The following is a 52,931-nucleotide window of genomic DNA, read 5'->3' as shown; positions in this document are numbered from 1 at the left end:
GAAGCGCCGGTCGACCTTGCTGGGCGGCGTGCGGAAATAGATCCACGACACGGCCAGCATGAAGAACGAGCCGAGCACGAAGCCGAGCAGCGGCGAGACCAGAATAAACGTCACGGTCTTCATGAGCCCGTCGAAATTCAGCGAGCCCCAGCCGGACTTGGCGAGCGCCGAGCCCACGAGCCCGCCGATCAGCGCGTGCGACGAACTCGACGGAATGCCGTAGTGCCACGTGATGACGTTCCACCCGATCGCGCCGACGAGCGCGCCGAAAATCACGTAGTGATCGACGATGGCCGGGTCGATCGTGCCCTTGCCGACCGTCGCGGCGACTTTCAGATGGAACACGAAATACGCGATGACGTTGAACGCCGCGGCGAACGCGACCGCCTGCTGCGGCTTCAGCACGCCGGTCGACACGACGGTGGCGATCGAATTCGCCGCGTCGTGAAAGCCGTTCATGAAGTCGAAAATCAGCGCGACGGCGACCAGGGCGGCGACCACCCAGATAGCGAGTTGTATCGATTGCATTATGCGTTTTCCAGCACGATGCCTTCAATGATGTTCGCTACGTCTTCACACTTGTCGGTGATCGTTTCGAGCAATTCGTAAATCGCCTTCAGCTTGATAAGCGTCTTGACGTTGTCCTCTTCGCGAAAGAGTTTCGACATGGCCGCGCGCAGCACGCGGTCCGCTTCGGATTCGAGCCGGTCGATTTCCTCGCACGCCTTCAGAATCTGGCTTGCCTGCTTCATGTCCGACAACAGTCTCACCGCGAACTGCACGCGCTCGGACGTCGCCGTGCAGATGTGCGCGAGCTGGCTCGCCTCGGACGTGACCGACTGCACGTCGTAAAGGGAAATGGCGGTGGCGACGTCCTCCATCAGATCGAGGATGTCGTCCATCGTGGTGATGAGCTTGTGGATTTCGTCGCGGTCGAGCGGCGTGATGAACGTCTTGTGCAGCAGGTCGATGGTTTCGTGCGTGAGCTTGTCGGCAGCCTTTTCGGCCTTTTGCACGTTTTGCTTGTGGGTTTCCGCGTCCTGCAGATTGTCGATCAGCAGTTCGAGTTCGCGGCTCGCCGAGACGATGCACTCTGCATGCGCGTTGAAAATATCAAAAAACTTGCCCTCGGTGGGCATGAATCGACCGAACATTGGGATCCCGAAAATTGGTCACATAATGGCTGACATAAAACCGCCATATTGTACCGTTGCAGGATCGATGTCGCACTTTGCAAAGCGCGGTTACAACAGCGCCATTGCTTCGGCGCTGCTTTTGGTCGCGGTTTTCGTGCTACGTCATCGATTCGCGGCTGCTCGCCGCTTTATTTGCCGTGCTACTCACCACGCTACTCGCCGTAAAAATTCTGCGCGCCGGCAAAGTTGTCGAACTTCGTGAATTGGCCGTGGAACGTGAGCCGAACCGGCCCGATCGGACCATTCCGCTGCTTGCCGATAATGATTTCCGCCGTGCCTTTGTCCGGACTGTCCGGGTTATACACTTCGTCGCGGTAAATGAAGAGGATCACGTCGGCGTCCTGTTCGATAGCGCCCGATTCGCGCAAGTCGGACATGATCGGCCGCTTGTTCGGACGCTGTTCGAGGCCGCGATTGAGCTGGGACAAAGCAATCACCGGTACGTCGAGTTCCTTCGCGAGACTCTTGAGCGAGCGCGAAATCTCCGAGATTTCGGTCGCGCGGTTTTCGCCGGACGACGACCCGCTCATCAGCTGCAAATAGTCGATGATGATGAGCCCGAGCTTGCCGCACTGGCGCGAAAGCCGCCGCGCGCGCGAGCGCAGTTCCATCGGGTTCAGACCACCGGTTTCGTCGATGAAAATCTGCGCCTCGCTCATTTTCTGCACGGCGTGCGTGAGCTTCGGCCAGTCCTCGTCGGTCAGGCGGCCCGTTCGCATGCGGTGCTGGTCGAGCCGGCCGACCGAGCCGAGCATACGCATGGTGAGCTGGGAGCCTGGCATTTCCATCGAGAACACGGCGACCGGCAGGCCGTATTCGACCGCGACGTATTCGCCGATATTCATCGAAAACGCCGTCTTACCCATCGACGGACGCCCTGCGACGATGATCAGCTCGCCGCCGTGCATGCCCGACGTCATGCGGTCAAGGTCGACGAAGCCCGTCGGCGTGCCCGTCACATCGCTCGGATTGGCCGTGTGGTAAAGCGTATCGATGCGCTCCACCACTTCGGTGAGCAGCGGCCCGATTTCGAGAAAACCCTGGGTGCCGCGCGCGCCGTCTTCGGCGATCGAAAACACCTTCGACTCCGCTTCGTCCAGCAGTTGCCGGACTTCCTTGCCTTGCGGGTTGAAGGCGTCTGCCGAGATTTCATCGGCAACCGAAACGAGCCGACGCAGCACCGCGCGATCGCGCACGATCTCGGCGTAGCGCCGGATATTCGCCGCGCTCGGCGTGTTTTGCGCAAGCGCATTCAGATAGGCAAGCCCGCCGACCTCTTCCGCCTTGCCCGAGGTGCCGAGCGCTTCGTACACGGTAATGACGTCGGCCGGACGCGTGGCCGCGATCAGCTTGCCGATGTGCTCGAAGATGATGCGGTGGTCGTAGCGGTAGAAATCGCTTTGCGACAGAAAGTCGGCGATGCGGTCCCACGCGGCGTTATCCAGCAGCAAGCCGCCCAGCACCGATTGCTCGGCCTCGATCGAATGCGGCGGGACTTTCAGCGACTCGAGTTGGGGATCTTTGGACGGTGCGTTCATGGAGAGGGATTATCGTGGAAATGAGGCGACCGCGGCCAGCAGGAAATCAATTTGACGCGCACAAAAAAACAGGGGCCGGTTGCCCGGCCCCTGCCTTTAGCCAGCAACTTCCTGGCCGATACTATCGGATGCTCGACGCAGCCGGTTTAAACGTGCTCGCCCAGCACCGACACCGTCACGTCCACAACCACGTCGGTGTGCAGCGAAACCTGGATCGGGTGGTCGCCCACCAGCTTCAGCGGGCCTTCCGGCAGACGCACTTGCGCCTTTTCCACTGCGAAGCCTTGCTTGCCCAGCGCTTCAGCGATGTCAGCGTTCGTCACCGAGCCGAACAGACGGCCGTCGACGCCGGCCTTCTGGCCGATCTGAACCGTCGAGCCAGCCAGCTTTTCGCCTTGAGCTTGAGCAGCAGCCAGCTTTTCAGCGGCGATCTTTTCGAGTTCGGCGCGGCGGACTTCGAATTCAGCCAGCGCTTCTTTCGTTGCACGGCGAGCCTGCTTGTTCGGGATCAGGAAGTTACGTGCGTAACCGTCCTTGACCTTCACGATGTCGCCCAGGTTGCCCAGATTGACGACTTTTTCCAGAAGAATGATTTGCATTCGGATGCTCCTTATCGCGTCGTCGGGTTAGGCCTTGTGCTGGTCGGTGTACGGCACGAGCGCGAGGAAACGCGCGCGCTTGATTGCCGTATCCAGCTGGCGTTGATAGTGCGACTTCGTACCCGTGAGACGCGCCGGCGTGATCTTGCCGTTTTCGCCGATGAAGTCCTTCAGCGTTTCGATGTCCTTGTAGTCGATGTACTCGACGCCAGCGGCCGTGAAACGGCAGAACTTCTTGCGCTTGAAGAGCGGATTTTGTTGCTGACGACGCTTGTCGAATTTCTTACCAGTCGGGCGGGGCATGTTCAGTCCTTTCCAATGTCCTGCAATGCTGTGATGTGAAATACCAGAGTTCTCGCGTTGCGGTGCTTTTTAGCCAGGAAGCCTGTGAAGAGCGTTTCGACGCCCATCGGACAGCTTTCCAGCTTACCGCTCGCCTCGCCTGCGGCTACTGCCTGCATGGTCAGTTCGACTTGCCGGGCAATCCCGGCTTCGACGACTTCCGTGCGGTGCTGCAACGTGCAGCCTGCAATCGGAACGCCGGCGGGTGTGTACCGCACCGGTTCGCGTTCGACGACGCTGGCCGTAAGTTGCAGCCGGTTCATGTAGCCTTTGGCAAGAGCGGCGCGCTGTGCTCTGGTAGCTTAAATTGGGTGTCTTAAGCCTGCGCTTCGGACGGTTGCGTAGCAGCCGACTTCTTGGCTTCTTCGCGCTGCACTTCCTTCATCATCGGCGACGGGCCGGTTTCGGCCTTCTTCATCTTGACGATGAGGTGACGCAGAACTGCGTCGTTGAACTTGAACGCGTGTTCCAGCTCGTCGAGCGTGGTCTGGTCGCATTCGATGTTCATGCAGACGTAGTGAGCCTTCGCGAGTTTCTCGATCATGTAGGCCAGTTGGCGACGGCCCCAGTCTTCGATACGGTGGATCTGGCCACCGTGCGAGGTGATCGTGCTCTTGTAACGCTCGATCATGGCGGGCACCTGCTCGCTCTGATCGGGATGCACGATAAAGACGATTTCATAATGACGCATACACACTCCTTGTGCTGACTTATGGATAGAAGCCACCCGGGCGTCGAACCGGTGTGGCAAGTGAGAAGCCGAAGATTGTAGCCCGATTGGGGCCGGGTTGCAAGGCATCGAACCGCGCCAGCACGCGGTTCGGGCGTGTTTTCAGGCATTTAGCGAACGCGCCCCGGTGCGGGCGCCGGCTTGCCGCGCCGGCTCAACCGCTCTCGGTGCGCGCGCTGCCGGCCGCCAAGCGCGCCTTCAACGCCGTTTCGAGACCGCTCAGCGCGTCGGGCGCGGCGTCCGTGATCGCCCACCAGGTCATGCCCTCGGCGTCCCAATGAGCGAGCGAATAGCCTTCGCGGGCAAGCGTGGCCGGCGCGCCGCCGTCCGTGCCGCCCGTCTGCGGGAACACGTAGACGTCGATCACGTGCTTGCGGTAACGGTAGACCAGCACGGCGACCCGTCGATGCGCGAGGTAATCGAGCCGCCCGCCTTCCAGCGCGAACCCGCTCGCCGCGAGATCCTCGACCGGCGGCGAATAATCCAGCCGGCCGTTGAACCAGGGCTTGACGGTATGCCGGTCCGTCGAAATCACGTCGATGTCGCGACCCGACACCTGAGCGCGCACGTGGCTCGCCACGAGTTCGTCGGCGAATGGCGCGAAGTCCGCGGGACGGCGCAGGTTGAGCGTCACTGTGACGGCCAGCGCGCCGAAGGCGACGACGAGCGGCAGGAGCCAGCCGGACGCGAACGGCGCTGCCACGCCACGAGGCGTCGCCGGGCGGCTCGCCGCGCCCCATGCGCCATGTCCACCCTCGGCGGAACGCCCGCCGAACCATCTGTCGATCCGATCGCGCAAACCATCGCCTAGCCTGCGCGGCCGCTCGCCGCCCAACGGCTGCGGCGCCGGCGCGCGCCCCGCCTGCTCCGCCTCAGCGCCCACACCCCGCGCTCCAGCGTCTTCCGCGCCGCTTTGCGTCTCCGGCAAGCCCGCCAGAATGCGCGAGCGCAACGACTGCGGCGCGCGATGATAAGGCGCCGTGCGCAGCGCGTGGCTCATCGTCCGGAGGTTCTCGCTTTCGCGCCGGCAAGCCTCGCAGCTCTCGATATGCTGCTGGACGCGCCGTGCATCTGGCGCGGGCAATTCGCGATCGGCGTTCGCATCGAGGAGCGGCCGCGCTTCGTTACAGTCCATCTGGCGTCTCCTGAGCGTTGCCGGCGGACGCGCCGCCGCGTTTGTTGAGCGATCTGCCGTTGGCGACGGCCCGAAGCGGCGTCACCGACGCGCTCGGCGCGCCCGCCGCATCGCGCGGCTCGCCGAGGAGCGCCGCGAGCTTGCGCCGCCCGCGCGCGAGCCGCGACATCACCGTGCCGATCGGCACATCGGCGACCTGAGCGATCTCGCGATAACCCATCTCTTCCAGTTCACGCAGAATCAGCACCTCGCGATACTCGACCGGCAGCAGCGCGAGCGCCTCGTGCACGCGCCTCGCGTCCTCGTCGCGGATCAGGAGCGCCTGCGGATCGGCGCCGCCCGCGCTCCACCCCTCGAACGTGGCGTCGTCCATCGTGTCGTCGAACTCCACTGTTTCATGCGACGACGCGCGCCGCCGCCACTCGGTGTACCAGGTACGGCGCACGATCGCGAGCAGCCACGGCCGCGCCGAATCGCCGCGAAACGTGTCGAAAAAGCGGAACGCGCGCATGAAGGCTTCCTGCACGACGTCGTCGGCATCGTTCGGATTGCCGCACAGCCAGCGCGCGAGGTTGTACGCGGCGTCGAGATGCGGTAGCGCGAGCTGCTGGAAACGGCGGCTGCGCGCGGCATCGGTCTCGCCATTCGCGCGGGCAGCGTCTGAATCGGCGTCTGAATCGGCGTCTGAATCGATCTGGACCACCTCGGCCCTCCAGGGCATGTGCGGCTATGCGGTGCGGTTCGTCGTCAAGCTTCACATCGCATAACCGGCCATGCGCCGAGTTTATTCCCGCTGCGGCGCGCCGCTGACAAAAAACCGCGGCAGAACCTGAAACAGCGCTAATACGCGGGCCGGTTCCAGTAGTCGTCGCTCGCGTAAATCTCCTTCAGATAATCGATGAAATAGCGCACCTTGGCCGGCACGTAGCGCTGTTGCGGGTAGACCGCGAGGATGTCGTAGTCGGGCAGCGCGAATTCGTCGAGCACCGTTTCGAGTTCGCCGCGCGCGAGCTGCTGCTGGATTTCCCACGTGGAACGCCAGCCGAGGCCGAGCCCTTCGGACACCCAGCGGTGCAGCAGTTCGCCGTCGTTGCAGTCGAGCGTGCCTCCCACGCGCACCGTGACGAGCTTGCCGTTGCGGCGGAAATACCAGCCGCGGTTCTGCCCGCCTTGCAGATTGAACGCGAGGCAGTTGTGGCGCGGCAGATCTTCGAGCGTTTTCGGCTTGCCGTGCTGCCGGAAATACTCGGGCGTGCCGCAGACCACGCGCCGGTTCGACGCCAGTTTCACCGCGACGAAGTTCGGATCGACCGCGCCGCCGATGCGGATCGACAGGTCGTAACCCTCGCGCACCAGGTCCACCACACGGTCGGTCAGGTTGAACGACACCTGCAATTCGGGCTTGTCGGCGACAAACGCGGGCGCGAGCGGCGCGACATGCTTGCGGCCGAACGCGGCCGGCGCCGACACGATCAGGTGGCCGTTCACCGCCCGCCGCCCCGCGCTCAGTTCGTTTTCCGCCTGATCCCACTCGGTCAGAAGACCGCGGCAGCGCTCGAGAAACGCGGCGCCGTCTTCGCTGACGACGAGCCGCCGCGTCGAGCGGTACATCAGCTTCACGCCGAGGCGCTTTTCGAGCGCGTCGATGCGCCGCCCGAGAATCACCGGCGAGACGCCCTCTTCCAGCGCGGCGGCCGCGAGGCTGCCTGCGTCCGCGACACGCACAAACGTTTCGATCTGCTTGAAGCGGTCCATGTCTGTCTCCTCACGCCTTTTTTGCCCGCGTCGCCCCGCCCTCCGGCATTCCATACTTTTTGTTTCGAAATAAGCGACGCGGACTGATCTTATCAAACCTTTAGGTCGAGCCTAAAGTGCGTTCAACAGCCTTAATCGCCAATTCCCAGGACATTCAGGAGACATTCATGGCCAAGATGAGAGCCGTCGACGCCGCCGTGCTGGTGCTCGAAAAAGAAGGTATCGACACCGCGTTCGGCGTGCCGGGCGCCGCCATCAACCCGTTCTACTCGGCGATGCGCAAGGCCGGCAACATCAGCCACGTGCTCGCGCGTCACGTCGAGGGCGCGTCGCACATGGCCGAAGGCTATACGCGGGCGCAGCCCGGCAACATCGGCGTGTGTATCGGCACGTCCGGTCCCGCCGGCACCGACATGATCACCGGTCTCTACTCCGCCCAGGCCGACTCGATTCCTATTCTGGCCATCACGGGCCAGGCGCCGCGCGCGCGTCTCTACAAGGAAGACTTCCAGGCCGTCGACATCGAGTCGATCGCCAAGCCCGTCACCAAGTGGGCGGTGACGGTGCGCGAGCCGGCGCTCGTGCCGCGCGTGTTCCAGCAGGCATTCCATCTGATGCGCTCGGGCCGCCCCGGTCCGGTGCTGGTCGATCTGCCGATCGACGTGCAGCTCGCCGAAATCGAATTCGATATCGACACCTACGAACCGCTGCCGGTCTACAAGCCGAAGGCGACGCGCAAGCAGATCGAGGCCGCGCTCACGCTGCTCAACGATTCCGAGAAGCCGCTGATCGTCTCCGGCGGCGGCGTGCTGAACGCAGCCGCCGAGGACCTGCTCGTGAAGTTCGCGGAAACCGTCGGCGTGCCGGTGATCCCGACGCTGATGTCGTGGGGCGCGATTCCCGACGACCATCCGCTGATGGCCGGCATGGTCGGTCTGCAGACCTCGCACCGCTACGGCAACGCGACGATGCTCGCGTCCGACTTCGTGCTCGGCATCGGCAACCGCTGGGCGAACCGTCACACGGGCAGCATCGATGTCTACACGAAGGGCCGCAAGTTCGTGCACGTCGATATCGAGCCGACGCAAATCGGCCGCGTGTTCGGTCCGGACCTCGGCATCGTGTCGGATGCGAAGGCGGCGCTCGAACTGTTCGTCGAAGTGGCCAGCGAATGGAAGGCCGCGGGCAAGCTGAAGGACCGCAGCGCGTGGGTCGCCGATTGCCAGCAGCGCAAGCAGACCATGCATCGCAAGACGCACTTCGACAACGTGCCGATGAAGCCGCAGCGCGTCTACGAAGAGATGAACCAGGTGTTCGGCCGCGACACCTGCTACGTGAGCACGATCGGTCTCTCGCAGATCGCCGGCGCACAATTCCTGCACGTCTACAAGGCGCGCAACTGGATCAACTGCGGCCAGGCGGGCCCGCTCGGTTGGACGATTCCGGCCGCCCTCGGCGTGCGCGCAGCCGATCCGCAACGGCCGATCGTCGCGCTCTCCGGCGACTACGACTTCCAGTTCATGATCGAAGAACTCGCCGCCGGCGCGCAGTTCAAGCTGCCGTACGTGCATGTGGTCGTGAACAACTCGTACCTCGGCCTGATCCGCCAGGCGCAGCGCGCGTTCGACATGGACTTCTGCGTGCAGCTCGGCTTCGAGAACATCAACTCGCCGGAAATGAACGGCTACGGCGTGGATCACGTCGCGGTGGCCGAAGGTCTCGGCTGCAAGGCGATTCGCGTGTTCAAGCCGGAGGAGCTCAAGCCGGCGCTGCAAAAAGCGCAGTCGATGCTCTCCGAGTTCAACGTGCCGGTCATCGTCGAAGTGATTCTCGAGCGCGTGACCAATATTTCGATGGGCGCCGAGATCGACGCGATCAACGAGTTCGAGGAACTGGCCACGACGCGCGAGGACGCGCCCACCGCAATCAGCATCGCCGACTGACATCGCAAGACATCACCGGTTCGATCATGCAGGCGCGATGCGCGGCCGCGTTGCGCCTGCATGACGATCCACTCCACTGACCGACCAGCGAGACCTACGCACCATGCCGAAATTCGCAGCGAATCTCACGATGCTTTTCAACGAAGTCCCGTTCCTCGACCGCTTTGCGGCGGCGGCGGACGCGGGCTTTCACGCCGTCGAATTCCTGTTTCCGTATCCGTATGCGATCGCCGAGCTGAGCGAGCGTCTTCAGCAGAACCGGCTCAAGCTCGTGCTCCACAACCTGCCTGCGGGCAACTGGGAAGCCGGCGAGCGCGGCATTGCGTGCCTGCCCGATCGCGTGAGCGAATTCCAGGAAGGCGTGGGCCGCGCGATCGAATATGCGAGCGCGCTGAAGGTGCCGCAACTGAACTGCCTCGTCGGCATTCCCGGCGCGGGCATCGATGCCGACAAGGCGCGCTCGACCATCGTCGATAACCTGCGTTTCGCGGCCGGCGAACTGAAGAAAGCGGGCATCCGGCTGCTCGTCGAACCGTGCAACTCGTACGACATTCCGGGCTTCGCGCTGAACCGCTCGAGCGAAGGTCTTGACGTGATTCGCGCGGTCGGCTCGGACAACCTGTTCCTGCAATACGACATCTATCACATGCAACGGATGGAAGGCGAACTCGCGGCCACGATCAAAAAGAATCTGCCGCACATCGCGCACATCCAGCTCGCCGACAACCCGGGGCGCAACGAACCCGGCACCGGCGAAATCAACTACCCGTTCCTGTTCGATCTGCTCGACTCGATCGGCTACGACGGCTGGATCGGCTGCGAATACAAGCCGCGCACCACCACCACGGCCGGCCTCGTCTGGGTGCAGAGCGTGGCCGGGCAAACGCGCGGCGCCGCGCACGCGGCAGCGTGAGCCAGGCGCGATTCATCTTCACCGCATTGCTCGAACCGGGCGCAGCGCGCCTTTGAAGCACGTCCCCTCGCGGGCGCGCAAACAACACTGGAAACACTGGAGATTCAGACACATGGCAAAGATCGGTTTCATCGGGCTCGGCATCATGGGCGCGCATATGGCGCGCAACCTTCTCAAGGGCGGTCACACGCTGTTCGTGAACGGCGCGTATCCGGTGCCGGAAGACCTGGGCAAGAGCACGAACGTGGTGGCCGATTCCACCGCCGTCGCGCAAGCCGCCGACATCGTCATCATCATGGTGCCCGACACGCCTGACGTTGCTAACGTGCTGTTCGCCGACGACGGCGTCGCCGCCGGTCTGACAGCGGGCAAGCTCGTGATCGACATGAGCTCGATCTCGCCGCTCGACACGCAGGCGTTCGCGAAGAAGATCAATGCGCTCGGCGTCGACTATCTGGATGCGCCGGTGTCCGGCGGCGAGGTCGGCGCACGCGAGGCCACGCTCACGATCATGGTTGGCGGCCCTGAAAAAGCGTTCGCGCAGGCCAAGCCGCTCTTTGAACTGATGGGCAAGAACATCTCGCTGATCGGCGATAACGGCGCGGGTCAAACGTGCAAGGTCGCGAACCAGATCATCGTCGCGTTGAACATCGAGGCCGTGGCCGAAGCGCTGCTGTTCGCGTCGCGCTCGGGCGCCGACCCGGAACGTGTACGCAAGGCATTGATGGGCGGCTTCGCTTCGTCGCGCATTCTCGAAGTACATGGCGAGCGCATGACGAAGCGCACGTTCAATCCGGGCTTCAGGATTGAACTGCATCAAAAGGATCTGAACCTCGCACTCGACGGCGCACGCAAGCTAGGCATCGCGCTGCCGCATACCGCAAGCGCGCAGCAACTGTTCAGCGTGTGCGCAGCGAACGGCGGCAAGGCGTGGGATCACTCGGCGATGGTTCGCGCGCTCGAGATCATGGCCAACTATGAAGTCGCGCAGGCGCCGGATAGCGAGGCGAAAGCGGCCTGATGTCGCAAGGTTGCTTCGCGGCTTGCGGAGCGCAGTAACACGATTGCCGCCGACGCCGCTTCCTTCGGCACGTCACGGCAATCCAATGTGGGGCGCCTGTTCCGTCGCGCGGCATCGCGGCGGAGCGGGCAAATCGAGCCGCTCTGGGCTGAGAGCGGCAAAGTGGGGTCCGCAGCGGCACCCGGCGGCGCCGGGGAAGCCTTGGTCGGTCAGACGTCGTCGTCGGGTGTCCGGCTGTCGGATTCATCGTTATGCGCTTTCCGCCAATCTCTCGCAGCAGGTGCGCCATGCGCGCCGCCTGCCAGCGCCTGTCTTTGCAGATTCCCTCGCACGTTGGCTCGCAAGTCCGCTTGCATTTGCTTGCAACTCCGCGTCCGCGGCACGACCTTTTTTGACACTTCGGTCCGCGCTTTTCTCCTACACTCCCTGAGTCTGGTTGCGGCGTATCGGCGATCACGTACGGCTTGCCGATCATTGCGGCGCATGTGCCCTGCTTCGTTCGCCCGAGTCGAAACGACTTGCAACGACTCGCAACCAGTGTTCAACCCGTGAGCGGTATGTGCTTGCGCCGGTAACCCATCTGCAAAGGATTCAGAATGAGCATCTTTGGTGACATCGTGAACAAGCTCTTCGGCAAAGCGAAGCCCGACCAGCCCGCACCGGCAGTCGAGCCGACACCGGACCCGGCAGCGGCGCAAGCTGCCGCACCGCAGGCTGCACCGGCGCCCGCGCCGCTGGCCGATGTGGACGTCGCTGCCGTGATGGACCAGTTCGTCAGCGAGAGCGGTCAAACGTTGAACTGGCGCACGTCGATCGTCGACACGCTGAAGGCGCTCGGCGTGGACAGCAGCCTCGAGCATCGCAAGGAACTCGCACGCGAACTGAAGTACAGCGGCGACACGAACGATTCGGCGAGCATGAATGTCTGGCTGCACAAGCAGGTAATGCAAGCGCTGGCGGCGAACGGCGGCAAGTTGCCCGCGGATCTGGCGGACTGACGTCCATCGCGACAAACGTCAAGCTCAAACGATAACGCGGCGCCAGGTCGATGACCTGAGCGCCGCGTTGTCATTTGACGTTCATCTGCGGGACACGTTTCCGACTTTGAATCGGGCCGCTCGCGCGAGGTCGATCAGTACGTATCGAACGCCTTTTGCAGTGCAACCGGCCCCGCGCCGCCCGCGGCCAACGCGAGCATCAACAGCACGCGCGCCTTGTACGGATTGAGCGAGCCGGCGCTGACGAAACCGAGTGCATCGTCGGCGGCTGCGCCGTTGCGCATCACATGTCCCGAACCCACGCGCGACGAACGCACGACGGCGACGCCCTGCGACGCTGCATCGGCGAGTGCCTGCGCAAGCGACGCGTGAATCGAACCGTTGCCCGTGCCCGCCACCACGATGCCGCGCACGCCGGCTGTCACGAATGCATCGACGGCGATACGCGATACGCCCGCATAGCTCGCGACGATCTCCACATGCGGCCAGTTCGCGCCGATCACGAACTCGGTCGCGCGTGTATGCGGACGCACGACGCTGCGCTGAAACTCGACGCGCCCGTCCTGCACCCAGCCCAGCGCGCCAATTTCCGGCGACTGGAACGCATCGACGGCATAGGTGCTCGTCTTGACCACGTCGCGCGCGCTGTGAATCCTGTTGTTGAACGCGACGAGTACGCCCTGCCCGCGTGCGGCCGGATTCGCTGCAACGGTGACCGCATTCAGCAGATTGAGCGGACCGTCCGCCGACAACGCCGACGCCGGACGCATCGCGGCGGTCAGCACGACCGGCTTATCCGACTTGACGGTCAGATGCAGCAGATAGGCGGTTTCCTCGAGCGTGTCCGTGCCGTGCGTGATGACGACGCCGTCAATGTCGTCGGCGGCAAGCAGCGTGTTGATGCGTTGCGCGAGCGTGGTCCATAGCGGCATCGCCATGTCCTTGCTGTCGATGCTCGCAATCTGCTCTGGCGCGATGCGCGCCACCGTCGACAACGCCGGCACCACGGAGAGCAATTGTTCGACGCCGACCACGCCGGCCTGATAGCCGGAAGTGTTGGTGGCGTCCGCGGCGGCGCCGGCAATCGTGCCGCCGGTCGCCAGCACGGCGATGCGCGGCAGCGGCGCCGCAGCGCTTGATGAAGAGGAGGAAGTCAGTGTGTTCATGGCGGCGATTGTAAGCGATGATGCGCCGCCCTCTCGCGCCGTTGAAGTCCTCACAAACCCTTTGATCGCTTAAGCGGATCGTTTAAGCAGATCGCTTAAACAATCGCGCGCTCACACCGCCTCGCGCAATTGCACGGCGATTTCCGCCTCCGTCAATTGTGGCGCGAACATCTCGATCAGCCGGTACGCGTACGCGCGCAGGAACGCGCCCTTGCGCAAGCCAACGCGCGTCGTGCTTGCTTCGAACAGATGCTGCGTGTCGAGCGCGACCAGTTCCGTGTCCCGCTTCGGGTCATAGGCCATTGCGGCCACCACGCCGATGCCCATGCCGAGTTCGACGTAGGTCTTGATCACGTCGGCGTCGATCGCGGTCAGCACCACGTCGGGCAGCGCGCCCGCTTTCGCGAACGCCTGGTCGATATGCGAGCGGCCCGTGAAGTCCTGGTCATACGTGACGATCGGGAATTCGGCGATTTCGTCGAGCGTCAGATTCGGGCGGCCGACGAGCGGATGATCCTTCGGCACGACCACGACGTGATGCCACGAATAGCACGGGAACGTGACGATGTCCGGGAAACGGTCGAGCGCCTCGGTCGAGATGCCGATGTCCGCCTCGCCGTTGATGATCATCTGCGCGATCTGCTGCGGGCTGCCCTGACGCAGCGCGAGATGCACCTTCGGGAACACCTCGGTGAACTGGCGAATCACTTTCGGCAACGCGTAGCGCGCCTGCGTGTGGGTGGTCGCGACCACGAGGTGGCCGCTGTCCTGATCCGCGAACTGGCGCGCCACGCGGCGCAGATTCTCCGCGTCGAGCAGCATCCGCTCGATCAGTTGATGCACCGCCTTGCCAGGTTCCGTCAGGCCGGTGAGCCGCTTGCCGCGTCGAATGAAGATGTCGACGCCGAGTTCGTCTTCCAGATCCTTGATCTGTTTCGATACGCCCGACTGCGACGTGTACAGCACGTTCGCCACTTCGGTCAGGTTCATGTTCTGACGCACGGCCTCGCGCACGAAGCGCAGTTGCTGGAAGTTCATGTTGAAGTGTCCGGTTCAGCGAAAGTTGAATTATTGGAGTGGGTCGCGTTGGATCGAATCGGGTTGCGCGTGGGTGCTCGCGCGCTCATTGCGCCGGAAACACGCGCAGCGCGCGCGGCACGGCCGTCACGCCGTCGCCGACCGCGAGTTGCAGCTCGCGCCATGATTCGCGATCGAGTTCGGCTTCGAGCAGATTGCCTTCGCGGCCCGCGAGTTCCACTCGCACCGAGCCGCCCAGCGTCACGACACGCCGCACATCGACGACGATACCTTCGCGGTGCCCCGCCGACTGCGGATACAACTGCAGATCGTGCGGACGCACATAGGCGAAAGCCGGACCGCTGAAGTCGGTGCCGATCGCAACCGGCAACGCCGCGCCGTCCACCACGAAACCGCTTGCGTCGACCTTGCCGTGCAGCCGGTTGGCCGCGCCGAGAAACTCATAGACGAACGACGTTTGCGGATGGTCGTACACGTCTTGCGGACTGCCGACCTGCTCCACGTGTCCATGATTCAGCACGACTATGCGGTCCGCCACTTCGAGCGCCTCTTCCTGATCGTGCGTGACGAAGATCGTGGAGATATGCAGGTCGTCATGCAAACGCCGCAGCCAGCTACGCAGTTCCTTGCGCACCTTGGCGTCGAGCGCGCCGAACGGTTCGTCGAGCAGCAGCACTTTCGGTTCGACGGCAAGTGCGCGAGCAAGCGCGATGCGCTGCCGCTGCCCGCCCGACAGCTCCGACGGATAGCGTTGCGCGAGCCAGTCGAGTTGCACGAGCTTCAGCAGCTCATGCACCTTTTCGCGGATCACCGCTTCCGAAGGCCGCTCTTTCCTCGGCTTCACGCGCAGCCCGAACGCCACGTTCTCGAACACCGTCATGTGACGGAACAGCGCGTAATGCTGGAACACGAAGCCCACTTCGCGCTCGCGTGCGCCGACCGTGGCGACGTCCTGGCCTTGCAGTTCGACCTGGCCGCCATCCGCGTATTCGAGGCCGGCGATCACGCGCAGCAAGGTGGTCTTGCCACAACCCGAGGGCCCGAGCAGCGCAACCAGTTCGCCCGGCGGAAAATCGAGCGAGACGTTATCGAGCGCGACGAAATCGCCGAAGCGCTTTTGCAGGTTACGTACGGTGATACCCATTACAGCTCTCCTTGCTTGAGCGGGTGTTGCTGCGAGACTGATGTTTTGAGCGGCCTGGAGCCAGACGACGAGGCCGCCGACGCTGCGGACGACGACGCGGACAGCGCCGACGGCAGCGTGACAGGACCAGCATGTGCGGGCACGTCGCGCACGTCCGACAATTCCGCCGACATATGACGCTCGGCGAGCAGCTTGAGCGCGAGCGTCACGAGCGCGAGCAACGCCAGCACCGACGCCACGGCAAACGCCGCCGAGAAGTTGTATTCGTTGTAGAGAATTTCGACGTGCAGCGGCATCGTGTCGGTCTGCCCGCGAATGTGGCCCGACACCACCGACACCGCGCCGAATTCGCCCATCGCCCGCGCGTTGCACAGAATCACGCCGTACAGCAGGCCCCATTTCACATTGGGCAGCGTGACGCGGCGGAAAATCTGCCAGCCGGACGCGCCGAGCACATGCGCGGCTTCTTCCTCGTCGTTGCCTTGCGCCTGCATCAGCGGAATCAATTCGCGCGCGACGAACGGGAACGTGACGAAGATCGTCGCGAGCACGATGCCCGGCACCGCGAAAATGATCTGTATGTTGTGCGCCTGCAGCCACGGACCGAACCATCCCTGCGCGCCGAACATCAACACGTAGATGAGACCCGAGATCACCGGCGACACGGAAAACGGCAAATCGATCAGCGTGGTCAGCAGCGCCTTGCCGCGAAACTCGAACTTCGCGATGCACCACGAGGCCGCGAGGCCGAACACGAGATTGAGCGGCACCGCGATCGCCGCGGTAATCGCCGTGAGCTTGATGGCGGCGAGCGCATCCGGGTCCGCGAGCGACTCCAGATAGAAGCCGAGCCCCTTGCTCAACGCCTGATAAAACACCGCGACGAGCGGCACGACGAGAAAGAGCGCGAGAAACAGCAGCGCGATGCCAATGAGAATCCAGCGCACCACGGGCGGCTCGGTCACCGGATCGGGCCGGCGCGCTGCATTCAGCGGCGCGCGCGTAGGCGCGGCGTGCGCGTCAACACTGTTGGCGCCGTCGCCAGGCTTGAGGCTATCGACAGACTGGCGGCTCATTGCACACCTCCGCCGATCGCCGCGACGCTCGTCACGCTCGCTGCGGGCGCAGGACCGGAACCGCCGCGGCTCGTGCGCCGCTGCAAGTACCACTGCAACGTGTTGATGAAAAGCAGCATCAGGAACGAGACGACGAGCATCACCACGGCAAGCGCGGTCGCACCGGCGTAGTCGTATTGCTCGAGCTTCGTGATGATGAGAAGCGACGTGATCTCCGACTTCATCGGCACATTCCCGGCGATGAAGATGACCGAGCCGTATTCGCCGAGCGCACGCGCGAACGCGAGCGCGAAGCCCGTCAGCAACGCCGGGAAAACCGCCGGCAGCACGACGCGGCGAAACGTCAGCCAGCGCGACGCGCCGAGGCAGGCGGCGGCCTCTTCCTGTTCGCGCTCGAACTCCTCGAGCACCGGCTGCACCGTGCGCACGACGAACGGCAAGCCGATGAACGTCAGCGCAACCAGCACGCCCACCGGCGTAAAGGCCACCTTCAGGCCGAGCGGCTCGAGAAACTGTCCGATCCAGCCGTTGCCCGCATAAACGGCCGCGAGCGAAATGCCGGCCACCGACGTCGGCAGCGCGAACGGCAGATCGACCACCGCGTCGACGATGCGCTTGAACGGAAACGTGTAGCGCACCAGCACCCACGCGACCAGAAAGCCGAACACCGCGTTGATCAGCGCGCCGCCGAGCGCGGAAAAAAACGTCAGCCGGTATGAAGCGAGCACGCGCGGCGAGCTGACCGCGCGCACGAACTGGCTCCAGTCGAGGGTCGCCGTTTTCAGAAAAGTCGCCGCGAGCGGAATGAGCACCACGAGGCTCAGATAAGCCACCGTGATGCCGAGGGTCAGGCCAAAACCGGGCAACGCGCTCGGCTTTCGGAAGGTCAACGTCGTCATGCTCGTACTCTTTCAGTTGATGCTCGTGTTGCAGGCCTCGGCGTCCCGATCGGCCAAAAGCGCGCCCGCGGCGCGCTCCTTCACGACGCCTGACGGCGCGTCGCGTTTGCCCTGTCCGCGCCGGGTTGCGGCGCGGACCTGGACGATGCTACTTACTGCGGCTGATAGATCGAATCGAACACGCCGCCGTCGGCAAAGTGCGTCTTTTGCGCGTTGGTCCAGCCGCCGAACGAATCGTCGACCGTGTAGAGCTTCAGCTTCGGAAACTTCGCGGTCAACTCGGCCGGCACCTTGTTCGAACGCGGACGGTAGAAGTTCTTCGCGGCGATTTCCTGCCCTTCCTGGCTGTACAGGAAGTTTAGATACGCCTCGGCGAGCTTGCGCGTGCCGTGCTTGTCGACGACCTTGTCCACCACCGCGACCGGCGGCTCGGCCAGAATACTCACCGACGGCACGACGATTTCGAACTTGTCCGTGCCGAATTCCTTGATCGACAGGAACGCCTCGTTTTCCCACGCGATCAGCACGTCTCCGATCCCGCGTTGCACGAAGCTGGTGGTCGCGCCGCGCGCGCCCGAATCGAGCACGCCCGCATTCTTGTAGAGCTTGCCGACGAATTCCTTGGCCTTCTGGTCGTTGCCGCCCGGCTGATGCGCGGCGTACGCCCACGCGGCCAGGTAGTTCCAGCGCGCGCCGCCCGAGGTCTTCGGATTCGGCGTCACGATCGACACGCCCGGCTTCGTCAGATCGTCCCAATCCTTAATGTGCTTGGGGTTGCCCTTGCGCACCAGGAACACGATCGTCGACGTATAAGGCGACGCGTTGTCGGGCAGGCGCTTCTGCCAGTTCTTGTCGATCAAGCCCTTGTTGGCGAGCGCGTCGATGTCGTAGGCGAGCGCAAGCGTCACGACGTCGGCCTGCAGGCCGTCGAGCACCGAGCGAGCCTGCGCGCCCGAGCCGCCATGCGACTGCTTGAACGTGACGGTTTCGCCGGTCTTCGCCTTCCACTCCTTGCCGAACGCCTGGTTCACGTCCTGATAGAGCTCGCGGGTCGGGTCGTAGGAAACGTTCAGCAGCGTGTTGTCGGCGGCTTGCGCCTGGCCGATTGTGCCGATCACGCCGAGCGCGGCCGCCGCGCCGAATGCGAGCGCGGCGATGAGCGTGCGCGCCTTATGGGTTGTCCGTGCCCGCCCCGTGTTGCGATGATTCATGTCCTGTTCTCCGCGTGTTGGTCCGCTAAAGCTGCGAGTGGTGTTGTTTTGCGTCGGGTCACGTGCACATGAGCGCGACTGGAGGCCAGTCTATCGAAGGGCTTTCATCATTAAAAATAATGTTTCCTCATTTTTTAATACGCAAAAGTGGTAATGACAGCCAGCCAAGGCGTTGCGGCACTCAAACCGATGTTTTGACGTCGATTGACGACGTTGCAGCGCGGTGCTTGAGCGCGAACTTAAAGTAAAGCTTGAATTGCGCCGAATACTGTATAAAAATACAGTCACCTGTTCATACATACAGTGGCGCCATGACAAAACTCACCGCACGACAGCAGCAGGTTTTCGATCTGATCCGCCGGGCGATCGAACGCACCGGCTTTCCGCCCACCCGCGCGGAGATCGCCGCCGAGCTGGGCTTCAGCTCAGCCAATTCGGCCGAAGAGCATTTGCGGGCGCTTGCCCGCAAGGGCGTGATCGAACTCGCCGCCGGCGCGTCGCGCGGCATCCGTCTGCTGCCCAGCCAGGACTTCGGGCAGGACGGCACGCAGCATCAGTTCACGCTGCCGCATCCGAGCATCATGCAACTGTCGCTGCCGCTCATCGGGCGGGTCGCGGCCGGTAGCCCGATCCTCGCGCAGGAACATATCGCGCAGCACTATGCGTGCGACCCGGCGCTGTTCTCGAGCAAGCCCGACTACCTGCTGAAGGTGCGCGGCCTGTCCATGCGCGACGCGGGCATCTTCGACGGCGATCTGCTCGCCGTGCAGAAAAGAAGCGAGGCGAAAGACGGCCAGATCATCATTGCCCGCCTCGGCGACGACGTCACGGTCAAGCGCCTGAAGCGCCGGCCCAACGGTATCGAGCTGATCGCCGAGAACCCTGATTACGAGAACATCTTCGTTGAGACAGGCAGTGCGGACTTCGCGCTGGAAGGCATTGCTGTCGGCCTGATTCGCCCCGGCGAGTTCTGATCGCGCCTGCCGGGTTGGTCGCCTGTCAGTACACCGTACACAGGCGGATCAACCCTCGCCTGCCACTCCCTACCGCAGCACACACGTTGAATCGCCCGGAGAGCCTCATGGAACGCCTTGCCCGCCTGTTGCCGTTTCGCCAGTTCGGCCGTTTGCGCCATCTGCGCAAGCTGGTGCCCTGCTCACTGATTGAAGCATCCACGGCCGCCACTGCGTCGCTGTTCGACTCGCCGGTGAACGGCTCCGGTGCGCATGCCGCTTCGTCATCTTTACAGGCGTCTTTGTTGCCGTCGTCGTTGCCGGCGTTCGCGCGGGTGTCGCTGAATTCCGGGCTCAATACCGCGGAGCCGGCGCGCCGTGCGCCGGTACGGGTTTATCACGGGCCGTCGCGGCTCATCATGGTCGGCACCATGGACGCGGTGTGCAGAATGATCGACCGTTGCATCGCCGACGAAACCAACGTCCAGGGCGCGGTGTTCGAGTCCTGATGTGCGGTAAGGTGTGCGGGCGCGTTGCGGGAAACGTCGTTCGTCGCATCGAACGGGAATCATGAGTGGGGATCGTTTCGGCGCAACGCCGGTCCACGTTCGATCACACCTGATGGAGAATCCCGGCCCATGGCAGCAGTATCAATACGCAAGAAGCGCGGTGCTCGTCCGCTTGTCGTCGCGCTGATCGTCATCGCGATAATCGCCGGCTTGGGCTTTGGCTATGCATCGCCGTATATCGCGCTCAACAACCTCAAACGCGCCGCCGACGCGCGCGACGCGCAGACGGTGAATCAGTACGTCGATTTCCCGGCGTTGCGCGAAAGCCTCAAGCAGCAGGTGACGGGTTTGCTGACGCGGCGGCTCGACTCGCGCGGAAACGGCAACCCATTGGCCGCGATCGGCGCGATGATCGGCGTCGCATTGATCGGCCCGCTAGTCGATGCGTATGCGACGCCCGACGGCGTGGCCGCGTTGCTCAACGGCATGCCGCCGCGCGGCGTACCGGGCGAACGGCCGCCCGCGCCGCCGGCTGCGAGCAATCCGGCTGCGGGAAATGGACCTGCGCCGGGAGCGCCGGGCAGCGCTAATAATGCCGATCAAAGCGGCGCGGATCAAAGAGCCGGCAGTGGCGCTAACTCCGGTGGAGAAGGGAACGCGGCGCATGGCGTCACGCCGCCGCAGCCGCCAGAAACCACGGCCGGCTATCGCGGCATCAACGAATTCGTCGTCACGTATCAGCACGGCGCGGGCGACGCGCGTTACTCCGCGATCTTCCTGCGCGAAGGCCTGTTCACGTGGAAGCTGGCCGCGGTCAATCTGAACGAGTGAGAGGGAGCGCGGCGCTTGGGCGTTGGAGTTCGCGAATTCGACAGCCGCACTCGCACCGCGAAGCTCGCAAGCGCGAGCCGTGTGCTCAAGCCGCCTCTTGCTGCTGCTCCTGCGCCGATGAACACGCCACCAGGATACTGCACGACACGCGGTCGAGCAGCGGCGTGTTGCCCGCGCCCATCCACCATCGGGACAAGCCGGTGCGGCAGCGGTGGCCGACCACTACGAGGTCGACATGCAGTTCATTGGCCAGATTGGCGATCTCGTCGATCGGATGGCCGAACGCAAAGTGCCCTTGAGCCCGCACGCCGCGCTCCGTCAGCCAGTCCACGCCTTCTTGCAGGATGTCCCGCGCGGTCTTTTCGAAGCTGCCGCACGCGACGTCGGTCAGCAGGCCCGCGCTTTGCGCGATGCTCGAGCGCATGTCCACGACCGAGAGCAGATGCGTTTCCGCTTTGAGGTCAAGCGCAAGATCGGCGCCGCAGCGCAGCGCTTTGCGGCCTTCACGCGAGCCGTCGTAGCACAGCAGGATTTTCTGGTAGCTCGCCATGGTATTTCCCCTTTCCGCAAAAGCGCGGTCTGAGTTAATCATGGTGCGCCGCAATTCAGCTTGCAAGGGATGGAAAACGCTAAGTGCGACTCGTGCATGCCCCTGCCTTGTGCATGCGAGCTTCGCGCCGTTGGAGCAGCGTCGGCGGCGTTCATGCGGCGGTGCAAGAAGCGGCTCTGATCGCGCGCCGCAGCGGCCACCCGTTCGCAGCCGATGGCCTAGAATGAGCAGCCTTCCCGGCCATTCGCGCCTTTTCCGTGACGTCGATCTCATTCATGCCCGATACCGCCATCCAGTTCGACCAGGTTGAAAAAAGCTACGGCGAAAAGAAGGTTGTCGACGGACTGTCGTTTCACGTCGACACCGGCGAATGTTTTGGCCTGCTCGGACCGAACGGCGCGGGCAAGACGACCACGTTGCGCATGCTGCTCGGCATCGCCGCGCCGGACGCCGGCGCGATCCATCTGTGCGGCGAGCCGATTCCAGGCCGCGCGCGCGTAGCGCGGGCACGCGTCGGCGTCGTGCCGCAGTTCGATAACCTCGATCCGGACTTCACCGTCCGCGAGAACCTGCTGGTCTTCGGCCGCTACTTTGGCCTGAGCGGCGCGCAATGCCGCGCGATGGTGCCGTCGCTGCTCGAATTCGCGCGTCTGGAAAGCAAGGCCGACGCGCGCGTGAGCGAGCTGTCGGGCGGCATGAAGCGGCGCCTGACGCTCGCGCGGGCGCTCGTCAACGATCCCGACGTGCTGATCATGGACGAGCCGACCACCGGCCTCGACCCGCAGGCGCGGCATCTGATCTGGGAGCGGCTGCGCTCGCTGCTCGCGCGCGGCAAGACGATCCTGCTGACCACGCATTTCATGGAGGAAGCCGAGCGGTTATGCGACCGGCTGTGCGTGATCGAAGAAGGACGCAAGATCGCGGAAGGTGCGCCGAGGGCGCTGATCGAATCGGAAATCGGTTGCGACGTGATCGAGATTTTCGGCCCCGATCCGCTCGCGTTGCGCGACGAACTCGCGCCGCTCGCGCAGCGCACGGAAATCAGCGGCGAGACGCTTTTCTGTTATGTGAACGACGCGGCGCCGGTGCACGCGCGGCTCAAGCAGCGCGCGGATCTGCGCTATCTGCATCGTCCGGCGAATCTGGAGGATGTGTTCCTGCGGCTCACGGGCCGCGAGATGCAGGACTGACTTTCGTCGATCCGACACGAGACACCGAAAGAGACACTAGAGAATCACGGCACCAAACCCCGCACGAGACACGCAATGGATGCACGCACCTACCGAAGCAACGAAGCGAAGCCGCCGAGCCAGGCGCTGCTCGCCGCACTGCCCGCCAACGCGGTCAACTGGATCGCCGTGTGGCGCCGCAACTACCTCGTGTGGAAAAAGCTCGCGCTCGCGTCGATGTTCGGCAATCTCGCCGATCCGATGATCTACCTGTTCGGCCTCGGCTTCGGCCTGGGATTGATGGTCGGCCGCGTGGACGGCGTGTCGTACATCGCGTTCCTCGCCGCGGGCACGGTCGCGTCGAGCGTGATGATGTCCGCGAGCTTCGAGTCGATGTATTCCGGCTTCTCGCGCATGCACGTGCAGCGCACGTGGGAAGCGATCATGCACACGCCGTTGACGCTCGGCGACATCGTGCTCGGCGAAGTGATCTGGGCGGCCAGCAAGTCGGTGCTGTCGGGCGTGGCCATCATGCTCGTGGCGGGCGCGCTCGGCTACGCCAATTTTCCGTCGATGCTGCTGGCGCTGCCCGTCATCGTACTGACGGGACTGGCGTTCGCGAGTGTCGCGATGGTGGTGACCGCGCTCGCCCCGTCGTATGACTTCTTCATGTTTTATCAGACGCTGGTGTTGACGCCGATGCTGCTGCTTTCGGGCGTGTTTTTTCCGATCTCGCAGTTGCCCGCCGCGGCGCGCGGTGCGGCGCAAGTGCTGCCTTTGGCGCACGCCGTCGATCTGCTCCGGCCAGCGATGCTCGCGCGCCCGCTCGATAACGCGTTATCGCATGTCGTCGTGCTGACGGTTTATGCGGTAGGCGGCTTTGTTGTGTCGGCGGTGCTGTTCCGGCGCAGGATGATGAAGTAGCGGACGGCTTCGCGCGCGTTCCTCCAAAGGAGTCGGCGCCCGCGAATGAACGTGCATGACGGTGATGGCGATGCCGCGGACTCAGTCCTCGTCGTCGGTCCACGGAATGTCGACGTCCGAGATAAACGCGACCGTCGCGAACGGGCCGCCTTCGTGCCGGCCGATCTTGCCATCGGCACGCTGCCACTCCACGCGAAACACGGTGCCGGGGTCGTCGGCGATCAGGCGCACGGTGCGGATCTCGTCGGGATCGGCGTCTTCCACGGGACCGTCGAGCGAGATTTGCAGCTCTTGCGGCCACAGGCCGTCGGCGGGATCGTAAATCTTGTCGCCGTCCGGAATCAGCGTGAACGCTTCCACGCCGATGGTCGCCGACGCCTCGACGATCATCTTGGCCAGCGCGCGCAGCAACGCAGTCGCCCGCGCTGAATTCGCCTGACGGATTGCAAGATCCCCGCGCGTCAGCGCCTGCTCGAGTTTTGGGTTTGTTTTTTGTTGAGCCATTCGATGTCCTAGTCCTGGTGCTGTGTTTTGTGCAGCGCGGCGGAACAACCGCCGCGGCTGCCGATTCACGGGCCGAGTCGCATTATTCGCGCGCGCCGTTAACTTACGACGTGCCGGATAAGAAGGACAAGCCCGTACTGCTCACCACAGTTTAGGTCGTGATTTGCCGACAGGCAGGCACATTTGCCTTTCGTTGCATGTCCGTGCGAACTCAGGGCGCGGGGTTCGGCTGCAACTGATGCAACGCGTCGATTTCATCGAGCACATCTTGCGAGAGCTTGACGTCGACGCTCGCAATGTTCTCCTTCAACTGATCGAGCGACGTCGCGCCGATCAGATTGCTCGTCACGAACGGCCGGCTGTTCACGAACGCGAGCGCGAACTGCGCGGGCGAGAGACCATGCCGCTTCGCCAGCTCGACGTAGCGCGTGGTGGCCTGAACCGCTTGCGGCTTGCTGTAGCGCTGGAAGCGCTCGAACAGCGAAATGCGCGCGCCTGCCGGACGCGCGCCGCCTTCATACTTGCCCGACAGCCAGCCGAACGCGAGCGGCGAATACGCGAGCAAGCCGATGTTGTCGCGATGCGCGTACTCGGAGAGCCCGACTTCGTAAGTGCGATTAAGCAGACTGTACGGATTCTGAATACTCACGATGCGCGGCAAGCCGAGCTTCTCCGACGCGCGCAGGAACTGCGCGACGCCCCACGGCGTTTCGTTGGAGACGCCGACATGGCGCACCTTGCCCGCCTTGACGAAATCGGCAAGCACGGAGAGCGTTTCCTCGATGGGCACCGTGTATTCATCGTCGACCCACGGATACGCCGGGCGGCCGAACGTCATCGTGTTGCGGTCCGGCCAATGCAACTGGTACAGATCGACGTAATCGGTTTGCAGGCGCTTAAGGCTGTCGTTGAGCGCCTCGGTGAGATTCTTGCGGTCGAACTGATTGGTTTCGCCGCGGATATGACGCGGATTGTGCGGCTGACGCGCGGGTCCGGCGATCTTGGTGGCCAGCACGATCTTCTCGCGTGCGCTGCGATGCTGCGCGAGCCAGGTGCCGATAAAGCGCTCGGTGGAGCCTTGCGTTTCCGCGCGCGGCGGCACCGGATACATCTCCGCCGTATCGATCAGGTTGACGCCGTGATCGAGCGCGTAGTCGATCTGCGCGTGCGCCTCCTGCTCGGTGTTCTGCTCGCCCCACGTCATCGTGCCGAGCCCGATCAGGCTGACCTGTACATCCGAATCGCCGAGTCTGCGGTATTCCATTGAACCTGTCCTATCGGTTGTATGAACATAAACCGCTGACGTTACCACGCCCGCGCGATGCCTGCAGCACAGCTAAAATGCCGTCGTCGCGGGCGTCTGAAGATGCGCCGCGCTCAACCTTCCTTGCGTCGATCGAATCACGATGAATCCCGAACACCTCGAGTTGCTGGTCACGCGCGTCATGCCCTACGGCAAGTACAAGGGCCGCCTGATCGCCGACCTGCCCGGCCACTACCTCAACTGGTTCGCGAGTCAGGGCTTTCCGCCCGGCGAGATCGGACGGCTGCTTGCGTTGATGCATGAGATCGACCACAACGGTTTGTCGTCGCTGATCGAGCCTTTGCGCAAGCGCTAACGGCGCGGGCCGCGCTGTAACGCGAGGACACAAATACGGCTGAACTCCCGGGCGCGCGATCTTTCTGACTCTTTAGTGAGGACGTATGGGGACGGGAGACGATCGTGAGCAGACTCTTTGCATCGATGGCATGGCTGGCGATTGCAGCGGGCGTGAGCGGATGCGCGGTCGCGCCCGGCTATGACTACGGCTACGCGCAGCCGTATTACCCCGACTATGGTTATGCGTACGGCGCACCGTATGCGCCGGTATACGGCACGGTCGGGATCTGGGGCGGCTGGGGTGGCTCCTGCTGCTACCACGGCGGCGGCGGGCACTGGCGCGGCGGTGATTGGCATGGCGGCCACGGCGGTGGCGGTGGCGGCTGGCATGGCGGCGGTTATGGTGGATCGCGCGGCGGCAGCTCGTGGAGTGGTGGCGGCGGGCATGGCGGGCGGAGTCATTGAGGCTCGAAGCTCATGCGACGATCGCGCCGCGATCCGTGCGGTAGAACAAAAGCGGCGTTGTGGTTTCTCACGACGCCGCTTGCAAATGCCTACTGAAGCTTACCGCTGAAATTCTTCGGGTCGCTGACGGGGCTCACAAACGAGCCGAACCCAATCGCAATTCTCCAAGAAGCCGGACCGGGCGGCCGCGCCATGTCTGCGCTCGAGCCGCTGAAATCCTTACCAATTCATGTAGACTCGTCCGCACCGATCCTAAGAAAGATATGGGACATGGGCCTCTACAATATCGCGCCGTACTTTGTCGTCATGGCGGCGTTGTGCTGCCTGTTTGCGCTGCCCCTATTCAGGTTTGTGGACACTGTCGGTGGAGACTCTGGGAGAGTCGTCACCATCGACGGCTTGCGCGGATTCCTGGCTCTGTCCGTCATGATCTACCACGGCCTGATCAGCTATAACTACCAGGCGAATGGCCAATGGATCGCGAGCGACTCCCTTTTCTACAGACCGCTCGGCGGCGTCGCGGTGATGCTCTTTTTCATGATCACAGCCTACCTGTTCTGGACGCGCCTATTGAAGCGTGACGGCCGACCGGACTGGAAAGGACTTTATATCGGTCGTCTTTTCAGGATCGGCCCGCTTTACGTCTTTTCCATTCTGGCAATGACTCTCATCGTATTCTGGCGAACCGGCTTTGAACTGCGAGAACCGTTGGATTCAATGGTCTCGAATCTGGGCCGGTGGTTCGCGCTCGGCCTGAACGACGATATGAAACCGATTAATGGATTCCCGTGGACTATATTCATCCTGATGGGAGTCACATGGAGTATCAAATATGAATGGTGGTTTTACTTCTCACTGATCATCACTGCAATATTTATTCAGCTGAGAATGCACCTGACTTTTGCGGTCGTCGGTCTGGCCGCGTCGTTCGCCCTGATTCTCACAACGCAGTCTGACCTGTGGTGCCTTCCCGCTGCATTTTTTTGTGGCATCTTGACCGCATCACTGTTGCACGAGGGCATCAAGCCGCGGCTCAGCGCTAACTGGATGTCGATCATGGCGCTTACCGCATTAGCGATAATGTTCTCGTTCGCCAGGACACACGCGGGCGTGATCCAGATCGCCCTCATTGGGATTGCCTTTTACCTGATTTGCAGCGGCGCCGACCTGTTCGGCCTGCTTTTGCTGCGGCCCGCGCAGCGCATGGGGCACATCAGCTATGGAATCTACCTGTTGCAAGGCATCCCACTGACGCTTCTTTTCGGCGGATTCAACCGGTCGATGCAACACACTAGAGTCTGCGTAGGCAGTGGAGGTGTTGCAATGAAACAGAGGCCGAGGATCTACTATTCTGAGAGTCAGAAGGCACTGATGTGGGACCGCTGGCGCAAAGGCGAAACAATTCATCAGATTGCCAAACTGTTCGATCGGGGCCACTCTTCAATACAGCGGATACTCGCGGAGGCCGGCGGCATCGAGCCACCGCAAAGGCATCGCGCACTGAAGGCATTGACGCTTGCCGAACGCGAGGAAATTTCTCGCTGCCTGGTAGCCCGCTTGTCGATTCGGTCTATTGCAGCCAGGCTGGGACGTGCTCCTTCCACGATCAGCCGCGAGCTGCAGCGCAACGGAGGCATGCAAGATTACCGAGCGAGTCAGGCGGAGGCGCTCGCCTGGGATCGGGCACGTCGCCCGAAGGTTTGCAAATTGGTGGGAAACCAGACGCTGGCGCGAGTCGTCGCTGCAAAGCTGAAGCTGCAGTGGTCTCCTGAGCAGATTTCTGGTTGGCTCAAGCATGTATATGCCGTCAACAAGGACCATCTGGTGTCACACGAGACGATCTATCGGAGCCTTTATATTCAAGCTCGCGGCGCCCTGAAAAGGGAATTGCTTGAACACTTGCGACGCTCTCGAGTCATGCGCCGGTCCCGGCATCACACATTGAAAACTGAAGACCGCACGAACATTCGCGACGCTGTATCGATCAGCGAACGCCCCGCTACAGCGGAGGATCGCGCAATACCCGGACACTGGGAAGGCGACTTGCTGTTTGGCAACGCTACGAGCCAGATTGCAACTCTCGTCGAACGTCAAAGTCGATTCGTGATGCTGGTAAAGGTAGCCAGCAAGGACTCTGAGGCTGTGGTCAACGCGCTGATACGACACGCCAGCAAGTTACCTCGGGAACTATATAAATCACTGACTTGGGACAGGGGCTCGGAAATGGCCGATCACAATCGCTTTACCGTGGCTACCGACATCAAGGTCTATTTCTGCGATCCACAGCATCCCTGGCAACGCGGCTCGAACGAAAACACGAATGGGCTTCTGAGGCAGTACTTCCCTAAGGGCACCGATCTCTCCGTCTATTCACAGGCTAGACTTGATGTCGTTGCCAGGCGGCTCAACGAACGTCCCCGAAAAACACTAAACTTCGACACACCGGCTGAGCGATTTCATCAAACCGTTGCATCGACCGGTTGAATCCGCCTCTGGCATGCGCCATTCAAAGCCTGGGCGCTTTTCTCGCCGACGCATTATTGGACAGCGCTACTGATCTGCGCTGCAGTTTTGTGTGTCGCTGCATCGATCACATTTGCAGCAATCGAGCGGCCCTTTATCGAACTTGGAAAATCGCTAACTCGCATCGGCAAGCGCGATGCAGTCAAAATCGAGCCGACGCAATCGCCGCAAAGCGTCGGCTCGATGATGAACAAAAACCAGAAATACAAACGCTAGTTCTTTTTCCCGTCCGATAAATGCGGCGCGGTGTCTACTTGCCCGTGCATTAACGCCGTCAGGCAGCGCGACGGCTGCTGGCGATGTGCGATGGCGGAAGGGATTGCCCGTTTGTGTTCGACCTCGGCTGTCGGTCTCAAAGCATACGCGAAGCACCCTGTATGAAGAAGGCATCCGGTCCTCGCCATGCAACGACCCGGGGCATCAAGCGTTGGCCGAACTGGTCGCGTACTGACTACAGTCGGCGATGCATTAGGCGTGTGTCGGCTAATAAGTGTACTATCCCGGTCCGGGTTATTACACTTTCTTACAACGTGATAAAAATAATTTCTGTTGCATGCTTTCTCGCGTGCACCTGCGCCCATGCAGCGGGACCCGAGTGTTACATCACAGATCCGAAGCTGCCTCAATCCTGCGTCGTCGACCCAGCCGCACTGAACCGGTCGGTTATCCAATACGGCGACGATTCGCGCCTTTGGAAAGTTTTCGAGAAAGCCCGGGCGGGTAAACCGATAACCATTGCCGCGATCGGCGGCTCAATCACGCAAGGTGCATGGGCGACGAGTCAGGAAAAAAACTATGTGGGCCGCGTGTTCGGCTGGTGGCGAGCGACCTTTCCGAAAAGCAGGATGAGGCTTGTCAATGCCGGGATCGGCCAGACGAATTCCGAATACGGCGAAAAGCGCCTACAGAAAGACCTACTGAGGTACAAGCCAGACTTCGTAATTACCGAGTGGGCAAATAACGATGCCATCACTCCGGAGATGAGAGCGAGCTACAAGCGAGTAGTGCAGCGCATCCTGGCTGCGCCCAATCATCCAGCCGTACTGATGCTTTTCACGATGGATCGTAAGTGGTCAAGCGCGGAAGACAACCAGATCCCAATCGGTCGGGAACTCGGCGTGCCAATGATCGCCCTGCGAGAGGCCATCATGCCTTTGGAGAAGGCCGGGAAATTCGATCCCATGGAGCGCACAGCGGACCCGATCCATCCTAATGACCTTGGCCATCAGATCATCGCTCAGCTTGTCGCATACCGGCTCCAGTCCGGGCTCAACAATATGCACGCGACGTTGTCGGCGAGCAAGTGACAGGAGCACTTATCAATGACACTCGATGATGCTCTTCGGCGTGAAAATAACAACGCGGATCTGTTTCGTTTGATCGCCGCCCTGGCGGTGATATGGGGGCACGCTTTCGCGCTGTCTCCTCGCGAGGGCGAGCATGAGCCAATCGGAGCGCTTTTGGGTTTCGACTACTCCGGCTCGCTTGCGGTCAAGTTTTTCTTCTTCCTCAGTGGGATTCTCGTCACGTCTAGCTGGCTTCGCCAGCCGTCACCGGTGAAGTTCGCCGTCGCCCGAATATTCCGCATTTTCCCGGCGCTCATCGTGAGCGGCTCCATTTGCATGCTCGTCATCGGCCCCATGTTGACCTCGCTACCTTTAGGCCAATATTTCGGGAACACCTGGATGTACATTCACATTTTCAAGCAATCCTATATGGGTTACGTGATGCCGGGCGTGTTCCAGAATAATGCATACCAGGATGCGAACGGCTCGCTTTGGACAATCTGCTATGAGCTCCTCATGTATGCAGCGTTACTCGCGCTTGCCATGTGTGGTTTATTGCGATTGAAGGTCGTTGCGGCATTTGCTTGCGGTGCAGTGATCGTTTGGTTTTTGTATCGACCAGACAGCATCTCAATCTTTGGCTTGCCCAACAACAATGATGCTGGACGCCTACCGGCGTTCTTTTCATTTGGCGTCTTGCTGGCACTCTTCAAGGAAAAAATCCGCATCGACGCGCGAGTGGTGCTCGGTACCTATCTCCTTGCATGGCTGCTTCGAGACGGACCGGTGTTTGAATACGCGTTCTATGTTGCCTTCCTGCTGACGCCGCTATGGCTGATGACACTGAGGCCCATCAAAGCGCTTAAACTTCCCGGAGACTATTCATACGGAGTTTACGTTTATGGATGGCCGATACAGCAAACGATCACTGCTTTATTTCCTGACATTAGCCTGCAGCAAAATCAGCTTTTCTCAATTGCTGTGGCTATCGCTGTCGGCGCTGCTTCATGGCATTTTCTCGAGAAGCCTTTCGTCAAAGTCGGGCACCGCCTTCCGGACGTTCTTCAAGCAATCCGACCGATGGTGCCGACCCGCTGGTTTTCAGGATGAAGAGTGTTACATCACCGCCGCTTTTTACCAACCGCAGGTCGGCGTCATTGATGCAATGCGCAGATCATGGCCTACGACGAGCACATCAATCCGCTGATGGCTCACATCGCCGAGATCTGCCGTGCCGACAAGATTGCATTCGGTCTCGTTCTTCGGTCTGGCGACATCTTGCAGTTGGCGTCAAACGCCGGGTTTTGCTTGGGCTCCCGTTGCCCTCGCCAATCCAATAGTTGTAGTACTCGACCAAATTAACGAGCGGCTGCACCCCTAACGTCGAAATCGTTTTATTCCCCGGTCTCTCTAGCCGGCTTATGTCGACTGCGTAAGTGCGCAGAACGAAAAAAAGCCCGCAACGGTGTGCGGGCTTAATTCCGAAACTTCCAACTGCTTGATACCGCTGAATTCTTTGGGGTGGCTGATGGGGCTCGAACCCACGACAACAGGAATCACAATCCTGGACTCTACCAACTGAGCTACAGCCACCACTGACATCTGCTTTGACTCGCCGGAAACAACTAAAAAACCCGGGTCACCAACGAAGAAACGAGATTATACGAACACAAACGGCGTTTGCCTAGCCCTTTATTCAAAAATCTCGACCGGCTCACGCAGATGCTGTCTCGCCTCGTCGAAGATCGCAAGGTCGCGTGCCGCGAGACGTTTGCTGTCCGACAGCACGCGCCGCCAGCCGCGCGCGCCGGCCTCGCCGCGATAGAGGCCGAGCGCATGACGCGTGATCGCGCCGAGATACGTGCCGCGCGCCATCTCGGCCGCGCAATACTCGATCAATTGCGCTTCCACCTGCTCGCGCGTGAGCGGCGCCTGCGTCGAACCATAGAAGCGCGCGTCGACGTCGGCCAGCAGATACGGGTTGTGATAGGCCTCGCGCCCGAGCATCACGCCATCGACGTGCTGAAGATGCGTCTCCACTTCGTCGAGCGTCCGGATTCCGCCATTGATGATGATCTCCAGGTGCGGGAAGTCGCGCTTCAACTGATAGGCGTATTCGTACTTGAGCGGCGGAATTTCGCGATTCTCTTTCGGGCTCAGACCTTTGAGAATCGCGTTGCGCGCATGCACGATGAAAACATCGCAGCCGGCCTCTGCAATCGTGCCGACAAAGTCGCGCACGAAGCCGTATTCCTCGACGGCATCCACGCCGATCCGGTGCTTGACCGTGACCGGCACCGACACCACGTCGCGCATCGCCTTCACACAGTCCGCCACGAGTTGCGGCTCGTTCATCAGACACGCGCCGAATGCGCCGCGCTGCACGCGCTCCGACGGGCAGCCGCAATTCAGGTTGATTTCGTCGTAGCCCCACTGCTCGCCGAGCTTCGCCGAGCGCGCGAGATCGTCCGGCTCGCTGCCGCCGAGTTGCAGCGCGACGGGCGCTTCGTCGGGCGTAAACGCCAGATGGCGCGGCACATCGCCGTGCAGCAGCGCGCCGGTCGTCACCATTTCCGTGTACAGCCACGTATGGCGCGAAATCATGCGATGAAGCGACCGGCAGTGGCGATCGGTCCAGTCCATCATGGGCGCGACGCTGACGCGGCGCGGACTGGCGGGACGAGCTGAAGACATGGGCGGTAACGACTTGAATCGAAACCGCAATTTTACCGCAACGCGGGAAGCGGCCGGCGTCGGTGCCCCTCGACTGCCCGATAAACCCTTGCAAGATCAGGTATTTGCACTCCGGCCAACGCACTGGAAAGCCGCGGAAAGCAGGGTCGAACCACTGCGAAGCCATATGCGGCGCGGCTCTGACGGATTATTTCAGCAGCGAGAATAGTAATTTCAGATTATCGGCACAAAATTTCGATAGTAGGGGTATACACTGCATTCCATCGACGTAGCAGACACAGCCCACGGCTTCCTGCCACGCCATCCTGAAAATCGAAATCCTGGAGGTACATCATGAAGACCAAATTTATCGCTGCCTTGATCGTCGCTGTTTCCGCTTCCGTCGCTGCACCAGCTTTCGCAAGCGGCTACGGCCCGGCACCGTTCTATCGCCCGTCCGTCGGCGCACCGGCTTCGCAACAAGGCCAGAACGCGCAAACCGTCGCGGCCGAACGTGCTAACGCCGGCTCGACCGCTTACGGCGGCGTGAACAACGTGTCGTCGCAATCGGGCACCCGCGAACCGGTTTCCGGTCCGCAATCGGTGTTCTTCGGCCACTAAGCACTCGCCGTCGACCCTCCTGCCCCTGCTGCCCAGGTGGCAGCATGCGAACTGGGCGCTGCATCGGATTCCGGTGCGGCGCCCAGTTTCGTTTACGGGAATGAATCGCCACCCACCGCGCGTTACGCCGCCCCTTCTTCCGGCGCCTCACAAAAGCGGATGCGATTGCCAAACGGATCGGCGACTTCCAGCACTTTGCCCCACGGCAACGCGTCGACACCCGGCTTCGCGTACTTGTAGTCCTTCGCCTCGAGCTCGGAATGCAACGCGTCAATCTCCCGTACCGGCACGAAAATTGTCGAGCCGGGCGTCGCGTCGCCGTGATGTTCGCTGAGGTGCAAAACGAGATCGGAGCGCCGCACTTGCGCATACAACGGGAAGTTGTCGCCGAAACGGTGTTCCCAATCGACGCTAAAGCCCAGGAAATCCACGTAGAACTCGCGGGCTTTGTCCTCGGAGAAGATGCGGATGATCGGCACAGCAGGCGCAAGATGCATGACGAGGCTCAGCGAGTCGGAAGGAGCCGCCAAGCATAGTCGAATACGTTGCCGATTTCACGCGCCGCCGCAATCAAGCCGCAATCAAGCCGCAATCAAGCCGCACTCAAGCCGCGAGCCCCGCGTCGATCACGTCGCGCGCCGCGCGAAAGCCGGCCTCGGCGGCGGCGTGCTCGGTGGGCCAAAGACTGTCGATATGCACGAGCCGCCAGTCGACCACCACCGCGCTCTCACGCAGCACGCGGAAATGCGCCTTGACGCCGGTGAGCACCTGTTCGACCGCGACTTCGATGTCGTAGTCCTGATAGCGCTCCTTGTAATCGCCCATGTCGAGGCCCGTCGGCTCCATCTTCACTTCCCCCTTCGCTGCGGTTCCAATCGCCGTTCATCGCGCGCGAACGCGCCGGCACCGGCGGCAGCGCGGTGCGCTGCAACCTGCCCTTGCCAACCCGCTTGCGGCTCGTTCGAACAAGGTCGCGCAAACGTCGCCCGTCGGTTCGCTCAGTCGCAATCGCCGGAAAGGTACTGCCTGCCGTTGCAGGTGATTTCGACTTCGTCGCCGCTCGATTCGGCGACGAGTCCGCTCGCCAGCAACTGCGCGGTGACGGACTGCGGGAATTTCGGCGCCGGCTGGCCGACGCCCACTTCGTTCAGGCGCCGCAACGCTTCGATTGCTTCGGGACTCAATGACTTCGACATGGCGGTCTCCGTCGACGTGACTGAATTTATCGTAGCAAGTTTCGAGAGCGAATGGAGGCGCATTGGCGCATCGTCACGAGCGAATGGCTCGCGCGTGAATTTTCGCGGGCGACGCCGGTCTACCGGGAAACCCCACGCAACCGAGCGGACGCGAGGAACGCAAAAGGAGAAGGCGATGAAGCGAAGCACTCTGGCCGCGCTAAGCGCAACCGCCGCGCTGCTGGCGCTGGGCGCGAGCGGAACGGCGGCATCGGCGACGCCAACGACGACCAACGCGGCAGGCTCGACCACGCCGCCCAAGCAAGGAGCGCAACCGGCCGACGCCGCATCGTCGATGGTAAAGCCGCCCGAGTCGGCATCAGGCGCGACGGGCTCGAGCAATCCGGACAACATGCCGATCAAGCGTCCGCGCAAGCCCACCAACGACAAAATGATGCACGAGCCGCCCGCGAGCGGCGCGAACGCGAAATAGCGCGGCGCTTACAGGCGCGCGATCGAGACCTCCGTCGACTTGACGAGCGCGACGACTTCCGAGCCGACTTGCAGCTCGAGTTCGTCGATGGAGCGCGTCGTGATCACGGAGGTCACGATGCCGAACGGTGTGTCGACATCGACTTCGGACACGACCGGTCCGCGGATGATTTCCTTGACCTTGCCTTTGAACTGATTGCGTACGTTGATTGCGGAAATGCTCATTGCGAGTGACTCCAGGGAAAGCGATTAGATTCAGTCAGTCAAGGATGTCAGATGGCCCAACGGACATCTGTTGGCCGCGTGAAACGGCCTGCGTTGCCAGCGTTACCTGCACCACGTGCGTCGCGCGAATCGTGCGCCTCCTCGCGCAACGCGTCGTCGTTCGGCGCATTTTTCAGCACGCGCTGCAGCACATGCTCTTCGAGCGCGGCAAAACCCGCGGACGCACGCGCCCGCGGACGCTCGAGCGGCACCGGCTGATCGAGCGCGATGCGCCCTTCTTCGATCAACAGGATGCGATCGCCTAACGCGACGGCCTCGTGCACGTCGTGCGTGACGAGCAGCGCGGTGAACTTGTGCTCGCGCCATAGGCGCTCAATGAGCGCATGCATTTCGATGCGCGTCAACGCGTCGAGCGCGCCGAGCGGCTCGTCGAGCAGCAGCAATTGCGGACGATGCACGAGCGCGCGGGCCAACGCGACGCGCTGACGCTGACCGCCGGAAAGCTGCGCGGGCCAGTCGTTGGCGCGCTCGAGCAAGCCGACTTCGGCAAGCACCGCGCGCGCGTCGTCGCGCGCGCCGCGCGGCAGCCCGAGCATTACGTTCTGCAGCACGCTCTTCCACGGCAACAGACGCGCGTCCTGGAACATGATCCGCGTGTCGAGCGGCCGGCCGTCTTCAGCGCGTTTTTCGAGTACACCGGCGCTCGTCTTCTCGAGACCGGCGACGAGCCGCAGCAACGTCGATTTACCGCAACCGCTGCGGCCGACAATCGCGACGAAACTGCCGCGCTCGATCGACAGATCGAAGTCCGTCAGCACCTTGCGTTCGCCATACTGCTTGCCGACGCCGCGCAGCTCGACCGAGTAATCGGCGGTGCGGTTTGTGCGGGTCTTTCCGTTCGCGTCCCTTGCATCTTCGCGCGCCACGGCGCCCGCCTGCTCCGCCGCCCGTCGCTCATTGCGCACCTGACGGCGCGCACGCTCACGCTCATCGAGATCCGCGGCCACATCCGCGTTGTGATCCGCAACGCGCGCCTGCGCCAGTTCGACCTCCAGATCGCGGCCCGCGATGCCGCCGAACGTCGTCGACAGTGTCGTTGCGCTCATGCCTTACCTCCACGTTGATAGGCCGGATGCCAGCGCAGCGACACGCGCTCGAGGCTCTTCGCCAGCACGTCGGCGATCTTGCCGAGCGCCGCGTACAACAGAATGCCGACCACGACGACATCGGTTTGCAGGAATTCGCGCGCGTTCATCGTCATATAGCCGATGCCCGATTGCGCCGAAATCGTCTCGGCGACGATCAGCGTCACCCACATCAGCCCGAACGCGAAGCGCACGCCGACGAGAATCGACGGCAGCGCGCCCGGCAAAATCACGTGCCGATAGAGCGCTACGCCCTTCACGCCGTAGCTGCGCGCCATCTCGATCAGATTCGAATCGACCGAACGGATGCCGTGGAACGTGTTCACGTAGATCGGGAAAAAAACGCCGAGCGCGACGAGGAACACCTTCGCCTGCTCCTCGATGCCGAACCACAGGATCACGAGCGGGATCATCGCCAGCGCGGGAATATTGCGGATCATCTGCACGGTCGAATCAAGCGCGATTTCGATCGGCTTGAAGAGACCGGTCGCGAGCCCGAGCACGAGACCGATTCCGCCGCCGATCGCAAAACCGGACACCGCGCGCCACGTGCTGACCTTCACGTCGGCCCACATTTCGCCCGACTGGATCAACGACCACGCCGCCTTTACCACCGCGAGCGGCTCGGGCAGAACGCGCGTGGACAGCACGCCGCTGCGCGCGGCGGCTTCCCAGGCGAGCAGAATCAGAAGCGGTGCGACCCACGGCGCGAGCGACGCGCCGACTTGCCGCAACGACCCGAAAGCGGACCGCAGCGCGGGCCGGAAAGCCGCGCCGCCCTGCGCGCCTTCATCGCGTTGCGCACTCACAGTGGATTGAGTCATGTGACTTCCTCATTGCGTGTCGAAGGTGTCGTAACCGAACGGACGCCGCTCAGCTCGCACTCGCCGCCTTCGGCAGATAGTTGTTGCCGACGATCTCGCCGAACGGCCCGGAAAGCGGCCCGTTTGAGGTCTTGCTCTGGCGGCCGGGCAGCAGCGGAAACACGAGTTCGGCAAAGCGATACGACTCTTCGAGATGCGGATAGCCCGACAGAATGAACGTCTCGATGCCGAGCTCCGCGTATTCCTTCATGAGCGCCGCGACCTGTTGCGGATTGCCGACGAGCGCGGTGCCCGCGCCGCCGCGCACGAGACCGACGCCGGCCCACAGGTTCGGATAAACCTCAAGCTCCGCGCGTCCGCCGCGCTTGCCGCCGTGAAGCGCGGCCATGCGGCGCTGACCTTCGGAGTCCATCTTCGAGAACGACGCCTGCGCGCGCGCAATGGTCTCGTCGTCGAGCTTGCTGATGAGTTTGTCGGCGGCGGCCCACGCTTCTTCTTCCGTCTCGCGCACGATCACGTGCAGGCGAATGCCGAAGCGGATCGTGCGGCCATTCGCAGCCGCGCGTGCGCGAATGTCGGCGATCTTTTTCGCGACCGCCGCGGGCGGCTCGCCCCACGTCAGATAGGTGTCGATGTGCTCGCCCGCCATGTCGTGCGCGGCCGGCGAAGAACCGCCGAACCACAGCGGCGGATGCGGCTTCTGCACGGGCGGATACAAGGCCTTGCCGCCCTTCGACTGCAAGTGCTTGCCTTCGTAGTCGATCGCATCGTTCGTATGCGCGGCCGTGAGCAGCTTGCGCCAGATGTGCAGGAACTCGTCGGTGATTTCATAGCGCGTGTCGTGATCGACGAACACGCCGTCGCCTTCGAGCTCGGCCGCATCGCCGCCCGTCACGACGTTGATCAACAGGCGCCCGTTCGACAGACGGTCGAACGTGGCGGCCATGCGCGCGGCAAGACCCGGCGATGAAATGCCTGGTCGGATCGCGACCAGAAACTTCAGGCGCTTCGTCGCGGCGATCAGGCTCGACGCGACGACCCATGCGTCCTCGCACGAGCGGCCCGTGGGCAGCAGCACGCCCTCGTAGCCGAGCGTATCGGCGGCGACGGCGATCTGCTGGAAGTAGTCGTAATCGGCCGCGCGCGCGCCTTGCGACGTGCCCAGATAACGGCTGTCACCGTGAGTCGGAATGAACCAGAACACATTCATTTGCTGCTCCCCGCGTATTCGGAAACTGGAGTGGATCGAGACAACGCCGGACGCACGCATCCAGCCGGTCATCGGACATGAACCGGACGATGCATCGCGAAGGGACGGAAAAAGGTTGCGGTATCGACGCTAAAGGCAACGGCGCGAGGCGCCGTCTGCATGGAGAAACAGTCTATGGACGGGGGCGCGGCTTTTGAACGATTTTTTTGAGCTTAGGTTTTCCACTTCCGTGATTAGCCCGACGCTACAGCATACGGGCACGACCCCGGAGGGCCGCGGAAAAGCCGCGAGCGCTGGATATAATGGCGCACGTTTCCAATAATCCGGTGCAGGCAATGCAAATCACGCGCCTGTACCCTGGCGGTGCAATGCATGCAAAAACTCATCCTGCCGTTTGTCGCCGGTTTTCTGGCATCGCTGTTCTTTCATGAATCCACGCTGGCGCTGCTGCATGCCGCAGGCGTCGTCGATCAAAGCGGTTTTTCCACTGCCCCGTTCATGCCGCTCGGCCTGCCCGAGTTCATCGCCAACGCGATCTGGAGCGCGTTCTGGGCGGTGTTGATGGCGTGGCTCTTGCGCGTCGCGCCCGAGCGCCGCGCGCCGTGGCTGCCGGCGTTCGTGTTCGGCGGCATCGTATTGACGGCGGCCAGCGTGTTCGTCGTCGATCCGATTCGCGGCATCTGGCCAAGCGGCAACATGCTGCCGCGCCTCGCGATGGGCTTTGCCGCGAACGCGATGTGGGGCTGGGGCGCGCTCGTCTTCATGCGCGCGTTCATGGCGGGTGAGGATGCGGATTGAGCGCGCGCTGAGCGTTCGCTCGGATGCTCGTCCACGTGAGCGGCGAACCGCGAGCGACTAGCGGCTAGCTCCGCAGGTCGCGCAGCGGATGCTCGTTCGGCGGCCACGGGCTTTCGAACATCTTCTCGACGTCGGCGGCGCCGACGTCTTCAATGCGCGCAAAGCGCCAGCGCGGCGCATTGTCCTTGTCGATGATGCGCGCGCGCACGCCCTCCACTGCGTCGCCTTGTTCAAAGCTCGAGCGCGTGAGATCGAGATCGCTGCGCAGCACCTCGGCCATCGAGCCTTCCGCGCGCGTCACCACCTCGAGCGATACCGCCATCGAAAGCGGCGAGCGCTCGCGCAACACGGCGATCACCTGCTCGGCCCACTCGGCGCTGTCGCGATCGCACTTCTGCTGCAGCGACGCCAGAATGCGCGGCACGTCCGGCAGCGCGAAATGCCGGTCGATCAGCGTTCGCGCGCGAGCGAGCGGCGACTCGTCCGGCGGGGGCGTCACCTGATCCTGATACGCGCGGCATTCGCGCTCGACGCACGCCACCACATCTGCGCCGCGCTCGAACAGTTCGCTGCGCAACGTGTCGACGAGCGCGGGCAACGCGGCGTCTTCCATATAGACATCGGCGAGACCGGCGTACAGCGCGTCGGTCGCGCCGATGGTCTCACCCGTCACCGCGAGATAGCGGCCGATCGCGCCCGGCGTGCGGGCGAGAAACCAGCTCGCGCCGACATCGGGAAAGAGGCCGATGCGCGTTTCCGGCATCGCCATCTTCGTGGACTGCGTGACGACCCGCAGCCCGCCCGTGCGATGCGCGCCCTGCGAAATGCCCATGCCGCCGCCCATCACCACGCCGTTCGTCAGCGCGATATAGGGCTTCGGATATGTGAAAATCGCGTGATTGAGCCGGTATTCCTCGATAAAAAACGCGTCGCGGGTTTCGTGGTCGCCGCGCTGCACGGACTCGTACAGGAAGCGGACGTCGCCGCCCGCGCAGAACGCCCGCGGATGCTGGCTGCGCACCACGACCGCGAGCACGTTGGGATCTTCCGACCAGGTGTCGAGCGCGGCGTGCATCGCGCGGATCATGCCGATCGACAGCGCGTTGAGCGCCTGCGGTCTTTCGAGTTCGATGAAACCAATGCGGTTGGCTACGTAAGTCGCGAGCTGGTCGCTGGCTGCGGGCGAGGCGGAAAGAGACATGGAAGACGACGCGCGACGGCGCAGAGTCACGGGAAACCCAACGTTATCACGTAGCTGCGGCGTCGGACCTGTTTGTGGTGGAAGGCGGCGCGGCGTCGGGCAGGTTGCCGGCGACTATGCGCGGGCGCGCGCTGCACGTTGTGCGTTGGCGCGGCGAGCCGCTGTCTTGCGGTGCGGCTCGCCGCATGGGGTTCGTTGAGCTTGAGCTTGAGCTTGAGCTTGAGCTTGAGCTTGACCTTTAGCCCGCGGCGTTGCCGGGCGGAAAGTGGCCGCTCTTGAGCAGCACCGGCGTACCGTTGCTGATCTGCAAGTGCTCGCGCGCAACGGCTTCGATGCGCGGACGGCCGGCGTCGAACGCGCGCATCCAGCCTTCTTCGTCCTCGGAGTGGGCGCCGAAGTGATCTTCGAGCGCCTCGACGGAGATCGCGCAGGGCACGGGCTCGCCGTCCACGAGCGCGGAAAACACAACGGTCAGATTGGAATCGCGGTAGGCTGGCGCGCCTGCGGGAAACCTGATTTCCATGGTCGCCTCATCGGAAGTATCTGGCACACAACCGGAGCCCGCAAAAACCGGCCGGCCCCGGACGACCCGAATATGGTACTCGCGGGGCCGGACCGCGGTCCAGAGCGCTGCGGCTGGCGTGTGGGCGGTTGGTTGGGGATGGGCGTCGGCGCCAGGGTGGCTTTCGGTTTGACTCCTGGCCTGGCTTTGGGTGTGGCTTCCGGTGCGCGTTTCGGTTTGACTCTTGCCGTGACTTTGGGTGTGTCTCCCGGCCTGACCCCGCGGCTCACTGCGCGCATGCTTGCGCACTCCACGATCGCGCGCCGTCATGGCCGGCCTCCGAGCAGCCGGTCGATGTAATCGCGCGCGGCCTGTTCGACGAATGCGAGCGCCTCGTCCTCGCTGCCAAAGCGCTGCTCGCCGCCGAGATCGACCAGGGTTTCCATCCGGTGCGAATCGTCGGGGCCGAGTTCGGCGAGGCTGACCGACCCAACGTAATGGCCGCCCGCGCCTGGCGCGTCACCTGCCGGCACGAGGCGCGCGGCGGCGCTGATGTAATAGCCGCGATAAGGGCCGCTGACCCGCTCAGCCATGTTCGTTCTCCTCGATGCAATGATTGAGGTAAGGCGCCGGGGAAGCCAATTAGTTCTGCGAGCGTGCGCTTGTTGGGCGCTTTCCACACTTGTTCGGCCCTTGCTTCGCGCTCGCTGCGCATGTATGCCGCACCTTCGCGCTTGGCGCCGGTCGAAGAGCTTTATCGGCACATTCCATGCTCAGGCAGTCGGGCCCTTTCCAGTTCCGCGAGCGCAATATGGGAAAATATTTTCTGGACGACCACGAATTGCCCGAGCCGGATGCGGCGAACAGATGGTTTGCGTACGCCGAAAGTCACGGCATCGACATCGCGAGAGCCATCAGCATCTGGGAAGACGCGGCCACCGAAAGCGGCGCGGAAAGCCGCAAGCTGGTTAGCACAGCGGGCATCACTATCGACGCACCCTGAGCTTGCGCGCGTCGCAAGCTCGCATGATCAAAGGAAACAATCACGATGCATTTCATGACGCAATTGCCGCGCACCCGCCATCTTCGACATGGCCTCGCGCGGGCTCTGCTGCGCCGCATTTCGCTTCTTGCCGCGTTGCCGGCCGCGCTCGCGATCGGCGTGGGCATAGCCGGCTGCGCGTCGTCGAATACGACGTCGCTGATCAATCTGCCGAACGGCCAGACCGGCTTTGCGGTGAATTGCAGCGGCGCCGGCGCCGATTCGAGCTGGGCGTCATGCTACGTGCAGGCCGGCAAGGCGTGTGGCGCTACGGGCTATGACATCGTGTCGAAGGACAACGACGAAGGCGGCACCGCGGGCGGCAGCGTGACGAACGTCGTGTCGGCCAACGTCAAGAACCGTTCGATGATCGTGCGCTGCAAGTGAGCGCGTTCAGCTTCGGTTGCAGTCGCAGTCGCAGTCGCAGTTGCAGTTGCAGTTGCAGCGCAGTTGGCGGCCGCCGTTGCGGCACAGGCGCCGGAGCATGCTTCAATGCGCCTGCATCTTCGAGAACATGTTGAGCACGGCGACGCCCGCGATAATCAGCCCGAGGCCGATGACGGCCGGCACGTCCGGCACCTGTCCGTACAGCAGCAGCGCGACGAGCGTGATCAGCACGATGCCCGCGCCGGACCACACCGCGTAAACGATGCCGACCGGAATGCTGCGCAGCGTCAGCGACAGGCAGTAGAACGCGACGGCGTAGCCAAGCACCACAATCGCCGACGGCACGAACCGCGAGAAGCCCTCCGACGCGCGCATCGCCGATGTCGCGATTACTTCGGCCACGATGGCGATGCCCAGCAATGCATAAGGCGGCAGCCGCATCGGCTCAGGCCTTTGCAAGCGCGAGCTTGCTGTAGTCGTGACCGAGATGCGCGCATAGCGCTTCGACCACGAACTCATGATCGGCGCGCTGCGGCAGACCGGACACCGTGATCGAACCGATTACGCCCGCGCCCGTGACTGTCAACGGAAACGCGCCGCCGTGCGACGCGTATTCGGTGGCGGGCAGACCGTGTTTGTCGGCGAGCGTGCTGCCGGCCTGCTGCATTTTCAGACCGATCGCGTACGAACTGCGCCGGAAATGCGCGACCGTGTTGCCCTTTCGGCGTGCCCAATCGATGTTGTCCGGCGTCGCGCCGTCGAGCAGGCTGAAGAACAGCGGTTGACCGAACGTGCGGACGTCGATGGCGGCCGCGATGCCGCGTGCCTTCGCGACCTCGTGCAGATAGGCGCCGATTTGCCAGGCGCGGTCGGCGTCGAATTGAGGAAACACGAGCGCGTGTTCCTGAGCGGCAATGACCTGCAGATCGTGAGCGATGTCCATGAAATTCCGAGGGCGAATGGGAGTACGGGCGCGTCGTCGTGCAGTGCTGACGGTTTGTGCGGTTGTCTGCTTTGTCGTGCGGCGAGTCGCGCGGTTCCTTGCGAACAGATCCGGATTACTCGCGACTACCTCGCGATGGCGCGACATGCGTGACGGCGCGTCGAATTGCGATTTTAGCGCAGCGTGTTGCGCGGGCCTTGCGCGATGCGACGCGGGGCACGCATCGCGCGACGTGCTGTTAGTTAGCGCCGGCGCTTCTCAGAGCGAGGACAAAGCGTTCCGCTGAGGAAAAGGCCCGCGCCCAAAAAGCCGTTTTCTTAAACGCCTATTGCACGCGCTTCCCATCTGTTCTATAATCTTTTCTTCGACGGACGCGGGGTGGAGCAGTCTGGCAGCTCGTCGGGCTCATAACCCCGAAGGTCGTAGGTTCAAATCCTACCCCCCGCAACCAAGTGCTCAATGCGAGCGAACAGGTCAAAGCGTCGAAAACAACATTCAAGGCTTGCCAAATCGGCAGGCCTTTTTTGTTTTGAGCTTGCTATTCCTCTTCCAAGCTTCGACACGCGGGTCATCGGCTCCGCATACAGCGTTCCAGTTGTTCGCAAACGCGCGCGCGCATCGCCGTCGCAACCCCCGCCAACTTCGCCTCTCCCACCGCCCTTCGCGCCCGCCACAAAACCACGCCGCCCCAGTGATAAACTCCTAGCACCCTTTCTCGTCCCCTTCCTATGAAATTCTGTTCTGTCTGCGGCCACGGCGTCAGCCTGAGCATTCCGCCGGGCGACAACCGCGAGCGCTTCGTGTGCGGCAGTTGCGGCACGGTGCACTATCAGAATCCGCGCAACGTCGTGGGCACCGTTCCGGTGTGGGACGACAAGGTGCTGCTATGCCGCCGCGCGATCGAACCGCGCTACGGCTACTGGACGCTGCCTGCGGGCTTCATGGAAATGGGCGAGACCACGGCCGAGGCCGCGTCGCGCGAAACGCTCGAGGAAGCCGGCGCGCGCGTCGAAGTGCAGAGCCTGTTCTCGCTGCTGAACGTGCCGCACGTGCATCAGGTGCATCTGTTCTATATGGCGCGCCTGCTCGATCTCGACATTGCCGCGGGCGAGGAAAGTCTCGAAGTAAAGCTCTTCGAGGAAGGCGACATTCCGTGGGACGAGATCGCGTTTCCCACCGTCGGACAAACACTGCGCTTCTTTTTCGCCGACCGCGCGGCCGGCAGCTTCGGCCTGCATACCGGCGACATCTTCCGCTCGCTGCGCGAAGGCTGAGCGGCGCGCATGGTCCCCTGGCTCGGCCCCGACGATCCCTTTCCGCCCGTCGAGCGTGCGCTCGGCGCGGCCAGTGGCGCGCCGGGCCTGCTCGCCGCGAGCGGCGACCTGCTGCCGTCGCGGCTCATCGACGCTTATCGTCACGGCATCTTCCCGTGGTATTCCGACGGTCAGCCGGTGCTGTGGTGGAGCCCCGACCCGCGCATGATCCTGCGTCCCGCGGAGTTCAAGGTGTCGCCGTCGCTGCGTAAAACGCTCAAGCGCGTGCTGCGCGACGACGCGTGGGAGATTCGCGTGGATCACGATTTCGCCGCGGTGATGCGCGCGTGCGCGCAAGCGCCGAGGCGCGGACAGCGCGGCACCTGGATCACCGCGGACGTCGTCGACGCCTACACGTCGCTGCATCGGATGGGCGATGCGCACAGCATCGAAACATGGTTCGAAGGCGAGCGCGTGGGCGGCTTATACGGCGTCTCGTTCGGCAAGATGTTCTTCGGCGAATCGATGTTCGCGGACGTCACCGATGCCTCGAAAATGGCGCTGGCCGCGCTTGTCGGGCACTTGCGCCGTCACGAAATAGAAATGATAGACTGCCAGCAGAACACGTCGCATCTGGCGTCGCTCGGCGGTCGCGAGATAGCGCGCAAGGCGTTCATCGCGCATGTTCGCGCGTCGGTCGACGCACCGCGCATTCCCTGGCGCTTCGACAAGACCGCGTTGCTCGATGTGCTCGCGCGAGCGGCGTAGAAGGAATCAGGCCGAATCCGGGTCCGCATGATCGAACGCATGATCGAACGCACAAGCGAACGCGCGGATCGACAAGCTAGCCGCAACGCGCGCCGGGTTTGCATTACCAGAGACACCAGAGACGCTTCGAGAGCTGCCAACGTGACTCATCCCAACGAGCTGCCTCTTTCTCCGCTTTCGGCGCTGCAATTTTATGCAACGGCGCCTTATCCCTGTAGTTATCTCGACGGGCGCATCGCGCGCTCGCAAGTCGCCACGCCCAGTCACCTCATCAACTCCGATGTCTACACGGACCTTGTGAAGGCCGGCTTCCGGCGCTCCGGCGTGTTCACCTACCGGCCGTATTGCGACGGTTGCCGCGCGTGCGTGCCGGTGCGCGTGCCGGTCGATCGCTTCGAGCCGAACCGTACGCAGCGCCGCGTGTGGAAAAAACATGGCGAGATGATCGCCACCGTCGCGCCGCTTCACTACGACGAAGAGCACTACGCGCTCTACATGCGCTATCAGTCGGCGCGGCATGCGGGCGGCGGCATGGACCGCGACAGCCGCGATCAATACGAGCAGTTCCTGCTGCAAAGCCGGATCAATTCGCGGCTCGTCGAATTCCGCGAGCCGCTGCCGGACCGGCCCGATTCGCCGGGCCTGCTGCGCATGATCAGCATGATCGATATTCTCGGCGACGGGCTCTCGTCCGTGTACACGTTCTTCGAGCCGGGACTGCCGCATACGAGCTTCGGCACGTACAACATCTACTGGCAGATCGAGCAGGCGCGCAGTCTCAAGCTGCCGTATGTGTACCTCGGCTACTGGATTCGCGAGAGTCCGAAGATGGCGTACAAGGCCAATTTCCGGCCGCTCGAAGGATTGATCGACGGCACGTGGCGCGTGCTCGATCCCGCCGGCGTCGATCTCGCGCCGACCGGCGCGGGGATGCAAGGCAGGCGCGGGCCGCTGCGGCCTTGAGTGTGGGCTGAGGGTGGCCCGAAGAACACCACGCTCGACCCGCGCCCGCGGCAACGCACCGCCCTCGCCTTCCGCCTTATCTCATCGACAGCGCAAAGCCGGTAAAATAGCGGGTTCCCATTTTCCGGCCGCCCGGCTTCGTCCTGTGTTCAGTTCCCTCTATCCGCTCGTACGCGCCCAACTCTTTCGCATGGACGCGGAAGACGCTCATCACCTGACCTTGCGCGCGCTCGGCGCCGCCGGTCGCACCGGGCTCGCCGGCGCGCTCGCCGCCCGCGTGCCCGATGCGCCGCGCACGGTGATGGGACTGACGTTCCGCAATCCGGTAGGACTCGCCGCGGGACTCGACAAGGACGGCGCCGCGATCGACGGGCTCGCCGCACTCGGCTTCGGCTTCATCGAAGTGGGCACGGTCACACCGCGCGCGCAGCCGGGCAACCCGCGCCCCCGCATGTTCCGGCTGCCGCAGGCGCAAGCCGTGATCAACCGGATGGGCTTTAACAACGCGGGCGTCGATCAGTTCGTGCAAAACGTGCAGGCCGCGCGTTACCGCGGCATTCTCGGGCTGAATATCGGCAAGAACGCCGACACGCCGATCGACCGCGCCGCCGACGATTATCTCTACTGCCTCGAGCGCGTCTATCCGTTTGCGAGCTATGTGACGGTCAACATCTCGTCGCCGAATACGAAGAACCTGCGCCAGTTGCAAGGCGCGGACGAACTCGACGCGCTGCTCGCCGCGCTCAAGGACAAGCAGCAGCGTCTGGCCGACATGCACGGCAAGCTCGTGCCGCTCGCGTTGAAGATCGCGCCCGACCTCGACGACGAGCAGATCAAATCGATCGCCGGCACGCTGCTGCGCCACCGCTTCGAAGGCGTGATCGCGACCAACACGACGCTGGCGCGCACGGCCGTCGCGGGCATGCAGCACGGCGACGAAGCGGGCGGCCTGTCGGGCAAGCCGGTGTTCGACGCGTCCAATGAAGTGATCCGCAAGCTGCGCGCCGAAGTCGGCGAGACGGTGCCGATCATCGGCGTCGGCGGGATTTTTTCCGGCGACGACGCGCGCGCCAAACTTGCCGCGGGCGCGTCGCTCGTTCAGCTCTATACGGGCTTCATTTATCGCGGCCCGGCGCTCATCGGCGAATGCGTGCAGGCGTTGCGCTAGGTATGCGGTCAGCGTGCGCGCTCTCACGCGTCGCTGATGGTCATGCACACGCCCGCCTCGTAATACAGACATGAGCAATGGGTATTTAGCGACGGGCACTCTGCTTTGTTAAGCTCTCGTCCGCTATAACGCCATACGAACAAAAAAGGACCACGATGCAACTTCGCTTGTTGAAAAAACTTTTCGTCGCCGCGATGATCGGCGCTTCGTTCACCGCGATCCCGGCCCATGCCGACGATCTGCTGGATCAGGTCAAGCAGCGCGGCACGCTGCGCGTCGGCCTCGAAGGCACCTTCCCTCCGTTCAATTCCAAAGCGCCGTCGGGCGAACTGGTCGGCTATGACGTCGACATCGCGAAGGCTGTCGCGGCGAAGCTCGGCGTGAAGCCGGAGTTCATCACGACCGAATGGAGCGGCATCATTGCGGGTCTGCAGGCCGGCAAGTTCGACGTGATTGTCAATCAGGTTGGCATTACGGACGCACGCAAGCAGTCGCTCGATTTTTCGCCTGCGTACACGTACTCGGCCGCGCAACTGATTCAGCGTAAGGACGACACGCGCCAGTTCAAGTCGCTCGACGATCTGAAGGGCAAGAAGCTCGGCGTCGGCCTCGGCACCAACTACATGGACATGGCGAAGTCGGTGCCGGGCATCGACGTGAAGACGTATCCGGGCGCGCCCGAATATCTGCGCGATCTCGCGGCGGGCCGTCTCGACGCGGCGCTCAACGACCGCCTGATGCTCGCGTATCTGCTGAAGAACTCGCAGTTGCCGCTGCGCACCGGCGCGAACGTCGGCGCGGGCAACCCGTCGGGCATTCCGTTCAAGAAGAACAACCCGAAGTTCGCCAAGGCAATCGACGACGCAATGACGCAGCTCGAAACCGACGGCACGTTCGCGAAGATCTCCGACAAGTGGTTCGGCATCGACGTGAGCAAGCCGATCAAATAAGCGGCTGGAATAAGCGGCTCGCGATGAAACGAAGGGCGGCATGCTCGGTATGCCGCCCTTCGCACTTGTGCGGCACGCGCTCCCATTGACGATATGCGCCTTGCGCGCCAACCCGAGCACTGCTCATGTCCACCACTTCCCTGCTCGTCGAATCGCTTCCTGCGCTCGCGCAGGGCGCCGTCCTGACGGTCAAGTTCGCCGTTCTGTCGATGTTCTTCGGCCTGATCGCCGGCGCCGTGCTCGCGCTGATGGGCGTGAGCCACAGCCGCACGCTGAACCGCCTCGCGCGCGTCTACGTGAGCGTGATGCGCGGCACGCCGCTGCTCGTGCAGATCTTCGTGATTTACTACGGCTTGCCGAGCTTCAATATTTCGCTCGATCCGACGCCGGCCGGCGTGATCGCATTGTCGGCGAACGTGGCCGCGTATCTGTCGGAGAGCATGCGCGGCGCGATCCTCGGCATTCATCAGGGACAATGGCTCGCCGCGTACAGCCTCGGACTCTCGCGGCGCCAGACGTTGCGTTACGTGATCGCGCCGCAGGCGTTGCGCATCGCCGTGCCGAGCCTGTCGAACAGCCTCATCAGCCTGATCAAGGACACCTCGCTCGTGTCGGTGATCACCGTCACGGAACTGCTGCGCAGCGCGCAGGAAGTCATCGCGTCGACGTATCAGCCGTTGCCGCTTTATCTCGCCGCAGCGGCTGTTTACTGGGTGCTGTGTCAGATACTGGAACTGCTGCAGCGCTGGTATGAGCGGCGTCTTGCGTTGCCTTCGCGGCATTGAGCGCGGCACGCGATGAACGCGTGGTCGGCTACGCTTTCATTGCGAGCCGGGTGAAACGTCATGCGTGTGAACCCTGAGTCGTGACTCGCGGCCCCCTTCACTCTCCCGCAAACTTCAGCCCTAGCGCCGCGCGCGCCGCGTCGGCCATCTCGATCATCTGCAACGATTTGCTGTGCGGCATCAGCGGACTTTCGAGCTGTCCCGTGCGAATCAGCTCGCAGAAATGCGCGGTCTCGTAGTTGAGGCCGCCGCCTTCGAACGGCTCGTCGAGCTCGACCACGCGGCCGTCGGTATAACGGATCGTCGCGCGCGACGGGTTCCACCACGGCTCGTGAATCGTCACGTGCCCGCCCTTCGCCATCAGCAGCGCGTCGCCCTTGCCGTGCAGATCGAGCCCGCAAAACAGTTGCGCGATGCCGCGTTCGTGCCGGCTGTTCAGGCTCGCAAACGTATCGACGCCGGTCGAACCGAGCCGGCCCAGCGTTTGCACTTCTAGCGGCGCGCCGAGCCAGTCGACGGCAAGAAATATTTCATAGATGCCGATGTCGAGCAGCGCGCCGCCCGCGTGCTCGAACGACAGCGACGGATGATCGTCGGGTACGCCCGGCACCGAGCAGCCGGCCCGCACGAGTCCCATGTCGCCGATCGGATCGTCCTTTAGATGCGCGCGCAACTTTCTGTAGAGCGGATAAAACGGCGGCTTCATCGCTTCCATGAAGAGCCGTTGTGCGCAGCGCGCGACGTCGACCACACGCTCGAGTTGCGGCCTGTTGATCGTCGCTGGCTTTTCGCACAGCACATGCACGCCCGCTTGCAGCGCGGCGACCGCGTAGTCAGCGTGGCTGTCCTGAACCGTCGCGATGTAGAGCGCGTCGATGCCGCTCGCGAGCAACGCGTCGAAGCTCGTGCAAGCCTCGCCGCCGAACTCGTCGGCGAAAGTCTGAGCAGGCTCGGGCCGCCGTGACCACAGCGCGGCGAGACGCGCGTGCGGCACATAGGCGAGGCCTTGAGCGAACCGGCGCGCGATACGGCCGGCGCCGACAATGCCCCAACGGATCTCGCGGTCCGAAGCAGTGGCGTGGGTTGCGGTTGGGTTGGCGTTCGTCACGATCGGCTGGCGTCCATGCGGATAAAGAGAGCCGCTATTGTCGCGCATGCGGCCCCGCACGTGTGCCGTCGCCGGCGAACGCCCTGCGTGTGTGTCTCTATCGAACGAACGACGACCGAACCATGAGCGGAAGACTCGCGCGCAGCAGCAGCGCGCAACCGATGCGCCGCCCCGTGTTGCCCTGCGTCTTGCCCAGCGTGTCAGCCGCGCGAGGGCGGCACCGGCGGCGCGCCGGCGAAGGTGCCGGCGATTTCCTCGGTCGTGTGATCGATCATCGCCATCGCAGCGAGTTCGGCCTCTTTCGGGTCGCGCCGTTCGATCGCCTCGACCACGCGCCGATGCGAGTTCACTGCCGTTTCCCACGCGCCTTCGCGAGCGGTGACGATGGGATTACCGGTCGACAGCGCGCCGCGAATGATCGCCGCCATCTGCTTGAAGAACTGGTTACCGCTCGCGACGACGATGCGCGTATGGAACAGCTCGTCGGCTTCCTGATAACCGGGCTCGCCCGGACGGATCACCTTGAACGCCTCGAACGCGTCGCGCACCCCCGCGATGTCGGCCGCGCTGCCGCGCGATGCGGCCTGCGCCGACGCACGCGGTTCGATCAGAATACGAAACTCGATGACGTCGCGCAGGAACACCGGATCGGGCTTCGCGCGAAAACGCCAGTTCACGACGTCCTCGTCGATCATTCGCCAGTCGCTCATCGGCCGGATGCGCGTGCCGATCTTCGGACGCACATCGAGCATGTCGCGCGCGAGCAGCATCGAGAGCGCCTCGCGCATCACCGTGCGGCTCACGTCGAACTCTTTCGACAGCACGTCCTGCGGCGGCAGTATCGCGCCGTATTTCTCCTCGACGATCCCTGTGACGAGCCCATCCATGACCTTGCTCACCAGCGATCGATCCTTGTTTGCCTGTTCCATGACCCTCTCCCCGAAGCGGTGTTCGCCCCCGCGTAGCCTGTTGATAAACCGCCCTTTTGTGTGTTTTATCGTCGCGTGGTTACTCATCCACGATACGTTGCTAGCTTCACAACGGTTACGCCAGTTGGGACACTTCCTGACAGGGTTATCCCTCTGAAGAATTGTTTCTTCTGTGTAACGCGATCGGCCCCGAAGGACCATAAGCTTGCGTCTCAAGCATGCCTTTCACGCCGACTTTGCATCGTGCGAAGACGCACGTAGGACGGCAAATTGTCTGAACGGAGGCGGCGTGCAATCGATCATGGGTTGCCGCAAGCGGCGGACCTGGTGCCTGTGTGGTTGCTGGTGCGACTACCCGTGAGTCTTTAGTGCGCTCGCCGCTCTTCAATTCGACACACGTGAGCATGCATGGCCTCGCTCGTCATCAAGGCGACGCGCCGCAAGCGGCTTGTGCGCGATGAAGTGGAACCAGCACGCGCCGCTGTTCTCGACGCCGTCGGAAATACGGTTGCCCGCGCAACTATCAAACACCGCATCGCATTGCAAGCCAATCTGCGCAAGTTGCCGGCGCTGTTCGGCAAGTGTCGTGTAGACGATCACAATGCCGAAGTTGTGAGCCGCCGCTGTCTTGACCGCGTAGCCGCCATAGTCGCGATTCAGCTTGCCGTTGTGTATATAGTTGAGCGTGCCGAGCTGGAAGCGCCGCATCGAGCGCAGCGTACGCCAGCCGAGCGTCAGCGGATTGAGCGTGAAACGCGGCAGCAGATGCCAGATGCCCTCGCGGTAACCGGGGCCGCCGCGATTATGCGACGAGAACAGCACATAGCCGCCTGGCCGCACCACGCGATACATTTCCTGAAGGATCTTCACGCGATCGTTGTAGTCGACGCAGTCGATACCGTTCCAGCTAAATGCAGCGAGCCCGTAATGATCGGACGGCAGCTCGGACATATCGCGTGCATCCATATGCCGCAAATCGCAGCCGGGATAGCGCAGTCTCGCTGTCTCCAGCAGGTTCGGCGCGTAGTCGACGCCGGTGTATTCGTTCGAGATACTAAGCATCAGTGCAACGGTGCGCCCGGTGCCGATGCCTATATCGAGCAACGGCGTGCCCGAACAACGCGGCGCGAGCCATCTGAAGGCGGCCTCTTCGCCCGCGTCGGAGAAGCTCTTGTCGGTCGTGAAAACGCGGGCCGCGTCGCGCGAATTCCACGCGAGGCGATTGATGCGGTCCAGCTCCGATTGACTATTCACGACACGTCTCCAGTGCGATGCAAGAGCGCGGCGACAGCGCGATCAGCAGCGGCTTCCTCACAGCATCTCAAACGTGTTGACGAGCGCGGCACGATCGCGCTCGCGGCGCCGCAATGCGGTGAGCGGTTGCGAGGCGCGCACTTGCCGCGTGAGACCGATGAACGGCACGCCATGCTCGAGATACGGACCTTCCGTCTTGCGAAAGCCGAACTGCTCGTAGAACTCGCGCAAACTGAGCGGCGCGCTCACGCGTGCGGCGTGTCCCGGCCAACGCTCGGCAATGGCCTGCAATACGCGCTCCATTAGCATTTCCGCCGTGCCGTCGCCGCGCCGCAGCGGACTCGTCAGCACCTTGTCGATCATGATGTCGGGATCTTCCGCATCGCCGGGCTGCACACGGGCGTACGCAAGAATCGGCATCGGCCGCGCCATGTCTTCGACGGCGAACACATGCAGCGAAGTTTCGTCGCGTCCATCGGCATCGAGGCACACATGCG

The 52,931-nt window shown here is 62.9% G+C and carries 61 protein-coding genes, 2 tRNA genes and 1 pseudogene (2 of these 64 only partly in view); 27 read left to right on the top strand and 37 right to left on the bottom strand.

The genetic code is table 11. The features are described 5' to 3' along the window. The 10 genes from BGRAMDRAFT_RS11115 to BGRAMDRAFT_RS11070 all read right to left on the bottom strand — a co-directional run. On the bottom strand, positions 1–528 hold the 5' portion of the coding sequence (locus BGRAMDRAFT_RS11115) for an inorganic phosphate transporter (RefSeq protein ID WP_006048829.1). 483 nt of this gene lie to the left of the window's left edge; 528 of the gene's 1,011 nt are visible here — the first part of the coding sequence; it begins with the start codon at positions 526–528; its stop codon lies beyond the left edge, outside the window. Beyond that, positions 528–1,154 carry a DUF47 domain-containing protein gene (locus BGRAMDRAFT_RS11110; protein ID WP_006048828.1) on the bottom strand — a complete coding sequence of 209 codons (627 nt, stop codon included), beginning with the start codon at positions 1,152–1,154 and terminating at the stop codon, positions 528–530. The genes BGRAMDRAFT_RS11115 and BGRAMDRAFT_RS11110 overlap by 1 nt, the downstream gene beginning before the upstream one ends. A gap of 194 nt (positions 1,155–1,348) precedes the next feature. Further along, entirely contained in the window at positions 1,349–2,734 is a 1,386-nt protein-coding gene (locus tag BGRAMDRAFT_RS11105; protein ID WP_006048827.1) for a replicative DNA helicase, read from the bottom strand. Positions 2,735–2,880: 146 nt separating this feature from the next. Then, the gene (gene rplI, locus BGRAMDRAFT_RS11100; protein WP_006048826.1) at positions 2,881–3,333 is read right to left on the bottom strand and encodes a 50S ribosomal protein L9; all 453 of its coding nucleotides are present in this window, start codon (positions 3,331–3,333) and stop codon (positions 2,881–2,883) included. Between the two features lie 27 nt (positions 3,334–3,360). Further along, positions 3,361–3,636, bottom strand: a complete 276-nt coding sequence (rpsR, locus tag BGRAMDRAFT_RS11095) for a 30S ribosomal protein S18 (RefSeq protein ID WP_006048825.1) — start codon at positions 3,634–3,636, stop codon at positions 3,361–3,363. 2 nt (positions 3,637–3,638) lie between these two features. Beyond that, complete coding sequence (gene priB, locus BGRAMDRAFT_RS11090) at positions 3,639–3,938, bottom strand: primosomal replication protein N (protein ID WP_006048824.1); 300 nt, start codon at positions 3,936–3,938, stop codon at positions 3,639–3,641. A gap of 53 nt (positions 3,939–3,991) precedes the next feature. Next, complete coding sequence (gene rpsF, locus BGRAMDRAFT_RS11085; protein ID WP_006048823.1) at positions 3,992–4,366, bottom strand: 30S ribosomal protein S6; 375 nt, start codon at positions 4,364–4,366, stop codon at positions 3,992–3,994. A 193-nt stretch (positions 4,367–4,559) separates the two neighbouring features. Beyond that, complete coding sequence (locus BGRAMDRAFT_RS11080; RefSeq protein ID WP_006048822.1) at positions 4,560–5,540, bottom strand: anti-sigma factor family protein; 981 nt, start codon at positions 5,538–5,540, stop codon at positions 4,560–4,562. Next, positions 5,530–6,243, bottom strand: a complete 714-nt coding sequence (locus BGRAMDRAFT_RS11075; protein WP_006048821.1) for an RNA polymerase sigma factor — start codon at positions 6,241–6,243, stop codon at positions 5,530–5,532. Before BGRAMDRAFT_RS11075 ends, BGRAMDRAFT_RS11080 begins: the two co-directional genes overlap by 11 nt. Before the next feature lie 137 nt (positions 6,244–6,380). Then, entirely contained in the window at positions 6,381–7,295 is a 915-nt protein-coding gene (locus BGRAMDRAFT_RS11070) for a LysR family transcriptional regulator (RefSeq protein WP_006048820.1), read from the bottom strand. Positions 7,296–7,462: 167 nt separating this feature from the next. Here BGRAMDRAFT_RS11070 and gcl point away from each other — a divergent pair, with 167 nt between their 5' ends. From gcl to BGRAMDRAFT_RS11050, 4 genes are all read left to right on the top strand, one after another. Then, a complete protein-coding gene (gene gcl / locus BGRAMDRAFT_RS11065; protein ID WP_006048819.1) occupies positions 7,463–9,238 on the top strand; it encodes a glyoxylate carboligase in 1,776 nt (591 codons plus the stop codon). Positions 9,239–9,341: 103 nt separating this feature from the next. Further along, the gene (gene hyi, locus BGRAMDRAFT_RS11060; protein WP_006048818.1) at positions 9,342–10,151 is read left to right on the top strand and encodes a hydroxypyruvate isomerase; all 810 of its coding nucleotides are present in this window, start codon (positions 9,342–9,344) and stop codon (positions 10,149–10,151) included. A 112-nt stretch (positions 10,152–10,263) separates the two neighbouring features. Then, positions 10,264–11,172, top strand: a complete 909-nt coding sequence (locus tag BGRAMDRAFT_RS11055; RefSeq protein ID WP_006048817.1) for a 2-hydroxy-3-oxopropionate reductase — start codon at positions 10,264–10,266, stop codon at positions 11,170–11,172. 596 nt (positions 11,173–11,768) lie between these two features. Further along, positions 11,769–12,170 (top strand): DUF3597 domain-containing protein, encoded by a 402-nt coding sequence (locus tag BGRAMDRAFT_RS11050; RefSeq protein ID WP_006048815.1) that lies wholly within the window; start codon positions 11,769–11,771, stop codon positions 12,168–12,170. Positions 12,171–12,304: 134 nt separating this feature from the next. Here the strand turns inward: BGRAMDRAFT_RS11050 and BGRAMDRAFT_RS11045 are convergent, their stop codons facing one another. The 6 genes from BGRAMDRAFT_RS11045 to BGRAMDRAFT_RS11020 all read right to left on the bottom strand — a co-directional run bounded on the left by BGRAMDRAFT_RS11045 (position 12,305) and on the right by BGRAMDRAFT_RS11020 (position 18,704). Next, positions 12,305–13,336, bottom strand: coding sequence for an asparaginase (locus tag BGRAMDRAFT_RS11045; RefSeq protein ID WP_006048814.1), 1,032 nt, complete (start codon positions 13,334–13,336; stop codon positions 12,305–12,307). A gap of 111 nt (positions 13,337–13,447) precedes the next feature. Further along, on the bottom strand, positions 13,448–14,374 hold the full coding sequence (locus BGRAMDRAFT_RS11040) for a CysB family HTH-type transcriptional regulator (RefSeq protein WP_006048813.1): 927 nt from the start codon (positions 14,372–14,374) through the stop codon (positions 13,448–13,450). 85 nt (positions 14,375–14,459) lie between these two features. After that, positions 14,460–15,518 carry a sulfate/molybdate ABC transporter ATP-binding protein gene (locus tag BGRAMDRAFT_RS11035; RefSeq protein ID WP_006048812.1) on the bottom strand — a complete coding sequence of 353 codons (1,059 nt, stop codon included), beginning with the start codon at positions 15,516–15,518 and terminating at the stop codon, positions 14,460–14,462. Further along, positions 15,518–16,594: a sulfate ABC transporter permease subunit CysW gene (cysW, locus tag BGRAMDRAFT_RS11030; RefSeq protein ID WP_006048811.1), complete on the bottom strand. Its 1,077-nt coding sequence runs from the start codon at positions 16,592–16,594 to the stop codon at positions 15,518–15,520. The genes BGRAMDRAFT_RS11035 and cysW overlap by 1 nt, the downstream gene beginning before the upstream one ends. After that, the gene (cysT, locus tag BGRAMDRAFT_RS11025) at positions 16,591–17,493 is read right to left on the bottom strand and encodes a sulfate ABC transporter permease subunit CysT (protein ID WP_006048810.1); all 903 of its coding nucleotides are present in this window, start codon (positions 17,491–17,493) and stop codon (positions 16,591–16,593) included. Before cysT ends, cysW begins: the two co-directional genes overlap by 4 nt. Before the next feature lie 152 nt (positions 17,494–17,645). Further along, the gene (locus BGRAMDRAFT_RS11020) at positions 17,646–18,704 is read right to left on the bottom strand and encodes a sulfate ABC transporter substrate-binding protein (RefSeq protein WP_006048809.1); all 1,059 of its coding nucleotides are present in this window, start codon (positions 18,702–18,704) and stop codon (positions 17,646–17,648) included. A gap of 311 nt (positions 18,705–19,015) precedes the next feature. Between BGRAMDRAFT_RS11020 and lexA the strand changes: the two genes are divergently transcribed. The 3 genes from lexA (at position 19,016) to BGRAMDRAFT_RS11005 (ending at position 20,997) form a co-directional block, all read left to right on the top strand. Beyond that, on the top strand, positions 19,016–19,678 hold the full coding sequence (gene lexA / locus BGRAMDRAFT_RS11015; RefSeq protein WP_006048808.1) for a transcriptional repressor LexA: 663 nt from the start codon (positions 19,016–19,018) through the stop codon (positions 19,676–19,678). Positions 19,679–19,785: 107 nt separating this feature from the next. Beyond that, on the top strand, positions 19,786–20,166 hold the full coding sequence (locus BGRAMDRAFT_RS11010; RefSeq protein WP_006048807.1) for a hypothetical protein: 381 nt from the start codon (positions 19,786–19,788) through the stop codon (positions 20,164–20,166). A 129-nt stretch (positions 20,167–20,295) separates the two neighbouring features. After that, positions 20,296–20,997 carry a DUF2939 domain-containing protein gene (locus BGRAMDRAFT_RS11005; protein WP_006048806.1) on the top strand — a complete coding sequence of 234 codons (702 nt, stop codon included), beginning with the start codon at positions 20,296–20,298 and terminating at the stop codon, positions 20,995–20,997. Positions 20,998–21,082: 85 nt separating this feature from the next. Here the strand turns inward: BGRAMDRAFT_RS11005 and BGRAMDRAFT_RS11000 are convergent, their stop codons facing one another. Further along, positions 21,083–21,547 (bottom strand): universal stress protein, encoded by a 465-nt coding sequence (locus tag BGRAMDRAFT_RS11000; RefSeq protein ID WP_006048805.1) that lies wholly within the window; start codon positions 21,545–21,547, stop codon positions 21,083–21,085. Positions 21,548–21,822: 275 nt separating this feature from the next. On the opposite strand from BGRAMDRAFT_RS11000, the gene nodI reads away from it, so the two are divergent. Both nodI and BGRAMDRAFT_RS10990 read left to right on the top strand, forming a co-directional pair. Further along, positions 21,823–22,737 carry a nodulation factor ABC transporter ATP-binding protein NodI gene (gene nodI / locus BGRAMDRAFT_RS10995; RefSeq protein WP_006048804.1) on the top strand — a complete coding sequence of 305 codons (915 nt, stop codon included), beginning with the start codon at positions 21,823–21,825 and terminating at the stop codon, positions 22,735–22,737. Positions 22,738–22,812: 75 nt separating this feature from the next. After that, positions 22,813–23,640, top strand: a complete 828-nt coding sequence (locus tag BGRAMDRAFT_RS10990; protein WP_006048803.1) for an ABC transporter permease — start codon at positions 22,813–22,815, stop codon at positions 23,638–23,640. Positions 23,641–23,721: 81 nt separating this feature from the next. On the opposite strand, the gene BGRAMDRAFT_RS10985 is transcribed toward BGRAMDRAFT_RS10990, so the two are convergent. Both BGRAMDRAFT_RS10985 and BGRAMDRAFT_RS10980 read right to left on the bottom strand, forming a co-directional pair. Then, positions 23,722–24,144, bottom strand: a complete 423-nt coding sequence (locus tag BGRAMDRAFT_RS10985) for a hypothetical protein (protein ID WP_006048802.1) — start codon at positions 24,142–24,144, stop codon at positions 23,722–23,724. Between the two features lie 211 nt (positions 24,145–24,355). After that, entirely contained in the window at positions 24,356–25,408 is a 1,053-nt protein-coding gene (locus tag BGRAMDRAFT_RS10980) for an NADP(H)-dependent aldo-keto reductase (RefSeq protein WP_006048801.1), read from the bottom strand. 142 nt (positions 25,409–25,550) lie between these two features. On the opposite strand from BGRAMDRAFT_RS10980, the gene BGRAMDRAFT_RS10975 reads away from it, so the two are divergent. From BGRAMDRAFT_RS10975 to BGRAMDRAFT_RS10955, 6 genes and pseudogenes are all read left to right on the top strand, one after another. After that, entirely contained in the window at positions 25,551–25,763 is a 213-nt protein-coding gene (locus tag BGRAMDRAFT_RS10975; protein WP_006048800.1) for a DUF3820 family protein, read from the top strand. A gap of 104 nt (positions 25,764–25,867) precedes the next feature. Further along, positions 25,868–26,209, top strand: coding sequence for a hypothetical protein (locus BGRAMDRAFT_RS34280; RefSeq protein WP_006048799.1), 342 nt, complete (start codon positions 25,868–25,870; stop codon positions 26,207–26,209). Between the two features lie 192 nt (positions 26,210–26,401). After that, positions 26,402–27,478: pseudogene (locus BGRAMDRAFT_RS35335) on the top strand (acyltransferase family protein); the annotation flags it as partial. 54 nt (positions 27,479–27,532) lie between these two features. Next, on the top strand, positions 27,533–28,693 hold the full coding sequence (locus tag BGRAMDRAFT_RS35330; RefSeq protein WP_006050787.1) for an IS30 family transposase: 1,161 nt from the start codon (positions 27,533–27,535) through the stop codon (positions 28,691–28,693). Positions 28,694–29,109: 416 nt separating this feature from the next. Continuing rightward, positions 29,110–30,039, top strand: a complete 930-nt coding sequence (locus tag BGRAMDRAFT_RS33635; RefSeq protein WP_083803815.1) for an SGNH/GDSL hydrolase family protein — start codon at positions 29,110–29,112, stop codon at positions 30,037–30,039. Positions 30,040–30,054: 15 nt separating this feature from the next. After that, on the top strand, positions 30,055–31,128 hold the full coding sequence (locus BGRAMDRAFT_RS10955; protein WP_006048796.1) for an acyltransferase family protein: 1,074 nt from the start codon (positions 30,055–30,057) through the stop codon (positions 31,126–31,128). Between the two features lie 407 nt (positions 31,129–31,535). Here the strand turns inward: BGRAMDRAFT_RS10955 and BGRAMDRAFT_RS10950 are convergent. Together BGRAMDRAFT_RS10950 and dusA are read right to left on the bottom strand one after the other, a co-directional pair. Continuing rightward, positions 31,536–31,611: transfer RNA gene (locus tag BGRAMDRAFT_RS10950), tRNA-His, on the bottom strand. A 99-nt stretch (positions 31,612–31,710) separates the two neighbouring features. Then, a complete protein-coding gene (gene dusA / locus BGRAMDRAFT_RS10945; RefSeq protein WP_044020827.1) occupies positions 31,711–32,712 on the bottom strand; it encodes a tRNA dihydrouridine(20/20a) synthase DusA in 1,002 nt (333 codons plus the stop codon). Positions 32,713–33,045: 333 nt separating this feature from the next. Between dusA and BGRAMDRAFT_RS10940 the strand changes: the two genes are divergently transcribed. Further along, complete coding sequence (locus BGRAMDRAFT_RS10940) at positions 33,046–33,312, top strand: hypothetical protein (RefSeq protein ID WP_006048794.1); 267 nt, start codon at positions 33,046–33,048, stop codon at positions 33,310–33,312. Positions 33,313–33,434: 122 nt separating this feature from the next. Here the strand turns inward: BGRAMDRAFT_RS10940 and BGRAMDRAFT_RS10935 are convergent, their stop codons facing one another. From BGRAMDRAFT_RS10935 to BGRAMDRAFT_RS10925, 3 genes are all read right to left on the bottom strand, one after another. Further along, positions 33,435–33,809: a glyoxalase superfamily protein gene (locus BGRAMDRAFT_RS10935; RefSeq protein WP_006048793.1), complete on the bottom strand. Its 375-nt coding sequence runs from the start codon at positions 33,807–33,809 to the stop codon at positions 33,435–33,437. A gap of 106 nt (positions 33,810–33,915) precedes the next feature. Beyond that, positions 33,916–34,158, bottom strand: a complete 243-nt coding sequence (locus tag BGRAMDRAFT_RS10930; RefSeq protein WP_006048792.1) for a DUF6566 family protein — start codon at positions 34,156–34,158, stop codon at positions 33,916–33,918. A 152-nt stretch (positions 34,159–34,310) separates the two neighbouring features. Further along, positions 34,311–34,508: a hypothetical protein gene (locus BGRAMDRAFT_RS10925; RefSeq protein WP_006048791.1), complete on the bottom strand. Its 198-nt coding sequence runs from the start codon at positions 34,506–34,508 to the stop codon at positions 34,311–34,313. A gap of 175 nt (positions 34,509–34,683) precedes the next feature. Between BGRAMDRAFT_RS10925 and BGRAMDRAFT_RS10920 the strand changes: the two genes are divergently transcribed. Next, the gene (locus BGRAMDRAFT_RS10920; RefSeq protein ID WP_006048790.1) at positions 34,684–34,980 is read left to right on the top strand and encodes a hypothetical protein; all 297 of its coding nucleotides are present in this window, start codon (positions 34,684–34,686) and stop codon (positions 34,978–34,980) included. Positions 34,981–34,988: 8 nt separating this feature from the next. Here BGRAMDRAFT_RS10920 and BGRAMDRAFT_RS10915 read toward each other — a convergent pair whose 3' ends face one another. Genes BGRAMDRAFT_RS10915 through ssuD form a run of 4 tightly spaced genes read right to left on the bottom strand, consistent with a single transcriptional unit; the run spans position 34,989 to position 38,383 of the window. Then, on the bottom strand, positions 34,989–35,204 hold the full coding sequence (locus BGRAMDRAFT_RS10915) for a TOBE domain-containing protein (RefSeq protein WP_006048789.1): 216 nt from the start codon (positions 35,202–35,204) through the stop codon (positions 34,989–34,991). Positions 35,205–35,251: 47 nt separating this feature from the next. Next, positions 35,252–36,310 carry an ATP-binding cassette domain-containing protein gene (locus BGRAMDRAFT_RS10910; protein ID WP_006048788.1) on the bottom strand — a complete coding sequence of 353 codons (1,059 nt, stop codon included), beginning with the start codon at positions 36,308–36,310 and terminating at the stop codon, positions 35,252–35,254. Continuing rightward, positions 36,307–37,173: an aliphatic sulfonate ABC transporter permease SsuC gene (gene ssuC, locus BGRAMDRAFT_RS10905; protein ID WP_006048787.1), complete on the bottom strand. Its 867-nt coding sequence runs from the start codon at positions 37,171–37,173 to the stop codon at positions 36,307–36,309. The genes BGRAMDRAFT_RS10910 and ssuC overlap by 4 nt, the downstream gene beginning before the upstream one ends. A 49-nt stretch (positions 37,174–37,222) precedes the next feature. Beyond that, positions 37,223–38,383 carry an FMNH2-dependent alkanesulfonate monooxygenase gene (ssuD, locus tag BGRAMDRAFT_RS10900; protein ID WP_006048786.1) on the bottom strand — a complete coding sequence of 387 codons (1,161 nt, stop codon included), beginning with the start codon at positions 38,381–38,383 and terminating at the stop codon, positions 37,223–37,225. Between the two features lie 372 nt (positions 38,384–38,755). On the opposite strand from ssuD, the gene BGRAMDRAFT_RS10895 reads away from it, so the two are divergent. Then, positions 38,756–39,181, top strand: a complete 426-nt coding sequence (locus tag BGRAMDRAFT_RS10895; protein ID WP_006048785.1) for a hypothetical protein — start codon at positions 38,756–38,758, stop codon at positions 39,179–39,181. Positions 39,182–39,245: 64 nt separating this feature from the next. Here BGRAMDRAFT_RS10895 and BGRAMDRAFT_RS10890 read toward each other — a convergent pair whose 3' ends face one another. From BGRAMDRAFT_RS10890 to BGRAMDRAFT_RS10880, 3 genes are all read right to left on the bottom strand, one after another. Further along, on the bottom strand, positions 39,246–40,382 hold the full coding sequence (locus tag BGRAMDRAFT_RS10890; protein ID WP_006048784.1) for an enoyl-CoA hydratase/isomerase family protein: 1,137 nt from the start codon (positions 40,380–40,382) through the stop codon (positions 39,246–39,248). 238 nt (positions 40,383–40,620) lie between these two features. After that, positions 40,621–40,905, bottom strand: coding sequence for a DUF1488 family protein (locus BGRAMDRAFT_RS10885; RefSeq protein WP_029971341.1), 285 nt, complete (start codon positions 40,903–40,905; stop codon positions 40,621–40,623). A gap of 305 nt (positions 40,906–41,210) precedes the next feature. Continuing rightward, positions 41,211–41,477 carry a hypothetical protein gene (locus BGRAMDRAFT_RS10880; RefSeq protein WP_006048782.1) on the bottom strand — a complete coding sequence of 89 codons (267 nt, stop codon included), beginning with the start codon at positions 41,475–41,477 and terminating at the stop codon, positions 41,211–41,213. A gap of 218 nt (positions 41,478–41,695) precedes the next feature. Between BGRAMDRAFT_RS10880 and BGRAMDRAFT_RS10875 the strand changes: the two genes are divergently transcribed. Together BGRAMDRAFT_RS10875 and BGRAMDRAFT_RS10870 are read left to right on the top strand one after the other, a co-directional pair. Continuing rightward, positions 41,696–41,887 (top strand): hypothetical protein, encoded by a 192-nt coding sequence (locus BGRAMDRAFT_RS10875; RefSeq protein ID WP_044020825.1) that lies wholly within the window; start codon positions 41,696–41,698, stop codon positions 41,885–41,887. A gap of 45 nt (positions 41,888–41,932) precedes the next feature. Beyond that, a complete protein-coding gene (locus tag BGRAMDRAFT_RS10870) occupies positions 41,933–42,313 on the top strand; it encodes a hypothetical protein (RefSeq protein ID WP_006048780.1) in 381 nt (126 codons plus the stop codon). A 102-nt stretch (positions 42,314–42,415) separates the two neighbouring features. Here BGRAMDRAFT_RS10870 and BGRAMDRAFT_RS10865 read toward each other — a convergent pair whose 3' ends face one another. Together BGRAMDRAFT_RS10865 and BGRAMDRAFT_RS10860 are read right to left on the bottom strand one after the other, a co-directional pair. Next, on the bottom strand, positions 42,416–42,748 hold the full coding sequence (locus BGRAMDRAFT_RS10865) for an SMR family transporter (protein WP_370882129.1): 333 nt from the start codon (positions 42,746–42,748) through the stop codon (positions 42,416–42,418). Between the two features lie 10 nt (positions 42,749–42,758). After that, positions 42,759–43,256: a heme-degrading domain-containing protein gene (locus BGRAMDRAFT_RS10860; protein WP_006048778.1), complete on the bottom strand. Its 498-nt coding sequence runs from the start codon at positions 43,254–43,256 to the stop codon at positions 42,759–42,761. Between the two features lie 372 nt (positions 43,257–43,628). On the opposite strand from BGRAMDRAFT_RS10860, the gene BGRAMDRAFT_RS10855 reads away from it, so the two are divergent. The 7 genes from BGRAMDRAFT_RS10855 to BGRAMDRAFT_RS10825 all read left to right on the top strand — a co-directional run bounded on the left by BGRAMDRAFT_RS10855 (position 43,629) and on the right by BGRAMDRAFT_RS10825 (position 49,143). Next, positions 43,629–43,707 (top strand) — tRNA-Met (locus tag BGRAMDRAFT_RS10855). A 277-nt stretch (positions 43,708–43,984) separates the two neighbouring features. Next, on the top strand, positions 43,985–44,530 hold the full coding sequence (locus BGRAMDRAFT_RS10850) for an NUDIX hydrolase (protein WP_006048777.1): 546 nt from the start codon (positions 43,985–43,987) through the stop codon (positions 44,528–44,530). Between the two features lie 9 nt (positions 44,531–44,539). After that, positions 44,540–45,277, top strand: a complete 738-nt coding sequence (gene aat / locus BGRAMDRAFT_RS10845) for a leucyl/phenylalanyl-tRNA--protein transferase (protein ID WP_006048776.1) — start codon at positions 44,540–44,542, stop codon at positions 45,275–45,277. A 141-nt stretch (positions 45,278–45,418) separates the two neighbouring features. Next, positions 45,419–46,240, top strand: a complete 822-nt coding sequence (locus tag BGRAMDRAFT_RS10840; protein ID WP_006048775.1) for an arginyltransferase — start codon at positions 45,419–45,421, stop codon at positions 46,238–46,240. 145 nt (positions 46,241–46,385) lie between these two features. Beyond that, positions 46,386–47,408 (top strand): quinone-dependent dihydroorotate dehydrogenase, encoded by a 1,023-nt coding sequence (locus tag BGRAMDRAFT_RS10835; RefSeq protein ID WP_044020820.1) that lies wholly within the window; start codon positions 46,386–46,388, stop codon positions 47,406–47,408. 155 nt (positions 47,409–47,563) lie between these two features. Beyond that, a complete protein-coding gene (locus BGRAMDRAFT_RS10830) occupies positions 47,564–48,358 on the top strand; it encodes a cystine ABC transporter substrate-binding protein (protein WP_006048773.1) in 795 nt (264 codons plus the stop codon). Positions 48,359–48,483: 125 nt separating this feature from the next. Beyond that, a complete protein-coding gene (locus BGRAMDRAFT_RS10825) occupies positions 48,484–49,143 on the top strand; it encodes an amino acid ABC transporter permease (protein ID WP_006048772.1) in 660 nt (219 codons plus the stop codon). A 97-nt stretch (positions 49,144–49,240) separates the two neighbouring features. On the opposite strand, the gene BGRAMDRAFT_RS10820 is transcribed toward BGRAMDRAFT_RS10825, so the two are convergent. The 4 genes from BGRAMDRAFT_RS10820 to BGRAMDRAFT_RS10805 form a co-directional block, all read right to left on the bottom strand. Further along, positions 49,241–50,299: a Gfo/Idh/MocA family protein gene (locus tag BGRAMDRAFT_RS10820; RefSeq protein ID WP_006048771.1), complete on the bottom strand. Its 1,059-nt coding sequence runs from the start codon at positions 50,297–50,299 to the stop codon at positions 49,241–49,243. A gap of 152 nt (positions 50,300–50,451) precedes the next feature. Further along, positions 50,452–51,180, bottom strand: coding sequence for a FadR/GntR family transcriptional regulator (locus BGRAMDRAFT_RS10815; protein ID WP_006048770.1), 729 nt, complete (start codon positions 51,178–51,180; stop codon positions 50,452–50,454). A 384-nt stretch (positions 51,181–51,564) separates the two neighbouring features. Continuing rightward, complete coding sequence (locus BGRAMDRAFT_RS10810; RefSeq protein ID WP_006048769.1) at positions 51,565–52,434, bottom strand: class I SAM-dependent methyltransferase; 870 nt, start codon at positions 52,432–52,434, stop codon at positions 51,565–51,567. A gap of 57 nt (positions 52,435–52,491) precedes the next feature. After that, on the bottom strand, positions 52,492–52,931 hold the 3' portion of the coding sequence (locus tag BGRAMDRAFT_RS10805) for a GNAT family N-acetyltransferase (protein WP_006048768.1). The gene runs 94 nt beyond the window's last position; the window shows 440 of its 534 coding nt (coding positions 95–534); its start codon lies off the right edge, out of view; its stop codon occupies positions 52,492–52,494.

The organism is Paraburkholderia graminis C4D1M, assembly GCF_000172415.1.
Taxonomy (GTDB): domain Bacteria; phylum Pseudomonadota; class Gammaproteobacteria; order Burkholderiales; family Burkholderiaceae; genus Paraburkholderia; species Paraburkholderia graminis.
The sequence above is the reverse complement of the archived record's forward strand: the minus strand, read 5'-3'. Positions and strand labels throughout refer to the sequence as shown.

What these genes read in the sequence shown, in the direction of transcription:
- BGRAMDRAFT_RS10920 (WP_006048790.1), top strand. Translation starts at nt 34,684, where the DNA reads ATGAAGCGAAGCACTCTGGCCGCGCTAAGCGCAACCGCCGCGCTGCTG.
- BGRAMDRAFT_RS10890 (WP_006048784.1), bottom strand. Translation starts at nt 40,382, where the DNA reads ATGTCTCTTTCCGCCTCGCCCGCAGCCAGCGACCAGCTCGCGACTTAC.
- BGRAMDRAFT_RS10910 (WP_006048788.1), bottom strand. Translation starts at nt 36,310, where the DNA reads ATGAGCGCAACGACACTGTCGACGACGTTCGGCGGCATCGCGGGCCGC.
- hyi (WP_006048818.1), top strand. Translation starts at nt 9,342, where the DNA reads ATGCCGAAATTCGCAGCGAATCTCACGATGCTTTTCAACGAAGTCCCG.
- BGRAMDRAFT_RS33635 (WP_083803815.1), top strand. Translation starts at nt 29,110, where the DNA reads ATGAAGAAGGCATCCGGTCCTCGCCATGCAACGACCCGGGGCATCAAG.
- BGRAMDRAFT_RS10860 (WP_006048778.1), bottom strand. Translation starts at nt 43,256, where the DNA reads ATGGACATCGCTCACGATCTGCAGGTCATTGCCGCTCAGGAACACGCG.
- BGRAMDRAFT_RS10830 (WP_006048773.1), top strand. Translation starts at nt 47,564, where the DNA reads ATGCAACTTCGCTTGTTGAAAAAACTTTTCGTCGCCGCGATGATCGGC.
- BGRAMDRAFT_RS11080 (WP_006048822.1), bottom strand. Translation starts at nt 5,540, where the DNA reads ATGGACTGTAACGAAGCGCGGCCGCTCCTCGATGCGAACGCCGATCGC.
- BGRAMDRAFT_RS11035 (WP_006048812.1), bottom strand. Translation starts at nt 15,518, where the DNA reads ATGGGTATCACCGTACGTAACCTGCAAAAGCGCTTCGGCGATTTCGTC.
- BGRAMDRAFT_RS10985 (WP_006048802.1), bottom strand. Translation starts at nt 24,144, where the DNA reads ATGGCTCAACAAAAAACAAACCCAAAACTCGAGCAGGCGCTGACGCGC.
- BGRAMDRAFT_RS10870 (WP_006048780.1), top strand. Translation starts at nt 41,933, where the DNA reads ATGCATTTCATGACGCAATTGCCGCGCACCCGCCATCTTCGACATGGC.
- BGRAMDRAFT_RS35330 (WP_006050787.1), top strand. Translation starts at nt 27,533, where the DNA reads ATGAAACAGAGGCCGAGGATCTACTATTCTGAGAGTCAGAAGGCACTG.
- BGRAMDRAFT_RS11040 (WP_006048813.1), bottom strand. Translation starts at nt 14,374, where the DNA reads ATGAACTTCCAGCAACTGCGCTTCGTGCGCGAGGCCGTGCGTCAGAAC.
- BGRAMDRAFT_RS10885 (WP_029971341.1), bottom strand. Translation starts at nt 40,905, where the DNA reads ATGGAAATCAGGTTTCCCGCAGGCGCGCCAGCCTACCGCGATTCCAAT.
- ssuD (WP_006048786.1), bottom strand. Translation starts at nt 38,383, where the DNA reads ATGAATGTGTTCTGGTTCATTCCGACTCACGGTGACAGCCGTTATCTG.
- aat (WP_006048776.1), top strand. Translation starts at nt 44,540, where the DNA reads ATGGTCCCCTGGCTCGGCCCCGACGATCCCTTTCCGCCCGTCGAGCGT.
- rpsR (WP_006048825.1), bottom strand. Translation starts at nt 3,636, where the DNA reads ATGCCCCGCCCGACTGGTAAGAAATTCGACAAGCGTCGTCAGCAACAA.
- BGRAMDRAFT_RS10895 (WP_006048785.1), top strand. Translation starts at nt 38,756, where the DNA reads ATGCAAAAACTCATCCTGCCGTTTGTCGCCGGTTTTCTGGCATCGCTG.
- BGRAMDRAFT_RS10825 (WP_006048772.1), top strand. Translation starts at nt 48,484, where the DNA reads ATGTCCACCACTTCCCTGCTCGTCGAATCGCTTCCTGCGCTCGCGCAG.
- nodI (WP_006048804.1), top strand. Translation starts at nt 21,823, where the DNA reads ATGCCCGATACCGCCATCCAGTTCGACCAGGTTGAAAAAAGCTACGGC.
- BGRAMDRAFT_RS11105 (WP_006048827.1), bottom strand. Translation starts at nt 2,734, where the DNA reads ATGAACGCACCGTCCAAAGATCCCCAACTCGAGTCGCTGAAAGTCCCG.
- BGRAMDRAFT_RS10875 (WP_044020825.1), top strand. Translation starts at nt 41,696, where the DNA reads ATGGGAAAATATTTTCTGGACGACCACGAATTGCCCGAGCCGGATGCG.
- BGRAMDRAFT_RS10955 (WP_006048796.1), top strand. Translation starts at nt 30,055, where the DNA reads ATGACACTCGATGATGCTCTTCGGCGTGAAAATAACAACGCGGATCTG.
- BGRAMDRAFT_RS10940 (WP_006048794.1), top strand. Translation starts at nt 33,046, where the DNA reads ATGAAGACCAAATTTATCGCTGCCTTGATCGTCGCTGTTTCCGCTTCC.
- BGRAMDRAFT_RS10925 (WP_006048791.1), bottom strand. Translation starts at nt 34,508, where the DNA reads ATGTCGAAGTCATTGAGTCCCGAAGCAATCGAAGCGTTGCGGCGCCTG.
- ssuC (WP_006048787.1), bottom strand. Translation starts at nt 37,173, where the DNA reads ATGACTCAATCCACTGTGAGTGCGCAACGCGATGAAGGCGCGCAGGGC.
- BGRAMDRAFT_RS10820 (WP_006048771.1), bottom strand. Translation starts at nt 50,299, where the DNA reads ATGCGCGACAATAGCGGCTCTCTTTATCCGCATGGACGCCAGCCGATC.
- BGRAMDRAFT_RS10935 (WP_006048793.1), bottom strand. Translation starts at nt 33,809, where the DNA reads ATGCATCTTGCGCCTGCTGTGCCGATCATCCGCATCTTCTCCGAGGAC.
- BGRAMDRAFT_RS11110 (WP_006048828.1), bottom strand. Translation starts at nt 1,154, where the DNA reads ATGTTCGGTCGATTCATGCCCACCGAGGGCAAGTTTTTTGATATTTTC.
- BGRAMDRAFT_RS11070 (WP_006048820.1), bottom strand. Translation starts at nt 7,295, where the DNA reads ATGGACCGCTTCAAGCAGATCGAAACGTTTGTGCGTGTCGCGGACGCA.
- cysW (WP_006048811.1), bottom strand. Translation starts at nt 16,594, where the DNA reads ATGAGCCGCCAGTCTGTCGATAGCCTCAAGCCTGGCGACGGCGCCAAC.
- BGRAMDRAFT_RS11050 (WP_006048815.1), top strand. Translation starts at nt 11,769, where the DNA reads ATGAGCATCTTTGGTGACATCGTGAACAAGCTCTTCGGCAAAGCGAAG.
- BGRAMDRAFT_RS11005 (WP_006048806.1), top strand. Translation starts at nt 20,296, where the DNA reads ATGGCAGCAGTATCAATACGCAAGAAGCGCGGTGCTCGTCCGCTTGTC.
- rpsF (WP_006048823.1), bottom strand. Translation starts at nt 4,366, where the DNA reads ATGCGTCATTATGAAATCGTCTTTATCGTGCATCCCGATCAGAGCGAG.
- rplI (WP_006048826.1), bottom strand. Translation starts at nt 3,333, where the DNA reads ATGCAAATCATTCTTCTGGAAAAAGTCGTCAATCTGGGCAACCTGGGC.
- BGRAMDRAFT_RS10980 (WP_006048801.1), bottom strand. Translation starts at nt 25,408, where the DNA reads ATGGAATACCGCAGACTCGGCGATTCGGATGTACAGGTCAGCCTGATC.
- BGRAMDRAFT_RS10880 (WP_006048782.1), bottom strand. Translation starts at nt 41,477, where the DNA reads ATGGCTGAGCGGGTCAGCGGCCCTTATCGCGGCTATTACATCAGCGCC.
- priB (WP_006048824.1), bottom strand. Translation starts at nt 3,938, where the DNA reads ATGAACCGGCTGCAACTTACGGCCAGCGTCGTCGAACGCGAACCGGTG.
- BGRAMDRAFT_RS11045 (WP_006048814.1), bottom strand. Translation starts at nt 13,336, where the DNA reads ATGAACACACTGACTTCCTCCTCTTCATCAAGCGCTGCGGCGCCGCTG.
- BGRAMDRAFT_RS10915 (WP_006048789.1), bottom strand. Translation starts at nt 35,204, where the DNA reads ATGAGCATTTCCGCAATCAACGTACGCAATCAGTTCAAAGGCAAGGTC.
- gcl (WP_006048819.1), top strand. Translation starts at nt 7,463, where the DNA reads ATGGCCAAGATGAGAGCCGTCGACGCCGCCGTGCTGGTGCTCGAAAAA.
- dusA (WP_044020827.1), bottom strand. Translation starts at nt 32,712, where the DNA reads ATGTCTTCAGCTCGTCCCGCCAGTCCGCGCCGCGTCAGCGTCGCGCCC.
- lexA (WP_006048808.1), top strand. Translation starts at nt 19,016, where the DNA reads ATGACAAAACTCACCGCACGACAGCAGCAGGTTTTCGATCTGATCCGC.
- cysT (WP_006048810.1), bottom strand. Translation starts at nt 17,493, where the DNA reads ATGACGACGTTGACCTTCCGAAAGCCGAGCGCGTTGCCCGGTTTTGGC.
- BGRAMDRAFT_RS11010 (WP_006048807.1), top strand. Translation starts at nt 19,786, where the DNA reads ATGGAACGCCTTGCCCGCCTGTTGCCGTTTCGCCAGTTCGGCCGTTTG.
- BGRAMDRAFT_RS11000 (WP_006048805.1), bottom strand. Translation starts at nt 21,547, where the DNA reads ATGGCGAGCTACCAGAAAATCCTGCTGTGCTACGACGGCTCGCGTGAA.
- BGRAMDRAFT_RS11055 (WP_006048817.1), top strand. Translation starts at nt 10,264, where the DNA reads ATGGCAAAGATCGGTTTCATCGGGCTCGGCATCATGGGCGCGCATATG.
- BGRAMDRAFT_RS11020 (WP_006048809.1), bottom strand. Translation starts at nt 18,704, where the DNA reads ATGAATCATCGCAACACGGGGCGGGCACGGACAACCCATAAGGCGCGC.
- BGRAMDRAFT_RS10850 (WP_006048777.1), top strand. Translation starts at nt 43,985, where the DNA reads ATGAAATTCTGTTCTGTCTGCGGCCACGGCGTCAGCCTGAGCATTCCG.
- BGRAMDRAFT_RS10815 (WP_006048770.1), bottom strand. Translation starts at nt 51,180, where the DNA reads ATGGAACAGGCAAACAAGGATCGATCGCTGGTGAGCAAGGTCATGGAT.
- BGRAMDRAFT_RS10975 (WP_006048800.1), top strand. Translation starts at nt 25,551, where the DNA reads ATGAATCCCGAACACCTCGAGTTGCTGGTCACGCGCGTCATGCCCTAC.
- BGRAMDRAFT_RS10930 (WP_006048792.1), bottom strand. Translation starts at nt 34,158, where the DNA reads ATGGAGCCGACGGGCCTCGACATGGGCGATTACAAGGAGCGCTATCAG.
- BGRAMDRAFT_RS10990 (WP_006048803.1), top strand. Translation starts at nt 22,813, where the DNA reads ATGGATGCACGCACCTACCGAAGCAACGAAGCGAAGCCGCCGAGCCAG.